Genomic DNA, 57,671 nt, shown 5'->3' with positions numbered 1-57,671 from the left:
CTTAATATAAAGACAACCGTTTTTTTATATTCCAAATTTACTTAAGTCTTATCTTCATCATTATTTTACTATATAAAAAAGCTCCCCATCTATAAGATGAAGAGCTTTATATAATTTTATAAGATAGTGTTTTATCCTTTTAAACTCGCTTTTAAATATTCACGATTCATACGTGCAATATTTTCTAGAGAAATTCCTTTAGGACACTCAATTTCACAAGCTCCAGTGTTGGTACAGTTTCCGAACCCTTCTAAATCCATTTGTTTAACCATAGCCATTACACGATCTGCTGCTTCTACTTGTCCTTGAGGTAATAATGCATATTGAGAAACTTTTGCTCCTACAAATAGCATAGCAGATGCATTTTTACATGTTGCCACACATGCACCACATCCGATACAAGTTGCTGCATCCATAGCTTTATCAGCTGCTTCTTTGGCAATAGGAAGTGCATTAGCATCTTGTGTATTTCCTGAGGTATTTACAGAGATATATCCTCCTGCATGTTGAATACGATCAAACGAAGAACGATCTACTACTAAATCTTTAATTACTGGGAATGCTTTTGCTCTAAATGGCTCAATTGTAATTGTATCACCATCATTAAACATACGCATATGTAACTGACATGTAGTTACGCCTCTATCTGGTCCATGTGCTTCTCCGTTAATATACATCGAACACATACCGCAGATACCTTCTCTACAGTCATGATCAAATGCTACAGGCTCTTCACCAGCAGCGATTAATTGTTCGTTAAGTACGTCCATCATTTCTAAGAATGACATATGCTCTGAAATCTCAGACACTTTGTACTCAACCATCTGTCCTTTATCGTTAGAACTTTTCTGTCTCCAAATTTTAAGTGTTAAATTCATAACTATTTAGTGTTTAGTAATTAGCGAAAAGAGAAAAGTTCTATTCTTTTTCTTCAAGTTTTTTGATTAGTGTATTTAACATTTTACTAATCTCATTTATTAAACCATCGATATTTTCGCTATCAATACTATATAATTCTTTTGCTATTAATACTTGTGTTTCTAGTTCATACAATGAGCCTCTAGCTATTTTCAAGAACTGAACAAAATTCTTATGATAGCCTCTTCCCCATCCTTCGGCAATATTAGAAGGTATCGAGACTACTGCTCTATTGATTTGACTAGTTAATCCAAATCTCTCGTACTCAGGAAAATTAGAACTAAATCTATAAACTTCTTGTACTAAACTCATAGCTTTTTGCCAAACTATTAATTCTTTGTAAGAAGTTATACTCATAAATTATTTCTTATTACTCCTGACTCGTCACTAACTACTACTTATAAGAACGTTGCTTTAATTCGATATCTTTAAACTCTAATTCTTCTTTGTGTAACACAGCATCTGCTGGTTCTCCTTTATATTCCCAAGCAGCTACATAAGCAAAATCTTTATCATTACGCTTTGCTTCTCCTTTTTGTAATCCATCAAGTTCTACAGACTCTTCACGGAAGTGTCCTCCACAAGATTCATTACGCTCTAGGGCATCTTTAGCAAATAGCTCTCCTAATTCTAAGAAATCGGCTACTCTACCTGCTTTTTCTAATTCTGGATTCATTTCTCCAGCTTTTCCAGGAACTTTTACGTTTTTCCAGAAATCTTCACGTAATGCTTTGATTTCTTTCATTGCAGCTTTTAATCCATCTTCATTACGAGACATACCGCATTTTTCCCACATGATCTTTCCTAGTTTCTTGTGGTAATAATCAACAGAATGTTCTCCTTTATTATTTACAAAGAAATCTATACGATCTTTAACTGCTTTTTCTGCTTCATCAAACTCTTTGGTATCTGTAGAGATCTTTCCTGTACGAATATCGTTTGATAAGTAATTTCCTATTGTATATGGTAATACGAAATATCCATCTGCCAATCCTTGCATTAATGCAGAAGCTCCTAAACGGTTAGCTCCGTGATCAGAGAAGTTTGCCTCTCCAATAGCATAACAACCCGGAATTGTTGTCATCAAGTTATAATCTACCCAAATTCCACCCATAGTATAGTGTGTTGCTGGATAAATCATCATTGGTGTTTTGTATGGATTATCATCAACGATTTTCTCATACATTTGGAATAAGTTTCCGTATTTTGCTTCAACGATTTTTTCTCCCAACTCTGTAATTTTAGCTGCAGATGGGTTATCGATTCCTTGAAGTTTTGCTTGCTCTTTTCCGTAACGCTCAATCGCAGATTTAAAATCTAGATAAACTGCTTCACCAGTAGCGTTAACTCCATATCCGGCATCACAACGCTCTTTTGCTGCACGAGAGGCAACATCACGTGGTACTAAGTTACCAAATGCTGGATATCTTCTTTCTAAGTAATAATCTCTTTCTTCTTCAGACAAGTCCGTTGGCTTTTTACGACCTTCACGAATTGCCATTACATCTTCCATATTCTTTGGTACCCAAATACGTCCATCATTACGTAAAGACTCAGACATTAATGTTAATTTTGACTGGTAGTCTCCAGAACGTGGAATACATGTTGGGTGAATTTGCGTATAACATGGGTTCGCAAAATACGCTCCTTTTTTATGGATTTTCCATGCTGCAGTAGCATTAGATCCCATTGCATTTGTAGATAAGAAATATACATTTCCGTATCCTCCAGATGCAATTACAACTGCGTGAGCCGAGTGACGCTCGATCTCTCCAGTTACTAAGTTACGTGCTATAATCCCACGTGCTTTACCATCAACGATTACTACATCTAGCATCTCATGACGGTTAAACATTTCTATTTTTCCACGAGCAATCTGGCGGTTCATTGCCGAGTATGCTCCTAATAATAATTGTTGTCCTGTTTGTCCTTTGGCATAGAATGTACGAGATACTAATACACCTCCAAACGAACGGTTATCTAATAATCCACCATAATCACGTGCAAAAGGAACTCCTTGTGCAACACATTGGTCGATAATATTTGCAGATACCTCTGCTAGACGATATACGTTTGCTTCACGCGAACGGTAATCTCCTCCTTTTACGGTATCATAAAATAAACGGTAAGCAGAGTCACCATCTCCTTGATAGTTCTTTGCTGCATTGATTCCTCCCTGCGCTGCAATCGAGTGCGCTCTACGAGGTGAATCTTGATAAGCAAATGCTTTTACGTTATATCCTAATTCTGCAAGAGTTGCTGCCGCAGATCCTCCTGCTAATCCTGTCCCCACAACAATAACATCAATAAGACGTTTATTGGCAGGGTTTACTAAATCAATTTTATCTTTATGAGTAGTCCATTTATCTTTTAATGGCACTCCTTGTGGTACTTTTGAATCTAATATTGCCATGCTCTCGTACTATTAATGTTAATGACTGAAAAAGTGAAATAATGCGATAACGATAAATCCTGCCGGAAGTATAATTGCATACGCTTTACCAAAAGTCTTCAATCCGTTTGTATACTTATTATTTGCTCCTACAGATTGGAATGCTGAGTTGAAACCGTGTAATAAGTGTAATGCTAAGAACACAAATCCAATACAATATAATGCAACTCTCCAAGCAGCTGCAAATTTGTGTTGTAATTCATCGAAATATCTAAACTCTCCATCATGCATTCCTGACCAATCTCCTTTAACGAATTTTGTATTCAATTCTGGAAACCAAAAATCAATAAAGTGAATTACGATAAAAATCAAGATAAACAGTCCACTGTAAATCATGTTTCTCGACATCCATGTAGAGTTTGCTCCTCCGTTGTTTTTTGCATACTTAACTGCTCTAGCACCTTTGTTTTTTAACTCTAAAGCAAATCCCATTACAAAGTGAAATACCACTCCAAAAATTAATACAGGTTGTAATACAAACTGTACTAATGGATTAGTTCCCATAAAATGAGATAACTCATTAAAAGTTTTTCCATTATCTGGAAAAATCGAGGTAATGTTAATTGCAAAGTGCTGCAATAAGAAAAACATTAGGAAGAAAGCAGAAAGTGCCATTGCTACTTTTCTTGCGATCGAAGATTTTAATAATCCACCCATTATTTATTATTATTTTTAATTGTGTTCAAGTAACAAAAGTAAGATTCGATAGCGTCTTTAACAAGCTTTCTATTTGGTTTGTAATTCGATTGTAATTATTTATAATGAGTATAAAGAAGCTTTTTTTAGCACTAATCCCCTCATTACGAAAACGTTTGAACTTTATTCACTTTACCCTTATCAATTTTGAGAGAATTCTCATTTTTTATGGACAATATCAAAAACTGAAGGATGAATCCTATTATACTAGGAAGAGCGTATATTTATAATCAAATTAAAGATTTTAGAATATTGAATGTAACAATAGCCTTCGGCAGGCTCAGGTTACAGGTATGATCATCAAATTTATGGTCACTTCGGCAGGCTCAGTGACCATAAATTAATTTCTTTTAAATTTTACATTTAGCATTTTAACGTTATTTATTGCTTGTTTTTCTTTCTTAACATCGTATTGACATTTGAGGTCAATTCTTTTTTGTTTCTTTATGGCAATAAACACAACTGATTATGACTCCACTTATTTCAAAATTACCTAATGTAGAAACCAACATTTTTACGATTATGAGCGGCTTGGCTGTTCAAGAAAATGCATTAAATCTATCTCAAGGTTTCCCTAATTTTGAAGTGAGTCCACGTTTGATGGATCTTGTTAATAAAGCCATGCGCAAAGGGTATAATCAATATGCTCCTATGGCTGGAATTCCTGAACTGCGTCATATCATTACCCAAAAAACAAACACTCTTTATCAAAGCAATTATCATCCTGATACAGACATCACCGTTACCTCTGGTGCAACACAAGCCATCTTTACTATTATTGCCGCTTTTGTACATCCTGGTGACGAGGTTATTGTCTTAAAACCTGCTTATGATTCTTATGAGCCTGCTATCGAATTGTATGGTGGAACAACCATTCCTGTGCAATTATCGGCTCCAGATTTTAAAGTGGATTGGGAAGAGGTTCGTAGCAAAATTTCGTCTAAAACACGTATGCTTATCATCAATACACCTCATAATCCTAGCGGAACTATTTTATCTGAAAGTGATATGCTTACACTACAAGATTTACTTAAGGATACTGATATTATTTTGCTGAGTGACGAAGTGTATGAACATATTATTTTTGACGGACAAACACATCAAAGTGCTGCTAAGTTTTCTGGCTTACGCGAAAGAGCTTTTATTACGGCTTCTTTTGGAAAAACGTTTCACACCACGGGTTGGAAAATGGGATATTGCCTTGCGCCAAAAGCTCTAATGGACGAGTTTAAAAAAGTACACCAATTCAATGTTTTTTGTAGCAATCATCCTATCCAACAAGCATTAGCTATTTACCTGAAGCATCCAGAGCATTATGAAGCGTTACCTGATTTTTACCAGCAAAAACGGGATTTCTTCTTATCCTTAATTAAAGATTCTCGTTTTACGTTTACACCAGCAGCTGGTACTTATTTTCAGTTATTAAACTATAGTGCAATTACCGATGAATATGATGTAGATTTTGCAAAGCGACTTACACGCGAACATAAAATTGCATCTATACCTGTATCGGTATTTAATCATAAACAACAAGATGATAAAGTACTTCGTTTTTGCTTTGCCAAAACCGAAGAAACCTTAGAACAAGCTGCCGAGATTTTAAATAAAATTTAATGTTAGTTATTTAGTTAATTAGTGATGAGTGATGAGTGATAAGTAATTATTATAGAAAATCAATATTTAAAAATGTCTAGTCACTCGTTACATTTTAATAAATAAAGTTAATATTACTATTTTTTAGACATAACATTCATTTTCTTATATATTCTTTTTCCGAATACATTAACTCCTTTAAAAATTAACTTATCATATTTTAATTGTGAAGAGATTTTCCCAAAACTAATAGTATATAATACACTTTCCATATTTTTAAATTCATACTTGCTTAAAAAATTCTTTCTTCCTCCTCTCAAAATCTTAGTTATATAATATTCAAATCCATCAGGAGTTTGAATAAATGTATCATATCTATTAAACCCATTTTTAATATCATTTCCTAAATTTGTTACTTTTATATCGATAATTATCTCGCTAGCATCTTGATATACATTTTCAAATTCATATAAAAACTCATCAACTTCAATTCTAGGGAATTTTTCTATTTCATTAGCAACAAATTTTCTTTTCATATATATAAGTTCTTCTTTGAGACTATCTATTATTATTTTCTTTTGAATATCCCAGCTTTTTTTATCTCTTATCAACTTATCATATTCTTCTTTAACAATATAATTATCTTCAACTATCTCTTTTGAAATCGAATTATCTCTTATCATTTCAATTTCTACCTTATATGTATTCGAAGTAATTGCCCACGTGACAAATATTCCAATAACTGTGGATGTTATTAAAAATAGCCCTGTAATTATTGTATTTTTTGTAGTAGTTTCCATAAATATACTTACTTATTCATGAAAACAATTTACTCAAATGCATAATTATTTTTTTACGCATTAACCTCAATCTTATTACGTATTAATTATCAAAAATCAAACTTTAACTGTATAATCTCTACTTCTTGCTTTTGCTTTTCTTTTTTCTTTCCTGTATTGAGATTGGATAAAGAAATCCCTAATAAACGTACCGAGTTTTTTAGCTTTTCTTGATATAATAATTCCTTGGCAGTTTCTAGAAGTATGGCTGCATCACTAATATAATACGGCAAGGTTTTGCTTCGGGTTTGTAATGAAAAATCACTGTATTTGATTTTTAAAGTAACTGTTTTTCCTGCTACTTTACTTCTTTTTAAGCGACGTTGGAGTTCTTCAGCTATATTTTCTAGACGTTCTAACATATAAATCTCTGACGAGATATTCTCTATAAACGTTCGTTCTGCTGCCAATGATTTTCGTTCGCGATTTGGTTTTACCGGACTCAAATGTATTCCGCGTACAATACGATAATAATGTCCTCCTGCTTTACCAAAATGTTCTCTTAAATATGCTTCTGATTTCGCTTTAAGGTCTTTACCTGTATAAATACCCAAACCATACATTTTGGTTTTGGTTACCTTACCTACTCCGTAGAACTTTTTCACATCCAATGCTTCAAGAAATTCCAATACTTCGTGAGGTGGTACTGTTTTTTGTCCGTTAGGCTTATTATAGTCACTAGCAATTTTGGCTACAAATTTATTAATCGAAATCCCTGCAGAAGCAGTCAACCCTATTTCGTCAAGAATACGTTGCCTAATCTCTTGGGCTATCATAGAAGCACTGGGATTTCCTTTTTTATTTTCGGTAACATCCAGATAAGCTTCGTCTAGCGATAAGGGTTCTACCAAGTCAGTATAGTCATAGAATATTTTTCTAATTCGCTTAGAGATTTCGCTATAGCGTTCAAATCTAGGTCTTACAAAAATCAAATCGGGACAATTACGTCTAGCAGCTACACCACTCATAGCCGATCTCACTCCATATTCTCTTGCTTCATAACTAGCTGCACTCACTACTCCTCGTTTTCCGCCACCACCAACAGCAAGAGGTTTTCCTCTAAGCTCTGGATTATCCATCTGCTCTACAGAAGCATAAAAGGCATCCATATCTACATGAATAATTTTTCTATTTGCTATACTTTCTTCCAATTGATTCCCTAGGTGCAGTTTGTTTTACAAATTTAAAACTTATATCATTAATACCCTTTTTCATTTAAGAAACTCATGCAAAATTATTGCACCATAAGATTCGTATCCTTCCAACTAAAGTTCTTCTATAAATATTCCGTTTATTTGTTTTTTAAATGTAGGAATCATGATCGAAATCGAGCGCAAATTTTTAGTTACTTCTACTGCTTTTATAGCAATGGCTCAAACGAACACTCGTATCGTACAAGGCTATCTCAATTCGCACCCAGAGCGAGCAGTACGTGTACGTATCAAAGGTGATAAAGGTTTTCTTACTATAAAAGGAAAAGGAAATGCATTTGGTACTTCTCGATTTGAATGGGAAAAAGAAATCCCTGTAACCGAAGCGGAACAATTATTAGCGCTTTGCGAAAAAGGAGCGATCGATAAAACCCGATATGAAGTGCAAGTTGATGCTCATCTTTTTGAGGTAGATATTTTTGAAGGAGAAAACCAAGGATTGATCCTAGCCGAAGTTGAATTACAAGACGAAAATGAAACGTTTACAAAACCGGATTGGTTGGGAGAAGAAGTTACTGGAGATTCACGATATTATAACTCACAACTGAGTAAAAATCCTTATGCTAATTGGTAGTTTTTCTAAGTGAAGAGTGATTAGGAATGAGTTTAAGTTGGTGAGTTATGAGAGAACTATGTCACTTCGAATGTGCTCAGTGACCGCATATCATTTGTAGCCTGAGCACAGTCGAAGGCTACTTAGCTATAAAAAAATCCATATTCAAAAAATACATCAAGAAATAGTATCTTTATTACGGGAAAACTAAACAACTAAACTCATGAAACGATTTATTGTATTTGCTAGTCTATGTACTCTTTTTGCTTGTCAACCTCAACAAGAGCAAGCTAAAAAAGAAGTGATCGAAGAAATAGAAATAATAAAAACACCTCCTGCTCCTTCTGTTGCTGCTATTAAAGCTGACTTAAAAAACAATGGCTTTAAAATCTTTGATTATGTAGATGATAAAACCGGTGATACAGTCATCATGCAGCAATACTTTATCGCTTTTTTAAAGAAAGGGCCTAGTCGTTCTCAAAATAAAACTGAAACTGATAGTTTACAACAGTTGCATTTAGCGCATTTGGGTAAAATGTATGAATTAGGCTATGCAGATATTTCTGGTCCATTTGGTGATGATGGAGATATTAGAGGTATTACCATTTATAATACTCCTACTTTAAAAATAGCTGATAGTCTAGCTAATCTTGATCCTATGGTAAAAGCTGGTCGTTTGGTTATCGAAATGCATCCATGGTGGGCTGCAAAGGGTTTTCCTTTGAGGTAAAACCATAAACTCTAGTAAAAAACTAGAGCATTAACATTTTATTCCAAAATATTAAGCATTCGTTAACATAATTCATTGTTAAGGTCTTGAAATGATCCACGTCTAAGGTATGTAATCATAAAAAAATCAAGACTATGAATTTCGTAAACACCCCAAAGAGCGCTTTGGTCTCTTTGGCTATGCTTATTTTCCCCACTATTGTCATAAATGCGCAATCACCCGTAAGTGGGTTTTACCCTAAAAAGAATGAAATTACTGTTGCTGTAGGTCATACGTACAAAAGTAATGACAAATTTTATCGCGGTACTGATTTAACCGATGGTAACCCCGCCAATTTTGGAGAAGTCAGTTCGTCTATCTACAGTATTTATGGAGAGTATGGGATTAATAATTGGCTCTCTACCACAGCCTCTCTTCCTTATATTACCACTCAGAATGAAGAGAATATTCCTGATCCTATTCAAGGTTCAAGTGAGGTTGATGGTATTCAAGATTTAAGTGTCTTTGTTAAGGCTCGTGCTTTTGAAAAAAAATTCAAACATTCTTCTCTAGCTTTAGGTGGTGCTACTGGTGTAAATGTTCCTGTAGGTAATTATGACGGTAGAGGTATTTTATCTTTAGGAAGTAATGCTACTACCATAGATGGCTTAGCTATTGCTCAATACACAGCACTAGATCACTTTTTTGCCGAAGCGCAATTTGGCTACAGCCAAAGAGAAAATTCAGATTATGAAGTACCTAATGCTATTTTGTATAGTTTTAAAGTAGGTTATTTTCATAAATTCTTCTATGTACATACGCAATTAGGAATTCAAAATTCTTTAACTGGTTTTGACATTGGATCACAAGAATTTGCAGATGCAGGTGGTCCTGCAGCATTGCCTCAAACCGAAGTTGATTATACCAAGTTAAATGTCGCTTTATATGTGCCTATTCTTGAACATTTAGGATTATCTGCTGGATATGACACTACTCTTGAAGGACGTAATGTAAATAAAGAAACTGCATTTAATTTCGGAATGATTTTTAAATATTATTAAGGGTTTTATTTAGGTTGTTTTATCATACCTGTGTTTTTTGCCAAGTAACCATCACAATACTATACTTATTGTGGTGGTTGCTTTTTTTATTCCTTAACTTCTAATACTCTTTTTATTTCATTACCATATTCGTCGAGTACGGTAATCATATGCTTTCCTATACTCGGTAAAATAGGCATTTCGTGAAATTGCTGTGTTGTTCCCAAAAACTGATTATCGAGATACCAAAACACTTTAGTTTTGGGTTGTGTATGTGCTACTTTTAAAATGACTTCGTTAACTTTCCCATTAAAGTCTCTGGCTAAAAAAACACTTCCTCGTTCTTTTGGAAAAATAAAATCCATGATCTTTTGTTCGTCAACTTGACAATCACTTCTATATGGTGGTAATGCTTTATAAGTAGCATCAGTATTTTTATAATAATACGCCATCAAAGGAGGCAATACAAACCAAGAGGCTTGTTGTATTTGTGCTACTGGTTCGCAGCTAGAATTCACTCTATATTGTCGTTGTGCATCTAGGTGTATTTGTTGGTGATACGGACAAGAATTCATCTTATTTCCTAATTGTGGAACAAGCACTTCTTTTTTAGGACAAATCGCACTGGCTAAGAATCCGCTTTTGGTACATACCTCAACCTTGACTACATCGTCATATGGTGTTTCAAACCATTTACTTCTAGGCAAAAGATTAAAAACATCAAATAACACTGGTGCTGCCGAATGTACTCCGGTTAATTCTGGTCGCCCTTCTCCATCTGCATTTCCTACCCAAACTCCCACAACATAATCACTAGTTGTTCCTATTGCCCATGCATCTCTATTACCAAAACTAGTTCCTGTTTTCCATGCAATTTGCCTTGATGAATCATAAAACTCCCACGCCTCATCTCCTTCTGGTCTGTTAACCTCCTTCATTGCTTCGTAAGTCAACCATATACTTCCTGCTCCTACTATAGGTTCTTCTTTTACTTTTTTACCAAAATCTATCGTTCCTGTTTTAATCAACTTAGGGTCAACAAATTCTTGTGTATAATATTCACTTGATGTTTTTTGATAATGATTCAATGTTCCTGTTAAGCCTGCATAGGTTTTACACAAATCCCAAAGACTAGCTTCTGCTCCTCCTAAAATTAACGATAAGCCATAATGGTCTGCACTAAACTTCAAATCTTTGATTTTATAAGCCTGAATTTCTTCTCTAAAACGCGCCAATCCATATTGTTGTAATAAACGTACTGCGGGTATATTGAGCGATCTTGCTAGAGCTCGATTAGCAGGGACAGCTCCGTTATATGTTTCGTCATAATTTTCTGGACTATATCCTGCAATTACTGTAGGGATATCGGGTACTAGTTGTTCTGGTAATAATTCTCCTTTGTCCAACATTGCCGCATATAACAACGGTTTTAAGGTGCTTCCTGTACTACGCGGTGCTTGTATAATGTCTACATCTTTTTGATGTTGTTTATCTGTTGGGGTATTCCCTACATAACTTAACACTTCTCTAGTAGATACATCTATGACTACGACAGCCATATTATATACTTCGTTTTGTTTTTGTATCTCATAATGCTGTCGTACGATCGTATTTATTTGTTTTTGTAAATCATATTTAATACTTGCTTGTACACGCATACCTTCATTTTGTTTTGCAATTTGCATCAATGCATGAGGTGCTATTTGCGGTAAGGCATAGGGTTTTTGTGGTAAGTTTTCTTCTAGGGCTAATTCATACGTCAATAAATCAATAGTTCCTTGTTCCCATAACGTTTTAAGCACGTGATCTCGCTTTCTTTTTAATTTTAATTGGTTCTTTCCTGGATATATTAATGCTGGAGCATTAGGTAAAACTGCAAGTGTCGCACTTTCTGCCCATGAAAGTTGGTTTGCAGGTAATCCAAAATATCGCCATGCAGCCATATCAAGACCAACAACATTCCCTCCAAAGGGGGCATGAGATGCATACAGTTTTAAAATTTCATTTTTTGACACCCCTAATTCTAGCCGTGTAGCCAGAATTAATTCGATCATCTTTTCTATATACGTTCGCTTTTTTCCTTTACGAGAAAGTCTGATCACTTGTTGTGTCAACGTACTCCCTCCTCTTACAACTTTTTGTGCCTTAATATTTTCTATTAACGCTTGGGTTATAGCTATTGGATTAAATCCAAAATGCCTATAAAACTGTTGATCTTCAAAAGCTAATAAACTTTGCTCAAACTTATAAGGGACACTATCAATTTCAGGAAAACGCCATTGTCCATCTTTAGCGATTTTTGCTCCTAATAAGATCCCTTCTCTACTCTGTATTACTGTAGCTGTTGGGTCATTAAATAGCGGAAAAGATATCGAGAAATAATACCAAACAAGAAGTATTCCTATGATAATACATCGCTTGGGATGTTTGTATATGTACTTTATAATTTTCTTCAATTAATCTTCCATTATACTAATACTGCTATTTTTCCTTTTTCTCTCCAAACTCGTATGCTCTTTCAACTAGACAAATTCTAACGCTATACCAACTATACCAATCTTTTCTTCCTTTTTGTTGCGCAAAGAGATGATCTGTTTGTTTTTTCCAAGTAGTTATCGCCTCTTTATCTTCCCAATACGAAACCGTAATTCCTATCGTTTCTCTCGCACTTTCTATACCTAAGAATCCAGGTTGTTCTTTAGCCAAATCCACCATTTTCTGTGCCATTTCACCATAACCATCTTCAACGTCTGTTCGCTGTGATGTAAATATTACTGCATAATATGGTTCTTGCATTTGTAGTATTTTAAAAGCATAGGAGTTTTTTTAAAAGAGCTCCTATGCTTACTTTATATTTTTTATTTTACAACTTGAATCCATTTACCTTTATTTCTTACGGCATAGGTATTGTCATACATGGCTTCACTTTGAATTCCTGGCAAATAATACGTTCCTAAATAAGATGCATTTAACAAGATGGTTACTGTTTTACTTTCTCTTGGTTTTAAATCAAAATAGAAATTAACACGGTCATCTCTAATATCTGTATAGGTTACATTATTTGCTTTAAAATCTCCAAAATCTGTAAAACGTGTATTGACAATTTCCCATCCAGAAGGAAATATCTCTGTCAAGGATATATCTTTTACGTGTTCTCCTGTTGTATTGGTTATCGTAACTTCTGCCACAAAATCTGTTCCTTGAGTAAGTTCTGTTACATTTATTATTTTTCCATCTTTGGACTTATAATCAACAATAGCACTTAATTTACTCTGAATCACTTTTTCTTCTCCTACAGGTAAAATTCCTTGCGTATTTAACTGTACAAAAATAGTATTCGCTTTATTGTTGCTAAGCTTAATCATATTCTGTTTTTCCAGTGTCAACGCTTCTGTAATCGCTATAGTTTTATTCGTTTTAATACTTGAAGCTTTTCCGTTAAGCACATAATTAGCTGTTATTCCTTTTCCTCCTACAGCTTTTGCAAATTTTGCCATAGCTAGTAAACTATAGGCTGTAGTTTGTGTACTCATCCATTTACTTGAAACCAAATCTTTTGCAATAGATACGGCTAGTTCTTGTGCTTTAGCTTTTTTATCTAACGAAATATAGGTTTCCATTGCCATAGCTTTGTTGCGTGTAATCGATCCATAATTATAATGATTACGATTAGGAACATAATCTATATTTGCATCTTTTAAAAGCTTTTCGGCAGCAGATGCCTGCCCTACTAAGCCATAAGTCATCGCTAAGCGTAGTTTGGCATTACTAGAAATTCCTGAAGTTTCTCTTAAACGATTCATAGACGCTAAATCCGGACTTCCGGCAAGTGCTAAGGTATATAATCGATAGGCTTGTGATAATCCTGAATTACTACCATTAAACGATCTCCATTGTTTTGCTTGTTGTCTTTGATAATTAATCCAGTTACTTTTAAATCCTATTGGCAACACATATCCTTTTTTATTGGCCTCTAATAAAAAGTGTCCAGCATAGGTTGTTCCCCAATCACTTACTCCCGAATTACCCGACCAGTATGACAATCCTCCATTAGGTTTTATAAAATGTTTTAGCTTCTTTATCGCTTCTTCTACATTATATTGTAATTGTTGCTTTTGAGCACTTGATAATTCAAAAATTTCGTCTAAGTACAATTGAGGAAATGCTGCCGAAGTAGTTTGTTCTACACATCCGTGTGGATAGCGAATCAAATATTTCATTCTACGATCAAAGTTCATAGGAGGTAAGCTCGAAAACTCAATATTCATAGCGTTACTTCCTGTTATACCAAAAGCTTCTAGAGATAACTCTTGACTTGCATTAGGTGCTAATGTGATCATTTGAGTTTCTGTTGTCACAGGGTTAGGATTTACAATCGAAATAGGCACTTCATAACTTGCCCTTTCTCCATTTCCTGTTGCTTGAACAGTTATAGTCGTCTCTGCAGCATTCTCTAAAACTTCAATATCAAAATACACCATTTTTTCGTCTGGCTGTGCAAATTGAACTTGTTGTGCATTTGATCCTATAACTTTGAATCCTTTATTAGGTTTAAGCTTTACGGTTACATTTTTCACTTTTTTCTCCATTGCAAAAACAGTAACAGGTACTCTCACTTTTTCTCCTGGTGTAATTTTTCTAGGTACAGAACTCAACACCATTAATGGTTTACGCACTGGTGTCGTTTTTTCTACTGCTCCATAAGCTCCGTTTACTGCATTTGAAGCCACAACCATAGTACGTACAGATCCTATATATTTAGGGATTTTGATCTCATGTGTACGCTTTTCTCCTCCATCTATAGTAAATGGCCCCGCGTATACCACCATAGGTTTAAAACGATTTGCTTTTTTTGATTTACTTCCAGCTGCTTCTCCATCTCCTCCTATACTAAATATCTGTTGTATGCTTCCACCAAAAGCGCCAATCACTTCGTCATAAATATCCCAGGTCTTCACCCCTAAAGCTTCTCTTGCATAAAAAGTATCCCATGGTGATGGTGTATTAAAACGAGTAAGATCTAACAATCCTTCATCTACTATTGCTAGAGAATACGTCATAGGTTTTCCTTTGGTTTCACTTACTGTTACTTTAATCGTCTCTTCTGGCCTCAATACCTCTGGCATTGTAATCTTAGGACTTAAACGTGTCTCGGGATTTTCAACTGATATCGGTACTACTCCATATAATCGTATAGGTAAATCATTTACTGTAGATGCGTGTGGTTGTAATAAAGTAATATGTATATACACATTAGGTGTGTATAATTCTTCTATAGGCAATTCAAATTTGGTTTCTCCTTTTTGTGTAACTACCCATTGTGAGTTTAAAACTTCGGTTCCATTTTCTACAGAAATTAAGGCTCTTCCTCCTTCGCTTGACGGAAAAGTAACTATAGCTTTTTCTCCTACATTATACGTTTTCTTATCCGTAGAAAACATCAACATAGTTGCTGCAGATGGATCATTCTTTCTTGATTTCCCTGCCCAACCCGGCCAATCAATATAAATTGTTTTTCCGGTTGCATGTCCTCCATTAGGATCTTCTATTCTCACTAAATAACGCCCCCATTCTGGATATTTAAGATTGTATTTAAATGATGTTTTTCCGCTACTATTCGTACTTACTGTTGTGCTAAACACTTTATCTCTATATGATCCATTACTATAAGACGATAGATTATCTTCTGAGGTTTCCCACCACCATCTCCAGTGCACTTTGTAAATCGATACTTCAAGGTCCTCTACAGCTTTAGGGTTTCCTGACTCATCTACTGTAACTACCTCAAAAGTATGATCGGTATCTGTAAGTAACATTCCTCTAGCCTTATCTCCTTTAGGTGCATTTAAACCTACATAGGTCTCATAAGGTGAGTAATCTTTACTGATAACATCTGTACTAAAATCTCCTCCATTTTCATATACTTTGGTAATAAATGAAGCTCGTAACATTCCTGCTGCTTGATTCGATAATTCTGGTGAAAGCCTAAAACTCGCTTTTCCTTCGTTAGATATTTTCCCATCAAAAACCACTTGTTCTTCTGTACCAAAATATCGCGCTGGATCATCAAAAGTATAGCTAGGAAACTTCTTAAATGTTGTACGTTTTGGTCTAAAACGTACATTCATATCTGTTTTTAGATTTCTTGCAATAGCACCGTGTAACCATGCAACTTCTAAATTTCCTGTAATATCATTTTCTCCTCCCAATACTTCATTATCAAATGTTGCTTTGATTTTAAGTCGGTTAGGTTTAATCGTTTCAATTTTTAAGTTCTTAGAGAAACTCGCTCCTCCTACTTGCACTTTTGCTTGCCAGTTTCCTGTTGACGCCTCAGGATCAGTAACTACAGTAAAACGATAGAAATTATTTGTTCCATCTGTAGTTGTTTCTTGATGCATTAATTTTCCGTATGGATCTCTTAACTCAAATTTTACTGGATGTTTTAATGGTAATTTATTTGCATTATCATTTAACATAAATGATAAAAACAACGTATCTCCTGGTCTCCATACACCTCTTTCTCCGTATAAATAACCTTTTAATCCTTTTTGTAATCTTGTACCAGAAACGTCAAACTTACTTATTGATAATGCATTTCCATCATCTAGTTTTACGTAGGTTTGTTCTTTCCCTATATTAACAATTGCAAAATAGGCTGGACGCTCTGCATCTATAATGGTAAAACCTTCGGCATCAGTTTTACTCATCCCTACTTCTTGCTGTTGGTAATTGTATATTTTTACTGTTGCACCTGCTTTGGGCGTCGTCGTTACAATATCACTTACCGCAAAACTATATGTATGATTTAATCCTTTTTTAACCACAACTCCCAAATTGGTTGCCAGTATGTTTGCACTTATTTTTTTATTAGTATAATATGATGATGTACATGGATTATCTCTATCATTCCAATCGTAGTAATAATCTTCGTAATAATATTGTGCCGAGTCCCAATAACTCGATTCTTCTTCTTCGTCAAAATTCGTTGCAAGTTCTTCTACACTTAATGTTTCTTTGGTCGCTTCGGTATCATCACATTTGTACAGTGAATAGGCTTTTTTATATTTCAATTCTATTCTATAAATAGCACCTGGATCTGGAGTTATTAACTCTTTTAGATCTACAGCAAAAGCATTCCATTTACTTAGATTTAATCCTTTATTTTCTTGAAGGTTTATTAATTTTCTAGCAACTGGTCTCGCTACTGCTCTAATATTTCCTCCGTCTTTTAGATTATTGGTTTGCAAAAATTGTAGTACATTATCTTGATAAATTTTCATGACTACTAATTCTACCGCTTTAAGATTAACTGCTTCAAAATTGAATTTTAAATTCTTTGAATCTGGAAGTATTACTCCACTTTGTAACAACCTAACTTCTGGTTTAATCTGTTCAAAGGAAACTTGTTCTGTATAAGTGTTTTTTAATTTATAATTATCTACACTCTTTATTCCTTGAAATATAGTTACTTCTAGCGTTCCTTTTAGTTCTCCTCTCGGATATACTTTTAGGTTATTTCCTTCTACTGTATATTTTAATCGGTTAGCTCCAGATATAGTTACTAATCCATCAAAGTTTTGTTTTTTCTTTAAAGGATCTGTAAAGTTGATATTGATATATTGTTGGTCCATATTGGATACCGATATATCTAATACCGAAAAGTTATTTTTTCCTGGAATTACTACTGTTTCTTTTCCTTCACTATCGATATCAAAAGATTTTCCTGACCACGAAACTTCTACTTCTGAGTCTTCTTCAAAACGTTGTATGCTATCTATAGTAAATTCAAATTGTCGTGATCTCTGAATGTTTTGATCAAATTTAATTGCGATATCGTTTCCTTTTTGTCTCGCTTTAATCAGTTTTTGAGCAGCTTCTATATCCAATTGATCGCTTGCTGATAAGGTCCCCGTTATGTATTGCCAATCTTTGCTGTATGATTGTAAGTTATTAGTAATAATAGAAAACTGTTGTTTGATGGTTTCTACTCCAAAAATAAATTCTTCAAACTCTGATGGAATTTCTGATACTAACTGACTTAAATCGAGTGTAAAAGTATAAGTCGTTTCTTCTTTAAATTTCTCGTCTGGTCTAAAAGCAATCGTACGATTGTTTAAGGCGATTACTTTTCCTTTTACTTTGGGATTTACTTTTAAAATATCACTTGGTAATTCTTGTTGATCATTCCAACCCGCAACTGGATTTTGCAAGACAACAAACACTTCGTCTAACACAGAAATACGCCCTACTGAGACATCGGACACATATTCGTGATATTTTTCTAATGCTGAAGCATTGTATGCTGCTGTATTATTTTCTTCTTTTTTCCCACAAGAGAAGAGCATTGCTACTAACAATACTAAACCGATAAGCTTACGACTGTACATGCTTTTTTGTTTTTGAATGATGTTGTTTATTTACTATATACCTATACGTCCCTATCTACTATAAATAGTTTTATACTATAGCAATAGGGTTTATTTTGTTAAATAAGTATGATGGGGTATCTGTCTTACAAAACTAGTTCAATTTTAAGTGTTATAAAAGCATTATTGTTTTTAGATAGAATTCTTTTATAGAACGTATTTAGACTTTTTGATATAATACCATTACTCAATTAAAACTATCGCATTAAAATTGTTATTTCTGTATTTTTCTATAAGGTACTTTCAAATAAGAAATGATATGGCCAAAAAACATATATAAATTCATAAAAAAAGAGAAACCGTTATGGTTTCTCTTTTTTGTAAATTATTTAGTATACTACTCTTAAAAGAAAGTAAAAACTCTTTTTGGAGTCCATTTTTTGTTTTCTTTTTCATAACTTATTATAACAGAGACTGCATGAATAGTCATACCATATAAAATAGCTTTTTTACCATCCTGACTAAACAACGGATATGATATCTTATTAACTTTTTTGTTAGAAAAAAACTCTTCTTTATCTACAATAACAATACCTCTCTTCTTCTCTTTTCTCTTATTTGGATTGTACTTTTTATATGATATCAAGGTCTTATTAAAAAAATTATCATAAAAAAACAACGAATCTTTTTCTTCTATTGTTGCTGGAAACCTCTTTCTATGGTCTAAATAGTATTGAATACTATCAGTATCAACTAAAGTTATATACAATGTATCTTCTTGTTCATCTTTAACAGAAATATTCTTTCTAGTAATTAACCAATTTTTTAAAATATCTCTTTGATCTTTTTTTATTGGCTTGTATTGAACATAAGATTTACATGATTGTAATATTCCTCCTGTTAATAACACTAATATTACTTTAAGTAAAAAAGAAGCTACATTATAAGGCTTGATCATTTTATATTTTTTCTTAACATAAAATACCATATATCACCTTTCCAAAATTATTAATAAAATGAAAAAACATCTATCATCATCCATTTACCATCTTCTCTTTTTTTAAATGTTATTATCTGAGATATAATTTTTGAAATTGAACTTCCATATAGAATAGCTTCTTTTCCATTTTGACTAAATAAAGGATATGACATGCTATCAATCTTTATTTTATTATGCTTTTCTTTTAATTCTTTTAAAAGAACTATTCCTTTTTTCTTAAATTCATTTTTATTTATCTTATTTTTTTTAATTTTCGGTTTACCATTGAAAAACTTTTCATAATAAAAAATAGAATCTCTCTCTTTTAAAGAAACTGGAGATCCTTTTCTTTTCTCTAAAATCTCTTTAATTTTTGTTTTTTCAATAAACAATATTTTTAAAGTATCCTTATTCTCAACATTTTTCAACACCTTATATCTTGTTGTTAACCAATTTTCAATTATTGCTTTTTGATCCTTTTTCGTTGGTCTATAATCATCATAAGATTTACATGACTGCAATATTCCTCCTATCAATAACACTGGGATTGCTATAAATAAAAAAGAAGTTACTTTATGATATTTGATCATATCTTACTCTCTCTTAATTCGCTACATCATTAAACTGTTTTTACTTTTTTAATAAAAAAGTAAAAACTCTTTCCGTAATCCATTTCTTGCACTCTCTTTTATAAATCATTATATGAGCTCCATTTCTAATTCCTGAACCATATAAAATAGCTTTTTTACCATCTTGACTAAACAACGGATATGATACCTTATTGGCATTCTTATTAAAAAAAAACTCTTTTTCCCTTATAATCACAACACCTTTTTTCTTTTCCTTTTTCTTGCTTGGATTGTACTTTTTATATGGTATCAAGGTTTTATTAAAAAAATTATCATAAAAAAACAACGAATCTTTTTCTTCTATTGTTGTTGGAAACCTTCTTCTATATTCTAAATAGTACTGAATACTATCGTGATGAATTAAAGCTATATACAATGTATCTTCTTGATCATGTGCTTTTGCAACTTTTTTCCTAGTTGTCAACCAATTTTTCATAATTTCCTTTTGATCTTTTCTAGTTGGTTGATATTTATCATAAGATTTACATGATTGCAATATTCCTCCTGCTAATAACACTAATATTGCTTTAAATAAAAAAGAATCCACATTATAATGCTTGATCATTTTATATTTTTTCTTAATATAAAATATCATAAATCATATTTTCTGCATTATTAATAAAATGGAAAAACATCTACCATTATCCATTTGCCATCTTCTCTTTTTTTAAATATTGCTATTTGGGATATGGTTTTAGTAACTGTACTACCATATAAAATAGCTTCTTTTCCGTCTTTACTAAATAAAGGATATGACATGCTATCTATTTTTTTATTTGATATTATTTCTTTTTCTTCTAAAACCACAATTCCTTGTCTCTTTCTCTTATTTCTTCGAACTCTATAGTGATCGTTAGTATTCATTGAATTATTAAAAAAGTGATTATAAAACCGTAAAGAATCATCTTTAGATAATCTTCCTGGTACTCTTTTTCTTTGCTCCAAAATATATCTAATTTTATCATTGGTTATAAAAGTCATATATAAAGTATCATTTCGTTCATGATTTTTAGATACCTTCTTTCTTATTGTCAACCAATTTTCAATTATTGCTTTTTGATCCTTTTTCGTTGGTCTATAATTATCATAAGATTTACATGATTGTAATATTCCTACTATCAATAACACTAGCAATATCTTAATTACAAGATGATGAAGATGGTTTTTCTTACTGTGTAATTCAATCATTTTTCTAAAAAAAAGAAAAGATATTTTTTATTTTCCATTTCTTATTATCGTCCTTTCTAAGTATAGCTATTGTTGACACGCCTGACACCATCGAACTATATAAAATAGCTTCTTTTCCATCTTGACTAAATAAAGGATATGACATGCTATCTATTTTTTTCCCATCTATTTTAATTTCTCTTTTTTTACGTTTACCAGTTCTACGAATAGCAATTGGATTCTTAAAAAAATGCTCATAAAAATATAGTGAGTCTTCTTTTTTAAGTTTTACGGGATATTTTTTTCTACTCTCTAATAGATACTTAATTTTATCGCTATTTATCATATATATAGACAAAACATTATTTCTCCCATGTGTTTCAGAAACCTTCTTTCTTATTGTCAACCAATTTTCAATTATTGCTTTTTGATCCTTTTTCGTTGGTCTATAATTATCATAAGATTTACATGATTGCAATATTCCTCCTATCAATAACACTGGGATTGCTATAAATAAAAAAGAAGCTACTTTATGATATTTGATCATATCTTACTCTCTCTTAAACCACTACATCATTAAACTGTTTTTGTTTTTTTAATAAAAAATGAAAATCTTTTCAGAAATCCATTTTTTGTTTTTCTTTCTATAACTCCTTATAGCAGACATCCCTCTAATTCCTGAACCATATAAAATAGCTGTTTTACCATCTTGACTAAATAACGGATATGTTATTTTATTGACTTTTTCGTTAGAAAAAAACTCTTCTTTATCTACAATAACAATACCTTTTTTCTTCTCTTTTTTCTTGCTTGGATTGTACTTTTTATATGGTATCAAGGTCTTATTAAAAAAATTATCATAAAAAAACAACGAATCTTTTTCTTCTATTGTTGTTGGAAACCTTCTTCTATGTTCTAAATAGTACTGAATACTATCGTGATGAATTAAAGCTATATACAATGTATCTTCTTGATCATGTGCTTTTGCTATTTTTTTCCTAGTTGTCAACCAATTTCCCATAATCTTCCTTTGATCTTTTTTTGTAGGCCTGTATTGAACATAAGATTTACATGATTGCAATATTCCTCCTATCAATAACACTAGTACTATCTTAATTACAAGATGATGAAGATGGTTGTCCTTGTGGGCTTGCTGTTTGTCCATTTATATTTTGTGCTTGGTTTTTTGCCTCTGCTAAAATTACTGCTTTAATTTTGTTTCTTTCACTCACTTCTGGGACTTCTGCATTAAAATGAGGCAGACTCGTTAATTCTCCCCAACTCAATTGGTCATATAATTCTTGTGAAAAATCATTACCTGTTTCTTCTCCATATGCAGCTAAAGCTTCAGCTATCTCATTTATTAAACGTACCATATAACGATGTTGTTCTGCATCAAATTGAGGAGTTCCCTCTTCTGCTAAAGGATCTTGTAATCTAATTAAATATACAAAATACTCTCTATAAAGAGCTTCTGTACCTATATCTCCAGATTCTAAATTTATTTCACCAGAATGTAATAAATACAATAATACCGCATGTATACTTTCATGTATTATGGTTCTGGCTATAGAGATATCTGTTGCGGTATTAATATAATTTCTATCGATGGCTACTTCTATTTCACAGGCTCCATCAATACATAACGGAAAGGAAGAGGTTCCTGCATTAGGTGATTCTCCATTACTGTCTACAGGAAGATTAACTATTCTGTATTTGATATTATATCCTGTATCATTTTCTCTATCAAATGCTCTTAAAATAGCATCAGAAATTACTGAGTTATTTTTATAAGCTCTAGTCACAATTAATTTTTGACATACATCCTCTATTTCTACATCTATATTCTCGTATGTAGATTCAAAATCTATAAGTTCGTTTATTTGCTCTTTTGAAGCCGTATTCCAATTATTTGTTTCTCCTATAATATATAATTCGATTGCTTCTTCATAATTATCTGGATTAGATAACCATTGTTCTTCTGGAGTTCCTGTACGTATCTGTAAATTTAACCTGATAGCAGTTATTGCATTTAATGGATTAATTACAATCACCTCATCTGTCTCTTCGCATAAGTTTCTATTTCCAGATTTTGAATCATTATTTACACAATTAATCACATAAGTAACCACTTCACATCCTCCCTTATCAAATCTAGGTGGTATAGGCCTATCTGTTGATGGGCATTCTACTTCTACATGAATAACACAATTAGCAAACCCTCCATCTCCTGCAGTATCTTCTCCAGCATCTATTCCGCCTCCATTTATCACATCTCCATTAGATCCTCCACCAGAAATATTATCATCTGGGTCATTATTAGTATCTTCTAAGTCTTCTATTAACTCTTCTAGACAAGGTGCTAAATCATTATTTCTTTGTAAAACAAAGTCCAATTCGTAACGTTGTATTTTTCCCGAAAAGTTCTTTATAGGTTTTATGCCTCTATAGTATTTGTCTGCAAATTCTGGAGTCATCTCATAACGCATCACTGCACTAGATTGTTCTCCTTCTTTATTTATACTTACTATTAAGTTATATAAAGTATTTCCTTCAGGCTCATATGGCTGTAAAGGAAATGTATAAGAGATTCCTCCCTGCGGAAATTTACTTTCTATTACATTAGATAATTCTACAATACCAAATGTTGTTTCTAAAAAAGATGGATTGCCTTCTTGATCTTTTGTGATTTCCTTGCCTATTGATTTTGAAACATATTGAATAGCTATTATACTCTTATCCTTTGATGCTATTTCTAATTGTACATTTTTACTTATACTTGTTTCTGTAACTGTTTCTTGTGTTACTTCTTCTCTCTCACAAGCAATAACACTTGTTAATAGTATAGCCATTACTATACCTTTAATACATTGTTTTTTGATCATATTTTAAATTTTGAAGCTTCAAAAATACCACCAAAAAACCATTACATATATACGGTAAAACCACATATTTCAGTCTTTGCAGTAATTATATCATCATCTCATACACAAACATTAAAAAATCCCTTACGGAAAACCGTAAAGGATTTGTTATTTTTCTCTTAAAATAAAATCACTTGTTTTTTACACCAAAATAGATCTTCCTTCGGCAGTTTTGCTTCCGTCATTATTAAAATAAAAATCTACCTGCCCCATATATACTCCACTTTTTCCACATTGATTAATCAATACTTCTTTTCCTGCTGCATTTTGCATTACTGTAGGTTTTGGTAATAAAGTATGGGTATGTCCTCCTATAATTAAATCGATATCTTGAGTCGCTTTGGCTAATTTTATATCAGATACTATTTCTGGGTTGTTTTTATATTCATATCCTATATGAGAAAGACATATAACCAAATCACATTGTTCTTGTTCTTTTAGTGTTTTTGTAGTTTGCTGTGCTATTTCTATAGGATCTAAGTATTTAGTTTCTTTATATAAATCTTTCTTTACTAATCCTTCTAGTGCAACTCCTAATCCAAAAACACCAATTTTAATTCCGTCTTTTACAATCACCTTATACGGTTTTACCAATCCGTCTAAAGCTGTATTTTTAAAATCATAATTGGCAGATACAAAATCAAAAGTAGCATGTGGTAATTGTGCCAAAAAACCTTCTATACCATTATCAAAATCATGGTTTCCTAAAGTAGCTATATCATATTCTAGTTTGGACATTAATTTAAATTCCAACTCTCCACCATAATAATTAAAATATGGAGTTCCCTGAAAAATATCTCCAGCATCTAGCAATAAAGTATTAGGGTTTTGCTGGCGCACTTGATGTATAACCGAAGCTCTTCTAGCAAACCCTCCTAATCCAGGATAGCGTTTGTTTGATACTGGTAACGGATCAATTTGACTGTGCACATCATTCGTATGTAAAATAGTAATGCGTTTTGTCTCTACACGATTACACGATTGTAAACTCAATCCTCCTAATCCTACAAAAGCAGCCGCAGCTGCAGATTGTTGTATAAATTCTCTTCTATTTTGCATAACTCACTCTATTATCTAATACTCCGTTTAATGTATCTACTTTCTTGAAATTATCGATCAAGGCATTTCTTAATTTATATCCCGTTTTATATAGCTTAACTGGATTAGTAAAGAAATACATCTTATCTCCTCCTTCTTGCAAGTAATCTGTAGTTAATACCAAGTAAGTCTTTCCTTCTTCAACTTTTTTACCATTTACGGCTACATTTACTGCTTTTGCTTGCTCTTTATCAATCACCAATTTCAAATTTGAAGTAGGATGAGCCGTTTGCCCTTTTATAAAATACGCAATCAATTCTTGCATTTTTTCATAACTCAACTCAGCTACTACCAATTCATTTTCAAAAGGCATTACCTCAAAAGCGTTACGAGCAGAAACATCTCCTTTAGCAATAGTAGATCGCACTCCTCCAAAATTCATCATCACCATATCTATCTCCTTATCAAACTTCTTTTTAAATAATTCCTGAGTTTGTGCTAGACTTATATCTGCCATTAAATTTCCCATCGAACTTTCTAAAACGCCATCGTCTTTTGAAAACTCATATGCCGAAAAACATAATGGTGTATCTAATTGTTTATTTAAGTTTTCACGAAAAGGTTTTACAAATTCGTCAATTGTAGCATCTCCTACGATCGTAGAATCAATTGGTTTTTGTACTCCTGTTACTTTCTCTACTTTGAAATTTTCGTTTTTACACGAAAAAAACTGAAACGCTATGACACATAGCATTAGCATTGTGATTCGTTTTTTCACTGAATATATGCTTTTGAGTTAACTTGTTTTTATTGCTTGCAAGGTATGCTTTTTAATTCTCTTTATAAATAGCCACATTCAATTTCCCATTGGCATCCATATGCGCACGATACATTCCAGCAGTATTAAATTCCATAGCAATATTTCCTTCATGATCAATTGCAACGATACCTCCATTACCTCCTAATGCAGGTACTTTTTCTTGAATTACTTCTTTTGCAGCTTCTTCTAGGCTTACTCCTTTGTACTCCATCATTGCAGAAATATCGTGTGCAACCATTGCTCTAATAAAATACTCTCCCCATCCTGTACTTGATACCGCACATGTAGCATTTTTAGCATAAGTTCCTGCTCCTATAATCGGAGAATCTCCTATTCTATTCCATTTTTTATTGGTCATTCCTCCTGTAGAAGTTCCTGCTGCTAAGTTTCCGTTTTTATCCAAAGCCACACAACCTACAGTTCCAAATTTTGCATCTTTGATATCTGCATCATAAAATGCTGCTGTTTTTTCACCTTCTTTCTGTAGTTCTTTTTCTTTTACTTTTTTCAACGTATTCATTCTTCTTTCTGTAAAGAAATACGACGGATCTACTAGTGTTATCTCTCTTTCTTTGGCAAATGTTTCGGCTCCTTTTCCTGATAATAATACATGAGGCGAATTTTCCATCACTTCAAAAGCCAAATTAATTGGGTTTTTTACTGTTGTAACTCCAGCTACTGCCCCTGCATTCAAGGTTTTTCCATCCATAATAGATGCATCTAATTCATTTGTTTCATGATGAGTAAATACAGCTCCTTTTCCTGCATTAAATAATGGAGAGTCTTCTAATATGTTGATTGTCTTTTGTACTGCTTCTATACTTGTTCCTCCATTATTTAATATTGTATGCCCCACTTTTATAGCTTCTTCTAATTTTGCTCTATAAGCAGCTTCTTTCTCTGGAGTCATATTCTTTTTCAAGATTGTTCCTGCTCCTCCATGAATTACAATTCCAAAATTATCTTTAGGTGTTTTTACCTCTGTTTTTTGAACAACTGTTTCTGTTTTTTCTGATATTTCTTGTGATTGTTGTTTGCAACTGAAAAAGATTCCTAAACTTAGGATTCCGATTATTATTTTTTTCATGGTTTTAAGATCTAATCATTCTTAGTCATCTCAATTATTCTAGCAGTTAGATGACATTCTATTAGCCTTAAAGGTAGGCAATTTTTATCTAGTTCAATTCTCCAATACACGTTTGCAAATCTTTTTTATGGATTTTATCCAAATTAAATTGGATTATTTCCTATTTTTGTAATTCATTTTAATATTGACTTTTGAAATCGGATTCATATATAAAAGGTAGAGGTGCTCAACATCACACTCATAATCGTTTTTCTGCACTGAAACACGAAATGCGTGATGATTTCTTAAATTTTTGTGCTTTGGAAGGAGAACAAGTTGAGCAACATCAAACTTCTTTTATTGATGTTTTTCCTAAAAGTATCGTCAATAAAGTAAACAGTCCTGATGTAGGGATGAGCTATTCTGTAAATCCTTATCAAGGATGTGAGCATGGGTGTATTTATTGCTATGCTAGAAATTCACACGAATATTGGGGGTATGATGCTGGTTTGGATTTTGAGAAAAAAATTTTAGTTAAGCGAAATGCTCCTGAGTTATTAGCTAAAAAATTAGCACATAAAAAATGGGAAGCTCACCCTATTGTGCTTTCTGGAAACACCGATTGCTATCAACCTATTGAAAAGAAATTAAAAATTACTAGACGACTCTTAGAGTTATTTTTGAAATATAAACATCCTGTAGGTATTATTACCAAAAACGCGCTGATTCAACGAGATATTGATATTTTAAAAGCATTGGCTCAAGATCGTCTAGTATCTGTATACATATCGATCACTTCTTTACACGAAGAGACACGAAGGATTCTTGAACCTAGAACTGCAAGTATCGCTAAGCGTTTTGAAACTGTCAAAAAATTAAATGCAAACGGAATTCCAACTAATGTTATGGTTGCGCCTATTATTCCGTCTATCAATAGTCATGAAATTATCCCATTAGTAAAAAAAGTAGCTGCATGTGGTGCCACACAAGTAGGTTATACTGTTGTGCGACTTAATGGTTCGCTGGGCGAAATTTTTTCTAAGTGGTTATCTCATACCTATCCTGATCGCAAAGACAAAATACTTCACCAAATAGCCGAGTGCCATAATGGTCAACTCAATGATAGTCACTATGGCACTCGTATGATTGGTTCTGGTTCTATTGCTGATCAAATTAAACAGCAATTTCAAATTGCCAGAAAAAAATATCTTCCTAAAGCTGAAAAAATTGAACTTAATTGTAGTTTACATCAATATCACAAAGATGATCAATTACGGCTATTTTAAACTTCACCATTCCACTCGGCATAAAACTGCTTTAAAAAAGTTTCCATAAACGCATGTCTTTCTTCTGCAATCTTTTTCCCTGTAGTGGTATTCATACGATCTTTAAGCAACAGTAATTTTTCATAAAAATGATTAATCGTTGGTGCTGTCGAAGCTTTATATTCTTCTTTGGTCATATCCAATTTAGGTGCTATAGCTGGATCATATAATGCTCTATTTTTAAATCCTCCATAATTAAAACATCTAGCAATACCTATTGCTCCTATTGCATCTAGACGGTCGGCATCTTGCACTACATCTAGTTCTGGGGATTTAAATAGTTGTTTATTATTTCCTCCTTTAAAAGAAATATGTTCTATAATTAAAACTACATGGTCAACTATTTCTTTTTTAACCTCTAGTTGCTCCATAAATGCCCTTGCTACTTTAGGTCCTACTGTTTCATCTCCATTGTGAAACTTAGAATCTGCTATATCATGGAGTAATGCTCCTAGAAATACAACAAGCGAATCAACTGATTCGCTCGCTGCTATTAACTGTGTATTTTTAAAAACTCTTTCGATATGAAACCAATCATGTCCGCCTTCGGCATCTTTAAGGGTCTCTTTAACAAATGAAATCGTTTTTTCGATGATTTCGTTTTCGGTCATCTATAATGGTTTTGTTTTATCTTACCAGTGATGGTTCATTTACCCATTTGAACTTATAAATTTCATCTGGAATTACCAATCGATCATTAATACGTTGCATTCTTGCCGGCAACTTCATCAGGTAATCACGTGCACGCTCTGCTTCATCTGTAAGTTCTGTAAGCTTATCGATCTCCCATTTATCAATTAATTTTTTCATGATATCGATATAATCTTGAGAAGTATAAACGCCTATACGTTGTGCCGCATAAGAGAATTCTTCAAATGCTGTACCGATAGACTCTCCTGATTCTCTTAAGAAATGTGCTGGCATTGTGATTTTACGTTTCATCATATCGCAAAATGCAAGCATCATTTGACTTGGATCAACCTCAAAGATATTCTTTACAAATTCACTATAAGCATTATGGTGACGCATCTCGTCTCCTGCAATAATCTTACACATTTTTGATAATGCTTTATTTGAATATTGCTTCGCCATTTTAGCTACTCTGTTATGCGATACATAGGTAGCTAATTCTTGAAAACTTGTATATACAAAATTCTTGTATGGATCTTGATCTGTACCTATATCAAACCCATCATTAATTAAGTGATGTGTAGTACGTTCTACTTCTATCATATTCACTCGCCCAGATAGGTATAAATATTTATTCAATACATCTCCATGGCGATTTTCTTCTCCAGTCCAATAGCGCACCCATTTTGCCCATCCATTGTCTTTTCCGTCTTCATGTTGGTTAACACCTTGTACATCCATTAACCACGATTCGTATGTAGGTAATGCTTCTTCTGTAATAGTATCTCCTACAAGAACTACCCAGAAGTCATATGGTAAATCTTTGGCTAACTCTCTTAGTTCTTTTACTTCATCAAAAAATGTATCTTCATTTTGAGAATCGGGTAAGAAATCTGTTGGTTGCCAAATTTTATCTACTGGAATCAAGAACTTTTCTACAAAAGTATCTACCTTTTTTTCCAGTAATTGCATTACTTCTAGCCTAATATTATCTAAAGCCATAATTAAAGGGTTTTAATTATCGATTCCCGACACAACTCGGTCTTCGACGATTTCTAGCAATTCTGCTGTGTTTACTGAGTTTATTTCTATAGGCTCCTGCACTTCTAACGAAAGTTTAACCCCAACTTCCATAGGAAAGCTTCCAAACCTAACTAATTTCCAACTATTGTTAATCGACACAGGTACTACCAATGCTTCGGGAGCGTTTTTAAATAAAATTTTTAACCCTGTATGTGCAAACTTTTTAGGGTTTCCATTTCTGCTTCGTGTTCCTTCTGGAAAAATAACTCCAGAGTATGTATTTTTAATTAATGATTTCCCAAATTTGCTTAACGCTGGTAATGATTGTTTTGGATTTTTACGATCGATCAATACCGACCCTCCATATTTTAAATTAAAAGATACACTTGGTATTCCTTTTCCTAATTCAATTTTAGAGATAAACTTGGGTTTATACTGTCTCAAAAACCATGAGATCAAAGGTATGTCATACATACTTTGATGATTAGCCGCTATGATGAATGGCCTATTTTGAGGTAATTTGTGTGTATTTTTAAATTGTATAGAAGTTCCTAAAACATGTAAACTTCTCAACAAGAAAAAGTTCATGTAATTTACAACTTTTCTATGACTATTTGCTCCTCCTAATTTAAGTCCTAACCATTGTAATGGATGAAAAACTACTAAAGTGAGTCCAAAACACAGATAAAAAATAACTGTAAGAGGGTAAGATATAATTTTCTTAATCATCTTCTTGACGTTTACGCTATTCTAAATTTAGAATTACTTTAAATTAAGGGGTGCAATGTCTAAATTTATTTTGTGTAAACCAATCTTTTTAAGAAAAATAAAAACCGTTTGTATATCAAACGGTTTTTAAGGTAATTTAGTATGTTTTTTTACTAGCAATGATCGTTGTATGCATCTCTTAAATTCTCTGCAATCATCTCTGCCGGACGCCCTTCAATATGGTGACGCTCAAGCATATGCACTAACTCTCCATCTTTGAACAATGCCATTGATGGTGATGATGGTGGGAAAGGGATCATAAACCCTCTTGCTTTGTCTACTGCTTCTCTATCTACACCTGCAAATACTGTTACCAGGTAGTCAGGTTTTTTATCATTGTCCAAAGACATTTTTGCACCTGGTCTTGCATTAGCTGCAGCACATCCACATACTGAATTTACAACTACCAAAGTAGTCCCATTTTTCGCTATTGCTTCATCCACTGCATCTGGTGTATGTAATTCTTCAAAACCAATATTTGTAAGGTCTTCTCTCATTGGTTTTACTAAGTCTGCTGGATACATATATTGTTCTTTTATTTTATTATAATTTGTACTATTTCAAAGATACAAATTATATACCAGTTAGATGAGTCTGCCAAGTCGTCATTAATTGTTTATTAAAGATACTTTTCTTGTAACATTGACTGCTTATTTTAAGACATATTATACTATGGCAAGGTTCTAGTAGTTCTTTAAATTGTATATTTAATTAAAAAAATGTTTATGGTTAAATGGGCAGGTGCTGTTTTAGGTTTTATTTTTTTTAGATATCCTGGTGCTTTATTAGGATTTATACTAGGTAGTTTATTTGATGGCGCCTCATCAAATAAATCATCGTCTATTAATTCTGCATTTAAAACTCGTAAAGAAGTAAGTCCTGGTGATTTTGAGTTAAATTTATTGTCATTAGCTTCTATTGTTATTAAGGCAGATGGGCATGTAAACCAAACCGAACTCATTTATGTGCGTCAATATTTTGTTTCTTCTTATGGTAAAGATCATGCTAATGCCATTTTTAAAACTTTTAATGAGGTTATAAAGAAAAGAGAGGTTTCTGCTCAACGTATTTGTTTCTACCTATCTCAACGTACTCGATATCCTTCTCGCCTACAAATCATTCACTTTTTATTTGGTATTGCAAATGCAGATGGTGTGGTAAGTGAAGCCGAAGCTAGAGAGATTGAACTTATGTCTGGTTTTTTAAGAATAGGTCGTCATGATTTTGAAAGTATTAAAGCTATGTTTTTTAAGTCTGCCGATAATGCTTATAAAATCTTAGAAATAGACAAATCTGCCTCTAATGCCGAAGTAAAAAAGGCGTTTAGAAATATGGCTAAAAAATATCATCCCGATAAAGTACAACATCTAGGTGATGCATATGTAAAAGGTGCTGAAGAGAAATTTAGAACAGTACAAAAAGCTTACGAGCAAATCCAAAAAGAAAGGGGTATGTAATCTCCTACTGTAATTCGGGTCATTTTCATTTTTGGCATGCTATTTTCTTTATCTTTAACATGATAAATATTTAATCGCACCTAATCATGAAGACTTTTTGTTATTTACTTTTATTCTTATGTTCGCTTTCGCTCTACGCACAAGAGCAAAATCCAGCAGCAAAACCTCCTGTAATAGTTACCAAACTCCCTATGCAAACATCATTTGAGATAGGTAAACATCAAATTAAATTACTAGAAGTTATTGAGGACTCAAGATGTCCTAAAAAAGTAAATTGCGTTTGGGCTGGTCAAGCCAAAGTTAAAATAGCTATTTATAAAAAAGAAGAACTTCTTAAAGAATTGATATTGACTTTTGGGGCACAGGGTATACATCCTAAAAATGAAAAGTCAATTCTTAAGGACGATACTCAAGAAATTTTGGCTTATAACATTAATCCTTACCCTATTTCTGGTCAACAAATTGATCCCGATTCATATACTCTTGAGCTGATCGTTAAATAAATGTTAGCTAGTCTATCTTTTCACTAGATTTTAGCATCTTTGCCCAATGATGTCAAATTCCCTCAAAGCACATACTGCTTTATTAAGTGTAAACATTATTTACGGCGCTAACTACCTTATAGCAAAAGGATTGATGCCAGATCGCATTCAGGCTTCTGCACTTGTTTTTTTACGAATTGCGGGGGCTGGAATCTTATTTTTTATACTTAAGCTTTTTATCAAAGAAACTGTTGCAAAAAGAGAACATGGTCTTTTAGCACTATGTGGGTTACTAGGTGTTTGTATGAATCAGCTATTCTCTATGAATGGTTTAAGTTTGACCTCTCCTGTAGATGCTTCTATAATTGTAACAGCCATTCCTATTTTTACAGTAATCATTAGTTATTTTATCTTGAAAGAACCTTTAACTCCACAACGTATTACTGGAGTCTCTCTAGGGGCTTTAGGAGCTGTTTTATTAATTTATTTAGGAAACTCTGGATTGGGTTCTGGTTCTTTATTAGGAAATGTTTTTGTTTTTATTAATGCGCTTTCTTATTCTTTTTATCTAGTATTAGTTAAGCCATTAATGCAACGTTATAAGCCTATTACTGTTATCTGTTGGGTATTCTTTTATGGTTTTATATTTATGTTCCCTTTTGGCATTCAAAAATTACTTTCAACGGATTTTGCTATATATGCATCTACAGATTGGATTGCCTTATTTTATGTAATAGTAGGACCAACTTTTTTGGCTTATTTACTCAATATGTTTGCCTTGCAATATGTTAAACCTTCTGTATCGGGAAGCTATATTTATGTACAACCTGTAATTGCTATGTTCCTGGTTGCTTTAATCACTTATCTTTCTAGTGAATCTAGTTATAAAGGAGATATTACTTTTAATAAGCTTTTATGCTGTATTTTAATTTTTATAGGGGTTTTCTTAATTAGTAGTAAACCTTTAAAATTATTTAAACTTAAATCTACATCATAAAGTACTTGTGTTTTAATGGCAACCACAATTATCACTTCCGCATGAGATTTGTGATTTCTTTTTGGTTCTTCTTATAGGAAAGAAAAATTTCTTTATCAAGAAACCAACTGCCCATATAAACACAATACCTACTAGAATCTCTTGTATCTCCATAATCAAAGTTTTATGCTTTCTTTTATTTGGTGTAGTTTATGCCATACTTCACTTTGTTTGGTTTTAGGGGATACTAACGAAACTAATACGAGATCACTATTCTTCTTAACGATATCAATTTCCATTTGTAAAGCAATTTTTTCTCCGTCTGTAAACGTATCTAAGAATTGTATCTGGGCATGAATCTGATCTTCATGCTTCGTTGTTTCTACATTAATCTTACTTAGATCCACTGTCATTTTTTTGGAATCCGCTACAACTTTGCATAAACCTTTATAGTATTGGGTTAAAAAGTCGTCTATTTCTTCAGTTGTAATCGTTTTTTTGTCTTCTAATACTATGACAAAAACATATGTAAAATAATATGCTTTACCTTTGTTAAACATTTCTGGCGCAAAGCGTAATTCTTCAAATCCTTTATAGTTAATATCTGGAGCAAAGTCCAGTGGAAAAGCTATTTTTTCATACCTCCAGTCGGTAGGCCCTTTAAGTATAATAGCTTTATCTTCTTGAGAAAAAGCAGTATGACTTAAAACAACGAATAAAACTATATTAAAAAATATTCTCATCTTATCTTCTCTATTTTAAAAACTGAAATGCAATTAATGCGGCTATATATGCCAACCCACTCATAAATACCAACTGAAATGTTGCCCATTTCCAACTATTTGTTTCTCGTTTAACTATGGCTATAGTACTCATACATTGCATGGCAAATGCATAAAATAAAAGTAAGGACATACCACTTGCAAATGTGAATACTGGTTGGCCAGAAGCATACACTTCTGAAGCCATGCGATCTTTTATTTTTTCTTCATCTTCACTACCTACACTATAGATAGTTGCCAATGTACCTACAAAAACTTCTCTAGCTGCAAAAGAACTGATTAATGCTATCCCTATTTTCCAATCATATCCCAAAGGTTTCACTGCTGGCTCTATCGTCTTACCCATATAACCGATATAAGAATGCTCTAATTGATATGATGCTATTTTTTCTTGCAGCTCTTCTTGTGAGACTTGGTTTTGATATGCAGTCGTTACAATTTCTTCTGCCTTATCAAATTTTTCTCCAGGTCCATAACTTGCCAATACCCATAATATGATAGAAATTGCCAAAATGATCTTACCTGCTCCTAACACAAATGCTTTTGTTTTTTCGATCACAGTCACTATCACATTTCTTGGCAGTGGCATTTTATAATCTGGCATCTCAACTACAAATGTGCTTCTATTCTCAATTTTAAGTATTTTGTTTAATAACCACGAAGCTGCTATTGCGGTGACAAATCCCAATAAGTATAACCCCATTAAGGTCATACTTTGCAATCCAAAAACCCCAAAAATTGTACCTTCTGGAATAATTAATGCTATTAGTATTAAATACACTGGTAGTCTTGCAGAACAAGTTGTAAACGGTACGATCAATATAGTTATTAATCGTTCTTTCCAATTTTCTATATTACGTGCAGCCATTACAGCTGGGATAGCACATGCAGTTCCTGATATTAATGGTACGACACTTTTACCGCTCAGCCCAAAGCGTCTCATGATTTTATCCATCAAAAAGACCACTCTACTCATATAACCGCTTTCTTCTAAAATCGAGATAAATAAGAATAAAAATGCTATTTGTGGTATAAAAATTACTACTCCTCCTATTCCAGGTATAATTCCTTCTGCTATTAAGCTCGTAAAAACACCATCTGGTAACGCTCCTTTTGTCCACTCGCTCAAATTTGCAAAGGTCTCGTCTATCCAATCCATTGGATATGATGACCAATCGTATATCGCTTGAAAAATTAACAACAAAATCAATAAAAAGATGATGTAACCGCCTACTTTATGTGTTAATATATGATCTAGTTTTGCTCTTAAACCTGTTGCTTTTTCTTTATTAATTGTAAAAGCTTTTTTAAGCGCATTATTAATAAATTGATAACGCTTAATAGTCTCTTTATGCTGTAACTTTTTATGACTATTACGATCTTTTTCTTTAAAAATAGTATTAGCAACTACATTTCTCATCCCAAATTCTTGAGTAAGCATCAACCATGATCTATATATAGTTTGTTCTGGGAAAGCTTCTTGTATTTCTTTAAAATAAACTGGATCAATAGTTGTGATATCAATACTTTTCTCTGTATCGACTTTTTTATAATCTAAGATTGCTTTTTTTAGTTCTTCTATCCCCGTTTTCTTGCGAGTACTTGTTAAAACTATTTTAGTTTGTAGTGCTTCTTCCAGAACAGGAACATCTATAGTTATCCCTCTTTTTGACATTTGATCTGTCATATTGATCACCAAAATAGTAGGGATTTGCAAATCTTTTACTTGAGTGAATAATAATAGATTTCTTTTGAGATTTTCTACTTCGCAAACAACAACAGCAAGATCTGGATATGAGGAATGATTAGGATTACTTAGTACTTCTACAGCTACATTTTCATCTACAGAAGAAGCATTAAGGCTATAAGTTCCTGGTAAATCTATGATTTTTGCCTTTTGCTCATTTGTTAATTTACAACTACCTTCTTTTTTTTCTACTGTTATTCCTGGATAGTTACCAACTTGTTGATTCAATCCAGTTAAAATATTAAAAAGAGATGTTTTTCCTGTATTAGGATTTCCTACTAAAGCAACTTTAAGGTTCTTTGTCATATGGGGGAGATAACTAAATTGTTTATATCAATTCAACTTCAATATAAGTTGCTGTTTCTTTTCGCATAGCAAGATGATTTCCTTCTATATTAAGATACATAGGCCCATTAAAAGGTGCTATTCTTAATAATTCTACTTCACTACCAGGCAAACATCCCATTTCAATTAGTTTTAAAGGAACTTGATCCAAGGCTATTTCTTTAATAATTCCTTTTTTTCCTATTTCTAATGCAGCTAATGTACTCTTCAACTTATTTAGATTAATTAAACAAAAAGCAAAAATAGCTAAAATATTATCTTAATGTTAAATTTTAACTTATTAGTAAATTTAAAGTGTTATTATTCTTGCTTTTTCTTAAGCTCTTCTTTAAGTATTTTAATATCTTCTAATAAATGATCAATTTCATCTGGATTAGTTCCATCATAAAAACCTCTAATTCGCCTACTAGGATCTACTAATACAAAATTCTCTGTATGTACCATATCATAAGGTCCGCCATCACCTTCTGACTCGGCTGCCAGGTATGATTTTCTAGCTAAATCATAAATTTGCTTTTTATCACCTGTAACTAGATTCCATTTTTTATCATTTACTCCTTTTTGTATCGCATATTTTTTTAATTGTGCAACAGTATCTATTTCTGGAGTTACAGAATGTGAAAGTAAAAGTACTTCATTATCGTTCTTTAATTTCTCTTGAATCTCAACCATATGCCCTGTCATAATAGGACAGATTGTCTGACATGTAGTAAAGAAAAAATCTGCTACATAAATTTTATCTGCATAATCTTTTTGAGTAATCGTTTTTCCGTTTTGATTAATCAATTCAAAATCTGCTATGGTATGAAATTTCCTAATGTGTTGTACTGTTGTGTCTACTAATTTTTGATTTACCATATAGGGTTCATAAACAGGTAATACTTTATTAGGTTTAAGAACAGAGTAGATAATACTTATAATGATGGCAGATAATACAAATAAAACAATGGCAAAGAATTTGTATTTAGAAAAAAACTGAAGCATAGATTTGCTATTTAAAATGGCTGCAAAATTACGGCTTATCCCGTTGATTTGCATTCTTTTTTTTAGCTAAAAAAATATTAAATATAAACAACTATCACTTTATTACTTTTTAATACAGCCTTAAAAGGTTACTTTTGCGTGATTTAAATTTGAAAAAAAATACATGAGTCCATTTTTTGTAAAAGCAGTACAGTTGCTATTAAGTTTATCTTTCTTAATTATTTTACACGAGTTAGGTCATTTTATTCCTGCCAAACTTTTTAAGACAAGGGTTGAAAAGTTCTATTTATTCTTTGATGTTAAGTATTCTTTATTCAAAAAGAAAATAGGAGAAACTGTTTATGGTATAGGTTGGTTACCATTAGGAGGTTATGTAAAAATAGCCGGAATGATTGACGAAAGCATGGATAAAGAGCAATTAGCAAAACCACCTCAACCATGGGAGTTTAGATCTAAGCCTGCATGGCAACGTCTAATCATTATGATTGGTGGTGTTACTGTAAATATCATTCTTGGTGTTTTAATATATATCTGTATCGTTTTTGCTTGGGGTCAAAATTATGCCAAAGGTGATGATATCAAATACGGTTTTGGAGTAAGCAAAACTTTAGAAGATTACGGTTTCCGTCAAGGGGATCAAATTGTAACCGTAGATGGAGAATCATTATTTGATGATACTGATATAGGGCATCACTTAATGATGCGTTCTATAGAAAAGGTTACCGTAAAACATAAAGATGGTACTCAAGAAACGATTACTTTACCAGAGGATATAGGTAAGCAAATTTTTGCTTCTGGACATTATCCTGCAATGAGTCCTAGATATCCTTTTAGATTGGATACTATAAATCCTGAAGGTGCTGCTTATAAAGCTGGAATATTAAAAACTGATAAGATTTTAAAAATAGGTGGTTATCCTATTCAATACCAATCTGATTTTACATATGCTTTACATAATAAAAGAAAGAACGACAGTGTTGCTGTAATTACTTATGAACGTAATGGTGTAGTAAAAGACATTGAACTTACTTTATCTAAAGACAATAAGCTTGGTGTATTAATGGTATCTACAGACAAAGAAGCTATTAAATCGAGACATATAGATTATAGTTTTGGAGAAAGTATTTCTAAAGGGATTTCTCTTGGATATTGGACTTTGAGAGATTATGTTTCTCAATTTAAATATGTGTTCACTAAAAAAGGAGCTTCTCAAGTAGGAGGATTTGCTGCAATTGGTGGATTATTTCCTGACACTTGGGATTGGAAAGCTTTCTGGGGAACCACAGCATTTATCTCAATTATTCTTGCTTTTATGAACATTTTACCAATTCCTGCACTTGATGGAGGTCATGTAATGTTTTTATTATACGAAATTATTTCTGGAAGAAAACCTAACGACAAATTTATGGAGTATGCACAAATAGTTGGTTTTGTTTTACTTATATCTTTATTATTGTATGCAAACGGAAATGACGTGTATCGCTGGTTCTTCAAATAGAAAAAAAATTAAAAAAAATCTGGTTTTTTGCTAGCATAATCTAAAAATAGTCTTATATTTGCAACCGCAAAAAAGCTGATACCGCTTTAAAGTGCAACAGCCTTCCTCCTTAGCTCAGTTGGTTAGAGCATCTGACTGTTAATCAGAGGGTCCTTGGTTCGAGCCCAAGAGGAGGAGCAAAAAAACAAAGGCAACTCGGAAGCCGATAATTTCCGAAATCAACATATAGAATTGTTCAATAGAACATTCCTCCTTAGCTCAGTTGGTTAGAGCATCTGACTGTTAATCAGAGGGTCCTTGGTTCGAGCCCAAGAGGAGGAGCAAAAAAGCAAAGGCAACTCGGAAGCCGATAATTTCCGAAATCAACATATAGAATTGTTCAATAGAACATTCCTCCTTAGCTCAGTTGGTTAGAGCATCTGACTGTTAATCAGAGGGTCCTTGGTTCGAGCCCAAGAGGAGGAGCAAAAAAACAAAGGCAACTCGGAAGCCGATAATTTCCGAAATCAACATATAGAATTGTTCAATAGAACATTCCTCCTTAGCTCAGTTGGTTAGAGCATCTGACTGTTAATCAGAGGGTCCTTGGTTCGAGCCCAAGAGGAGGAGCAAAAAAGCGATAATCAAATGATTATCGCTTTTTTTATTTTCATACATTTGATATAATATGCTATAACACCATTGATTTAATTGAATACCTCTACCAACCAATATTATAAACTTGAAGTGCTTGATAATCTAGAACTATTTCATGCAAATGCACATACTATAGATTTTCCTTTTCATACACATGAGACTTTCAATATTTCATTGATCATAAACGCTACTTTTAATACTAAATTACACGATAAGCTTCTACAAGCTCCTATGGGTACTATATCCATTACTAATCCTAATGAGGTTCACGCTACTCCTTGTAATGCTATTTCTGGGAACTCTTTTTTCACCTATTATGTTTGTCCAGATATGCTTGCTTCTTTAAACAATCATCAAAAAGTGTTTTTTGAAGATAAAATTATTTATGACCAAAAGCTTTTTAACGAACTCTTTTATTTATGTCATAACTTTAGAGCTAACCTTATTGCTTTCGAAAAAAGATTAACTACTGCTTTGCAATTTCTAGTTTCTAGATATGCCAAAGCAAAACCTATTTCTAAAAGTACTCAACGTTTATTTCAAGATTTTATCAATACTTCTTCTTTTGAAACTTTTTCTTTAGAAAAAACAGCTACTCAATTTGGTATAAGCAAGTATAAGTTCATTCGTTTATTTAAACAAGAAACAGGCTTAACACCTAATAATTTTGTCCTTTTAAAAAAAATCGAAACTAGCAAGTCTATGCTAAAACAAGGTTATCCTATTCTTGATGTCGCTATAGCATCAGGATTCTATGACACACCTCACTTTTATAAATACTTTAAACGTTTTACAGGTGTAAATCCTCTTGATTTTCAACAAGCACTTCTTGTAGTATAACGCTTGTGCAATATTTTACAATAGATTTTATACGTTATCTAGCACTTTTGTATAATAAAACTATACTTATTCGTAATTAGATGATAAAAAAAATACTTCCTATTGTTATTTTATTGACTACAATTTTTTGGAGCTTTTATTCTCAAAAACCTACTATTGATACTACTGTCGATACAGACACTACTAGCTATTCTTTGGCAAATGCGCTTCGTCATTTGAAAGTAATTTCAGAAAAACCTCATCATGTCGGTACTGAAGCTCATGATGAAGTCCGTGACTATTTATTTAACGAATTGAAAGCTCTTGGACTATCACCACAAATTCAAAAAGCAGAAAGTGCTAGATTACATTACAATGTTGATGCTACAACTATAACTAATGTTATTGCAAAAATTGAAGGTAAAAAAAAGGGGAAATCTTTATTACTTGCAGCTCATTATGATTCTGTTCTAGCATCTGCTCCTGGTGCAAGCGATGCAGGTTCGGGAATTGTTACTATTCTAGAAGGTATTCGTGCATTTTTAGCTCAAAAAAAAATACCTGATAATGACATCATCATTCTTTTCTCTGATGCCGAAGAATTAGGATTATTAGGGGCTAATGCTTTTGTAGCGGATCACGAATGGGCAAAAGATATAGGTTTGGTGCTTAATTTTGAAGGTCGTGGTAGTGGTGGCCCTGCTTATATGTTTATAGAAACTAATGGAAAAAATGAAAAGTTACTTTCTGAATATATCAAAGCATCTCCTAATTATCCTATTACAAACTCACTACTGTATAGTATTTACAAAACCTTACCTAATGATACCGATCTTACTGTTTTTAAAGAAGACCTCAACATTAACGGATTTAATTTTGCTTTTATAGATGATCACTTTGACTATCATACCATGCAGGATAATTATGATCGAATAGATAGGCAAACTTTACTACATCAAGGAGATAATTTAATGACCATATTATCTCATTTTGCCTTTATAGATCTCGATAACTTAGATAGTGATATGGATCATGTATTTGTCAATTTTCCGTGGATAAAAATCATTCAATATCCATTTTCATGGATAGCTCCTATGCTTATTTTTGCAGTTTTATCTTTTATCGTTCTACTACTCTTAGGTATCAAAAAACAATACTTGTCTGTTAAAGGTATCTTTACAGGGTTTATTCCTTTTTTAATAGCATTAATCTTATGTCCTACTCTATCTTTTGGTCTCTGGGAATTATCAATTACTATCCATCCAGATTATCAAGAAATCACTCATGGTTTTACTTATAATGGTTATTTCTATATTTTAATGTTTGCATTTTTTAATGTATTTCTCTTAACTAAAGTCTACCATCCCTTCGTTCAAAAACAAAAGACTTTGGATCTGTTTATTGCTCCAATAGTTTTTTGGTTAATTCTTAATTTAATTATTCTTTATACTTGGGAAGGTTTTGCTTTTATGATTATACCAGTATATGCAATTTTAGTTACCATAGCGCTTATATTCATCTTTAATTTAAAAATTGAAATAAGTACAATCATTTGCGCTCTTTTGGCCATTCCAACAGTATATATTTGTATTCCTTTTTTACAAATGCTTCCTGTAGGTCTAGGTTTAAAATTCTTACCTATAAATGCACTTCTTATTGTATTGCTCTTTGGACTTCTATTTCCTGTTTTTATTTTTAAACAAAAACTTAGAGTCTCATCTACTATTTCTTTATGTCTATCGGTAGCTCTTCTACTACTAGCCTCTTTTAATAGTAGCTTTAATAAAGATCAAAAAAAACCTAATAGTTTAAACTATGTATATGATACTGATCAGCAAAAAGCTTATTGGGTTACTGCAGATAAGGTATTAGATACTTATACTCAACAAAAACTAGGAAAGACACCATTACCTATCCCTAAAGAGTTAAAAAGATCGCATTATTTATCTTATGCTTCTTATGTTCCTGCTACAGCTTACCCAAAACTTACTTCCGCTCAATATCGTGTTATAAATGATCTTAGTATCGATGGTATGCGCTATCTAACTCTAGAGGTAAACTTACATCGTCCTATAAACACATTTAAACTTTATACAAACACTCCAATTTCGTTAAAATCGCTTTCGGTTAATGGCGCTATTATTAATAATGAAAATGACAAATTCCTTATACAGAAAAAGAGAGGTACACTTTTAAATTATACTCTCTCTGATACAAATAAAGACCTCATCATTGCTTTAAGTATAAAAGAAAATGACAATCTGGATTTGACTTTTAAAGAAATATCTTATGATTTACAAAAGCATTCATTTTTTAACCTTATCCCCAGAACAGATGCTATGCAACCTAAAGCTTTTATGGTAAATGATGCTGTTATAACAATGAAACGAATTCAATTGTAATACATTAAGAATTCTACTCGTTTTTTTATAAAAAAGCCTATGTAAATTACATAGGCTTTGTCTATATTATATTATTTTCAAACTTTATAGTTTTATAACTTTCTTTACATAGGTTTGACTAGCTGTATTCATTTTCAAGAAATACAGTCCTTTTTGTTGTTGATTTAACGGAAGAACCATTCTTGTTTGATTTATATGATCTTTACTCCATATTTTTTTTCCGTATAAATCATAAAGTTCAATACTCTGTATTGATTCTTTTTTAGTCATAATCGTTACATTTGAATATGTAGGGTTAGGAAAAATATTAAAATTCTTATTCCTCATTGTGTTTTTTGAAAGCTCTTCAAATAAAGCCATTGTTTCATCTGAATTTATCTCACAACCATTTTCAAAAATCGCTTTCACTATATATTCTCCTGACGCTGTTATTGCTAATACATTACTATTTGCTCCATTAATAGCTATTGGCTCTCCGTTGATCAATTGATACCATTGATAATTTGCACCTATTATCTTTGCTGTTGATAGTATATTTTCATTTTGTTCAATAGCTAATGACATGATATTATTAAATACTATAGTCATTGATGATTGATTTATATCATTAGTATCAAAAGTTAGCACTCCAGTATTATGTATAGCGTTAGGATTACTTTTAATTTCTAAATTAAAAAACGCTCCAGGTAATATCGTTTTTGTTAATTGATGATTTATCAGTTCAAATCCTTCATTTAAATTCATATCTATATTGTTTAATAACAAAGGTTTTGTACCTATATTTTGAATAGCTATGGTTTTGTACTCGCTATCACAACTAGCAAAGTTTAAATTTAAATGCCCATTCATGTTATTTTCTATGTACATGATAGGTTTTCTTGAATCATTAGAATCAATTGGCATTCCTGTGACTCTTACAATATCTATATAAGAACGTTGTGCGTTTTTTTTTGCATCAGCATGAATTCCAAAAATAAAATTTTCGTTATCCGATGCTTCTTCTGGTAATTTATAATCAAAAACCTCATAATTTTCATGATAACTATTATCTGTATGAAAAACATTCCAATTAGTTTGATCAACAGTCCATTGATATCTTATTGCACCTTGTTCATAAAGATTCCAACCTTCATCTGTTTTTCTAGCAAAAGAAACTTTTATGTTTTTATATCCTTTTGTCGACACGGCATTCTCTACTTTTCCTTTTTTTCGAACTCTTAAACTGTGATCTCCAGAATAGGCAAATGAATGATGTCCTTTTATGTCAACTAAACTTCCTGTATCTTGTATATGTTCCCACCCTTCTGTCAATAAATCATCGGATTCAAATCCATCTCCTAAAAGTTCAACTTCTTGCGAGTCTGATTGATTTACTTTAATGATATTTACATTTACTACACCTGTTTCTCCGTTAATTGTATACGTAAATTGGTCTAATCCTTCATGTTGATCATTTGACTGTGTATATTCTAATTTTGTATTTTCTTTTATTACTACATCTCCATAATTAGCCATTGTCGTCATGTCTATAGAATGCTCTAAATCATATGTAATAGTTGTTCCTTCTAATACTTCAATTTCAAAATCATAAACCATAGGCTTAACTACTATAGTTACTTTAGCTGTATTTTCTCCTCCAAATTGATTTTCAACAGTATATATTCCCTCATCATTTCCCGAAAAATCTGCATGTGGTGTATACTTTAATTTATTTCCTGATACAATTTCTAAGGTTCCATTTAATGCTTCAGTAACCCCTACTATTGCTGTAATAGATGCTGAATCGTTTGCTAACACATCTATTAAAATCGGTGTATTATATGCTGTTATCACATTATCTTCTTCTACAAAAGGTGCTTCAACCTCTTTTGTCACCGTTACTTTAAATGTATTATTTAACGTCTTTTGAAAAACATCTGAATATGATTGTAATGTAATTACTGAGGCTCCTTCTTTTAAACCTTGTATTGTTAGTATATTATTATTAATCGTTGTACTCACATTCATAGGTATGGTGTTATTGCTAACTGAATTCACAAAATGCTGTATATTAGGATTAATAAAAACTTCTGAAAGGTTAAAACTTAAGCTTTCTCCTTTAGGAATTTCAATATCTTGAATAGAATCAATTAGCACAGGAAGGTAAGGTAGTTCTTCATTAGAAGCTCCTTTTAATTTAATTCCTTTATATCGAGAACTATTAGGTTCTTCTACTTCATTAAGTTCATAAAATTCTCCTGAAACCACTCCTTTTTGAGCTTCTGGATTTAAAGATTCAAATAATTGTCTGTTTGTCTGGTTTTGCCAAGCTATAGGATCGCTTTGATTTGTCCACGGAATATAATCTGGATGTTGTTGTTCTTTTAATAATGCTCTTTTAATTGATGTTCCATTTACAATATACATTTGAGACAATTTACCATCTTTGGTTTGGGGTTCTGGATCAACAAAACCTTCATCAACTTTACCTGGTACTGCTAGAAATCCTAAATAATTATATTGATTACCATCAAAACCTAGCGAACTTGTATCAATGGTAGCCAAAGCTTCTGGTGTTAACGTACCAAAGCTTATATCTTTATAAATTACATTTTGAGATCTTGAATGTCTAATATTAATATAACAATTCACCGCAGTATTGATATATCCTCCATAAACACCTGCGGTTTCTTCTCTATGTTCAAAATCCATTCCTCTTACAAACCCTTCTATATATGGATTGAAAAAAAGGTTATGCCTTCCATTGCTATGCGTACTTGTCGCATCTCCGTACGGCTTATTAATATCATTCAATAAAGTTGTATTTACAAAATTGATATGTTTAGAATATTTACGTCGTATTCCTCTACTAACATTCCAACCTAAAACATTCTTAATCATATGTCTTGCATCTATTCCTGTATGAATTGGAGCTTCTACAAAAGATATATTTAAAGCTGTATGACCTCCATATGAAGTTGTATTATTTATATGAAATGCAGTGAGTAATCCATTTGATTTATGGTCTACCCCATCTATACCTTGATCCCATATATGCATTCCGCTTCCGGTAAAACCTGATGCTACATTATTATCTATTTCTAGATCTGATGAATGAAACCAAAAACCATCTCCTGCTGATCCAAAATTATTGATGTTACGTTGAAAATTTGCTGTGAATTTTGAAGAGGCAGTTAAGTTTTCTCTTCCATTACCGATCGTTCTTATTGCTATATTATTGATAAAACTTCCTTTTTCATTTCCTGCTTCTGAAACAAAACCTGCTCCTCTTACATTATATAACACATTGTTTTTTATATGAACATATGAAGAATGGTTGACATATCCCCATCCTGGAGAATCTTCTACTGCACACCCCTCTACAATTCCTGGATTTTGACTTCCTGCTCTATGAAAATGAACTGGATATCGCGCTACAGGGTTAAATGCTGGAGCCTCTATATTACCATTCTCATCATATTTAACCCCAATCATTTTATTTTGCTTATCGGTACGCCCTAAATGTTTAAATGCTACATAATGTATAGCTGCATCATTTGTATGCATAAACATGATATGCCCTCTCCCATTAAAGTCAATTCCTTTTTTAATAGTACGTTGACTCAATTTATCTGAGGTTTCAAATGTCACATTTCTGGTTAAATTGATGATGTGTATTTTTAATTGTAAATCTGCTTTGGTATGGATTAAGGTTTTATGTTCTTTTTCTAAGGGTTTATCAAAAGTAATAGTATTACTCGCATAATTTAAACTAGCGATAAGCCTTGATTCATCTCCCTTACCATCATATGTTACACCTGCAATTGCTATCTTGTCTCCTACATTCCAATCTTGAGGTAACTTATCTACGACCACGAAAGATGCTCCTGCTGTTATTTCATTACAGGTTGTAAATCCTGTTTTTCGTGTCCCATATATCGAAGTTACACCATGACTAATTAACCCTAACCCTAAGCGATGTGGATCATAATCTGGACTTTCTTGATTATTTATTTCAAAATCTGTAAGCTTAGAAAAAATAATTCTAGCTGATGCATTTTCTGCTATAGGATGTGTTTTATTTCCTATAATCAAGTGTCCACCCATATCAACTACCATAGTATTGACTCTAAACACTGTATGTTTATCTTCATCAAACTTTAAAACACCATCAACTCTTACTGTTTTAAACGCATTTTTTTCATCTTGCCTTATCGTTACTGTATGTTCTTTTGCAATCAATACTCTTGCTCCTGTAGCTGGAACTAATCCATTTCCCCATGTATTAGGATCATCCCAAAACCCATTATTGACAGTTTTGTGCGTTACATCAATATAGGTTACTAAATTGAGCATTGCCTCCATTTCTCTAATGTTTCCTATGCGATCATCATAGTGTATCGTCTCTGTAGGAATCGACAATTCTTCGTCTATAGTGATCACATCCATATGCTGTTTATTAACAAAGCGAAATTGCTTAACAGCATTAATATCATAAGTTGTATTATATGTCTGATTGTTGTCACTTAATACAGTAAGTTTAAGAAGTTGTTGCTCTTGTATCAATTCAAGAATAATCTCTTCTTGTGTTTCATTTCCATTATAACTTAATAACCCATTATTTTTAAGAATGGGGATATTAGAAAAGGTCAGATCTGTCAAAAAGACCATTAAAATAAATAGTTTGATTTTCATTTTGATTAGGTATTTGAAAGTTAAAATTTTAGCCTTACTAAAAAGCATAACTTTATATATGTAACCAATTAGTTTACATACTATAGTATCCTACTCATTAAGGAAATGCTTTTGATATCTTACTATTATTTCAATTAGAGAAGAAACTGTTTGTTTAATTTCTCTATCATCAATTATGGTAGTTAAAAACCACTCATAAAACCCTATACATTAATAAACTACACAGTTATATAAATTTACTACTTTATAATTCTTTGTCCAACTTTTATTTTAAGCCTTTTGTTCAATTCTATTCATAAAAAAAGCCTATGTAAATCACATAGGCTCTTGCTATTATTCTAATGCTTTAAGTAGCTGACTGGCTTTTTTGTGATTATATAATTTTTTCTTAACAATATTTTGTAATGCGTCTTTTGTCTTTTCTAATTTTTCTTGCTTTAAATAGACTAAGGCGTTATACCAATACCCTTTAGATGCATCTATAAGATTACTTGCGCTTAATTGATCAAATGTTTTCTCAGCTTCATCGTATTGTTTTAGTTCTAGTTGAGAAATTCCTATATAAGTATATATTATTCCTTTTTGTTGTGTTTGTGTTTGCATTGCTTTTTGTAATAAAATTAATGCACTTTCATATGCCCCAGCTTCAAATTGTTGTTGTCCTTTTGTTAAATCACTTTCACTTCCTCTAGATACTAAGGACGGTAATTCTTTTAGGTCTAAATATTCTACGTATAATTCTTGAGGAGAGCTACTGTTTAATTGTTGCGTCATCAATGCTCCTATGATTATGAATGTAACAATTATTGCTGCATATAGATATCGTATATTATTTCCTTTTTTACGAGATGTCTGATATTCTTCATTTACATCTTTTAAAACCCTTTTTAAAGCAATTACATCTTCTCCTTGAAATTTTTTAGCATACGCTTTAATCTCGTTCAAATCTGAGTCTTTGGCACTATTCCATTTTTCTTCATTTAATGTTTCTAAAAGTTCTTTTTCAAAAAGTACCTTCTCTTTAAACGCTTCATCAATTGCCATTCGGTTTAAAACAGTATTCTTTTCTTCTTCTGTTAGCGTACCATTTAAAAATCTTTCTATTAAAATATCATCCTCTACACTCATAGTTCTTTTAACGATTCGTATCGTTTATCTTTTTTGATTAGTTGTGTTAATTTGGCTTTACATTTAAACACTCTTTGTCTTGCTACTGTTTCTGAATTATATCCTAATTCTTCTACCATTCTAGCATAGGGAATTCGATTAAAGAACATTTTTAAAACTTTCTTACAATTTTCTGAAATCACCTCTAATGCCTCTGCAAATAATTCCCAACGTTTTTGCTCTACCAAAGCCGTTGCAAGATCAAACTCTTCTTCATTAAGTGCTATAACCTCATTATCTGTTACCCATTTTTTATTGGCATTCAATTCTCTACGCCATAAATTCCTACATACTGTAAAGAGATATCCTTCAAAACTACTTTTAATCACAAATCTTTCTTTTTGATATCTTACTGTAATTTGCAATAAAGCTTTCTGAAAAATATCTTCAGCATCATAAGAAGTTCCTTTATTCATCAAAAGAAACCGCTCAACTTTAGGAAAACACTCTTCATACAATTTTTTAATCTTTCTTGAATCTCGATTTATTAGAGCTTCTAAGTAATAGGAGTTGTCTTTCATTTACTTGTATTATTCTATTTACAAAAGTAACTTTTTATCTTCACAGGGTAACAAAATTGGCGATTATGAACGCTTTTACACTTAATTTATATTAAAAAACAGCTTTATGAATACCTTTAAATTTTTAAAACCCCTTATTTTTACAGCATGTTTAATTTTGTCGATAAGTTGTGATAATGAGGCTTCTATTGATCAAGAACTTGTATCATTAGAAACTGAATTACAACAAAAAAACAGGCATTCTTCTTATGAAGTTTTACTGGTACAATATCGTAATGGATTAAGCGAACAGGAAAAACAAAGAATACGAGATCGTTATATTAATTTAAACTTCTTAGTCTTTTGGGAAATATGTGATGAGGATCGTTATCCAGATTTTGAAACCTGGTCTGTAATGCCTCAAAAAGATACAGATATTCCGATTGATCCAGAAGAAGAAGACGATGATGTAGAAAGATTCGTCCAAGGTGCTACTTGTAGATCATTATGACATTAATAAAATTAATTTTACCTATTTGGCTATATATATTGTGTTGTACTAACCTTATGTATAGCCAAATTTATTTTAACACTTCTTCTTTTCTACCTCAACAATCAAAATTACTTAATACTGTCGCCGTTGATAGTCTTATAACTTCTTCTATAAAACAAAATGAATATCTAGCAGCAATAGATATAGCTCATAATCATGCTGTACATCTTTATAAAAAGAAAGCTTATACTAAAGCTATTCATTATGCTTTAATCGAAATTGACATCTACAATAAAATTAAACTCGTCGATAAAAAATATATCGATGCTTTATACAATATTGCTAAATCATATTCTAAACTTCGCTCTCACGATAATGCACAAAAGTATTATCAAAAAATAATTGATTTAAATTCTGAAGCTAACCTCCCTAAAACGGCTTTATCATATGCTGCAATTGGAGCACATTATGTTTCTTTAAGTGATTATTATAAAGCTATTCATTATTATCAAAAAAGCACTTTTATTTTAGAACATTTAAACAAACCCAAATGGTTATTTAACAGGTATTTAAATCTAGCCAATGTCTATGAGCGTATTAATACTCATGAAGCCCTCCAATCTAAGATTAACATTCTTAATAGAGCCTTATTACTTTCTGAAAAAATATCATTGAGCCGATATGATTATTACAGTTTATACAATGCATTTGCCTCGTATTACAATAATCCAGAAACCTTTGATTTTAAAAAATCCAAAGCATATCAATTCAAATATCTAAATATTGCTTTAGCCCATAAAGATTCTAGCGCTATTTCTATAGCATATAGCAACTTAGGAAATCTTTATAATGAAATTAAAAATGATAGCGCGTTATCTTTTTTAGAAAAGAGTTTAGCTTATAGTCCATCAAAATCGCTTAAAGCTAAAACGCATAATTTTATAGCAGAATATTATCTTTTAAAGAAACAATTTTTAAAAACATTACAGCATACAGAACGTTCTTTATCATTAAACACTTCTTTAGATTCATTGGTTACTAAGCCTCTTTCTGAGCAACAACTTTTTAAGTTTGATGATAAATTTTCGACATTATTTTCACTAAATATTAAAACCACAGCACTCATAAAGTTATATCAACAGCAACATAATATTTCGTTTATAAAAAAAGCGTTACATCATCTTAAAGTTGCAGATTATCTAATTGATATGCTATTGAGTGAAAGTAGTGATGAGCAATCAAAATTGTTTTGGCAAAGTAAAGCCCCTTCTATTTATAGCAAAGCGACACTATGTGCCCAACTTATGAATAATCCTGGTCTTGCATTTTACTTTATTGAAAAAAACAAAGCAGTATTATTAACGCAAAGTATTCTTGAAAATGCAGAAAAAGCCAAATTACCATCCCCATTGCTATTTAAAGAACAACAGTTAAAACATAAAATCCTTCGTTTAGAGAATCAAATTAACAAAGAAAAAAATACTACTGTAAAAGAGCATTTTACTAATGAATTATTTGACCTTAAATTGACCTATCGTCAATTTAATGATTCTTTACAATTATCTTTTCCTGAGTATTTTAAATATAAATCAAAAAGTACGTTGTTTTCTCTAGATGATATTCAATCACAGTTAGCTAATAACAATGTTGTTCTTTCTTACATCTGGAATATCGATAAAAACCCTACTTCGTTTAATGCTTTGTATGGTATTTTAGTAACTTCTAAAGAGACTGTTCTATTTGAAATTCCCGAAATTAAGGAGATTGAACAACTTATAGCACAATATCATCGATTGATTTCTGCTCCTTTTGAAACGCAATCTGATATTGATATGTTTACCCATATTTCTTATCAACTTTATACACTATTATTTCCAGATCAAATACGATCAAAGATTCTTAACAATCATCTTACTATAATTCCTGATGGTTATTTGCAAAGCATTCCTTTTGAGTCTTTACTTACACAGCCTATTTCTGAGCATTATCTCATTAAAGAATCTATGGTAAGTTATGCTTATTCGATGTCTTTTCTAAGACATAATGCAACATTAAATAGGGTCCCAACAAATGATTTTATAGGGTTTGCTCCAGAAATTTTCAAGTATGATAATCTAACTTCTTTATCTTCGTCTAGAGACGAAGTTTCTACTATACAAAAAATCTTTACTGGTCAAACGTTTCTTCAAGATCAAAGTACATCGGTGAACTTCAGAAACAATAGTAACAATGCTAGGATCATACATCTAGCGACTCATGCTAATGTTTCTCAAAATCCATGGATTGCTTTTTATGATACAAAACTAAATTTACAGGATCTTTATACTATCCCCAATCAAGCAGAGTTAGTAGTATTAAGTGCCTGTAACTCTTCTCTTGGCACTACGATTAACGGCGAAGGTATTTTTAATTTGGTTAGAGGTTTTTTCTATTCAGGAACTAATGCTGTTATTGCATCTTTATGGGATGTTAATGATAAAACAACAGCAGCTTTAATGACCGATTTTTATGCTAATCTAAAACTTGGAAAATCTAGAGTATCTTCTTTGCATGAGGCTAAAATCAATTATTTAAAAACTCATTCTTTATCTGAAGCTTCACCATATTATTGGGCTTCTTTTGTTTTGATAGGGCAACACGATAAAATTCACACCTCTTCCTCGCCTCTTACAAACGCCTACATATCAATACTTTTTGTTTTAATATTACTACTACTATTTATTTTTAGAAAAAAAATATTCTTTTTAGGGTAACAGGAAAACTGCGATTGACACACTATGTAAAATCGTTAGTCTAATATGTTAAAAAACTCAATCTCATACCATTTTTTATACTCTAGATTACTTCAAATAAGTAATCTCATTTACACATTTCGATTTTCATTATATAGTAACTATTTAAGTAAAAATATTCTTTCGCGAAGAACAGACTTAACAATGGGAGTCTTTAAACATCCATTAATAATTCTATAAAAATTCATAAAAATTATGTTAAAAAACATTTCAAATTTCGGTCAAGTAATCACTAAACAACAACAAAAAAACATTCAAGGAGGTTTTACTATTAATGAATGTACACTTAGTGCAGATCCTTCAACAGACTGGTGTTGTCATTTACCTGGTGGATGTTCAAACTTTCCAGGATAAACTGAATAATATATAAAAAAACACCAATAAGCGTTTAAAACGCTTATTGGTGTGCCATTAATTTTATACCTCTTATAATTCAAGTTATTTTTGATAATAACTATTTAATATTGATCACTTTTTTAAAATATTTCTTATTCGTTTATTTAGATAAGTAGTTTTTCTATCACAAAGAACGATTTTATACTTAGAAGTTAAATTTTTTCTCAAAGGTTTTCCTTAAATTTCATTATACGTTTGTATGATTCTGAAATTCTCTCTTCTGAAATTTCTTTATTTTCTATCATTTTTTTGATCACTTTAATAATATTCTCTGGAAGAATCATTTTTTTGTCTTTGGTCGGGATATGATTCGAAAACATTAAAATATCAACTCCTGCAAGTATTGACATCTTGATTGCTTTTTCAAAACCAAAATGATCACTTATAGCTTTCATTTGCATATCATCTGAAAAGATAACCCCATCAAATCCTATTTGATTTCTTAAGTATCCCGTTAGAATCTTTTTAGACAATGTTGCTGGTATTTTTGATTCATCTAGTTTATCATTAATGATATGTGCTGTCATAATTGCATCTACATTTCCTTCATAAAGTAATTTGATATAAGGAAATACTTCTTTTTCTTTCCAATAACGGCTTACATCTGTAACATTATAATGTGAATCCTTTGTTGAATTTCCATGACCTGGAAAATGCTTTAAAACTGTTTTAATATTAAAATAACGATGACTTTTTATAACTTCTCTTGCATGAGTAATGACTTCTTGAGGATCTGTAGAAAAACAACGTTCATTTTTTCCTAAGGGAGGATTTGTATCGTTATGTAAATCTACCACTGGAGCATAGTTTACATTAATACCTAAATCTAATAAGTTGTGAGCTATTAAATCACTATAAAACTTTGTTGAATCAATATCATTTACTTTCCCTAAATATTTTGCTGATACTGTTTTAGGAAACCCATACTTTTTCTTTAATCTATTTACCTTTCCTCCTTCTTCGTCTATACTAACTAATAGTGGTGTTTTTGAAGCCGATTTTAGCTTTTTAATTAGGTTTCTTAACTTTTTAGGAGAATCTTTTTTAGCTATATTTTTTTCATAAAGTAATACTCCTCCTAGCTTCTCTTCTTTTACTGCTTTAAAAAATGGATTTTCATTGGTAATTTGTTTAGCACTACCTATACCAATCATTATCATCTGCCCTATCTTAATATCCAAACTATCTTTGGTTATAGATTGAGAATAAGATTTAATCATACTAAACACTAGTAATACTAGCAATAACGCTATTCTATTCATTTTTGATTCTGAATATTTGTTAATTTTGTTTCTATTGTTTTGCTTCACTAATATCAAATTCAAGTACTTTTATAAAAAAGTGTAGTTAGGTAATTATCTTTCATTTTTACATACTACCATTTATTCATTATCTAGATGGCTTGCAATTATATTACCTATTTTGAATTCAATACTTTTTGAAATTGATTTTTCACCCTTCATAAGACTCTACTCACTTTACTAAAAAAATCAACTAATACTATTTCTCTAAGCGTCGTAAAACTACAAAAAAATAGAGGTAATAATTTAAATTATCACCTCTACATGTCAAAACTTAATTCTATTTATAAAAAAAGTTTTTCTTCTATTTCATTTATTTCAATATCCCTCTCTTTAAAGGATATCGTACAATAATAGTTACTTTCGATATCTATTTTTTTTAACCAAAAATCCTCATGGACTATCTTAGTATGGGCATTATTTACTTCAAAAGATTTTAATGGAATGGATAGTCCATTACCATGTGCCTTTATTACAGCTTCTTTCTCTGTCCAATACTTATAAAACGCTCTTACAATATCTTTTGATTGATTTATTGTATTCCATTCATTACTGGTCATTTGAGATTTAAAATCATGTATATCTATATTATTACATTCTTCTATATCAATACCTATTGCTCCATTTTTGCTTATTGCACAAACAACTATTTCTCCAGAATGAGATATATTAAATTCTAAATCATCATTCTCAAAATAAGGTTTATTATAGGCTGTAACTTTTAATTTACTTTCGTCATATTGTTTTCCTATTTGATTTAATCCTTTTTTAAGCAAAACTCTCCCTAATAATGACAATTGCGCATCTTGCCATCTTCGATATTTCATTATTTTTTCTTGAAATGCTATCGAAAATTGTGGTAAAAAGGTTTTTAAGAGCAACTCATGTTGATCTTGAGCTATTTTGCAGTAAAAAATATAAATCACTATACAACTTTTAATAGTACTTATATACTATTATTTTTCAAATTGAAGAAAAGTTATTACATGAAATTTAGAAGTCACGTTGTATGAGATAAAAGAAATGTTTATACAGCCATAAGAGTTTCCTCAAAATAATATGATGGAAGGGTTGCTGTAATATTTTGTTGAAGAGAATTTATTCTAACTATAATTTTATTTGCATTATTCACATTAAGTACTTCGCATTCGAGTCCAGTTAATGCACCGCATAAGATAGTTTTTGTTTCTCCTACTTTTGGTAATTCTGAATTGGTTTCGATATCTGTTATATCTTGACTACCTACCAAAAATTTAATTCGATTTATTTCACTTTCTGTTACCTTGGCATATTCTCTACCAAAACGAATATATGCACAGGCTCCAGAAACAGATAATGCTTTATGAAATTCTAATGAAGAATTTACATTAACAAATACATAAGATGGAAATAATGGTTTATGGACAATCTTTTTACGGTCACTCCATTTCCTTACCGTCTTCACTAAAGGTAGAAAACCTTCTAATGATTTCTCTTTTAAAGACTCTAATACTTTTTTTTCGCAACGTGACTTTACATATAGCACGTGCCAACCGATACTACAATTCATTATGATAACAGTTAAAAATTAGGCAAAGCTTCGCTTCCCTCACTCACATGAGGACATTTCTTTAAATATGTTTTTTGAATTAGCTACTCTTTTTAGGTGGGGGTGTTGTGATTGCTTTTTTGAGTAAAAGGTAGCCGAAATCTACGGTTACAAGTATACAGTTTTTTTTCTTTCAAGTATCGGGCAAGCTGTTAAAAAAACGTAAATAATATACTGATTAATAACACCCTACTGTTTAGCCGTAATTACATTACTGTATAAATATTTTTGAGATACAAATTATCTATAATTTTATTTTACTTGTATAAAAACAAATTATAATCCTAATACAATTTTAACTTTAAATCAATCCTAAATCTTTAATTATAGCTACTAAATGAATAACGTTTTTAGCTTTAAATGTTATTTTGAGTTTATTTAATCGCTTTTCTATTGAACTCTTACTATACGGTTTTATATTATTTGCTTTAAAAAATGCTCCTATTTGTTCTTGAGTCATTCCATCTGATAAATGTTTTACCAAAGAAATATCATAATCTTCTAATTCGGTAATACTTTTACCAGTCAAAGCATGTTGTACCTCTGGAGATAGGTATTTTTCATCTTTTGCAACTTCTTGAATACAGTAAATTAAATCTTTTAATCCATTACGCCCTTTACAAACATATCCATCTATATTATGTTCATTAAATAACTGACGAATTTTTGAGGTTCTATCTTCAATAGAATAAGCTATAATCTTAATATCAAAATACTTTTCTCTGATCTTTGTTATCAGCTCTGTACCTGATCTTAGCTTTTCTTCTCTGTAATCTTTTTTAAAGGATAAATCTGTAATCAATAGATCATAGGGATCTTCTTCTAAAATTGCTTTTTGAATTTTTATATAAGCATCATCGCAATATTGGACTTCTTCTATTTTAGAGTCCTTTAATTGTGTTTCAAAAAAATTCTTATTTCCTTCATTGATACTATCAATGTCTTCTGCAATTAATATTTTTTTAAACATAGCTACTTAAGATTATACAGGAAAAGTAATTTCTATTTTCATTCCTTTCCTAGGTTCTGAATCAAAAGTAATTTTTCCTTTTATGCTTTCAATACGGTTTTCCACATTTTGCCATCCATTTCCGTTTTTTAACACAAAAAAATCACATCCTTCTCCATTATCAACATATCTAATTTTCACATAACCTGCTATTACATCAAAAGTTATCACCACTAATTCTGCATTGCTATGTTTCTTCATATTCACCATTAATTCTTGTAGAATCCTATACGCTATAATTTTTTTATGTGCTTCAATTTTATTCCACTCAGGTTTTTCTATCCCTTTTACGATTACATTAGTATGAGTTGTAGCATAATTACTTAACATTTCTTTTATTTCTGCTATATAATTTACACCTGTGTCTATGGCATTATTCTCTTTAGATATATCTCTTGTTCGTTTATAAATGCTTTCCATTCGATCTAATAGTTCTTCTTTGGGATCGTTTGTCTTATCCAAGATTTGCTTTTGTAAAGAAATCATCACATTATAAACATCATTAGCCAATTCATCATGAAGTCTTTTTGAGATTCTTTTTTCGGTAGTATATGCAATTGTTCTCCTAGCTATTTGGTGATTTTTGTAGAGGTAAAGTATAATAAGTAAAGCCAAGATTATGATCAGCACAATAGTTAAAATCGAAACTTTCTTTCTTAAATTATTCTTTACTTGATCTGCTTCTAATTGTTCATTCTTTTTTCTTTCGTTTCTATATAAGTCTTCGGCTTCTTTACTGTAATGTTTGATTAATGCAAAATGATTTTTTATAGCTCTTTCTTCTTCTCCTAAACTATCTCCTAAAAAGATAATCCTACTTAAGACCTTTATATCTTTAGGGTATACTTTCCTTTTTAAGTTTAGTAAATCTAAT

General features: G+C 31.7%; 50 protein-coding genes and 4 tRNA genes (1 of these 54 cut by a window edge). 18 read left to right on the top strand and 36 right to left on the bottom strand.

Annotated elements, in window-relative coordinates:
• Window positions 1–131: 131 nt before the first annotated feature.
• Genes ACYEKI_RS07145 through ACYEKI_RS07130 form a run of 4 tightly spaced genes read right to left on the bottom strand, consistent with a single transcriptional unit; the run spans window position 132 to window position 4,027 of the window.
• Window positions 132–878: a succinate dehydrogenase/fumarate reductase iron-sulfur subunit gene (locus ACYEKI_RS07145; RefSeq protein ID WP_459210484.1), complete on the bottom strand. Its 747-nt coding sequence runs from the start codon at window positions 876–878 to the stop codon at window positions 132–134.
• A 40-nt stretch (window positions 879–918) separates the two neighbouring features.
• Window positions 919–1,275, bottom strand: coding sequence for a four helix bundle protein (locus ACYEKI_RS07140; protein ID WP_459210483.1), 357 nt, complete (start codon window positions 1,273–1,275; stop codon window positions 919–921).
• Window positions 1,276–1,312: 37 nt separating this feature from the next.
• Complete coding sequence (locus ACYEKI_RS07135; protein WP_459210482.1) at window positions 1,313–3,331, bottom strand: fumarate reductase/succinate dehydrogenase flavoprotein subunit; 2,019 nt, start codon at window positions 3,329–3,331, stop codon at window positions 1,313–1,315.
• An 18-nt stretch (window positions 3,332–3,349) separates the two neighbouring features.
• Window positions 3,350–4,027 (bottom strand): succinate dehydrogenase cytochrome b subunit, encoded by a 678-nt coding sequence (locus tag ACYEKI_RS07130; RefSeq protein WP_459210481.1) that lies wholly within the window; start codon window positions 4,025–4,027, stop codon window positions 3,350–3,352.
• 507 nt (window positions 4,028–4,534) lie between these two features.
• Here ACYEKI_RS07130 and ACYEKI_RS07125 point away from each other — a divergent pair.
• A complete protein-coding gene (locus ACYEKI_RS07125; protein WP_459210480.1) occupies window positions 4,535–5,680 on the top strand; it encodes a methionine aminotransferase in 1,146 nt (381 codons plus the stop codon).
• A gap of 116 nt (window positions 5,681–5,796) precedes the next feature.
• Here the strand turns inward: ACYEKI_RS07125 and ACYEKI_RS07120 are convergent, their stop codons facing one another.
• Both ACYEKI_RS07120 and dinB read right to left on the bottom strand, forming a co-directional pair.
• Window positions 5,797–6,459, bottom strand: coding sequence for a hypothetical protein (locus tag ACYEKI_RS07120; protein ID WP_459210479.1), 663 nt, complete (start codon window positions 6,457–6,459; stop codon window positions 5,797–5,799).
• An 89-nt stretch (window positions 6,460–6,548) separates the two neighbouring features.
• Window positions 6,549–7,649 (bottom strand): DNA polymerase IV, encoded by a 1,101-nt coding sequence (dinB, locus tag ACYEKI_RS07115; protein ID WP_459210478.1) that lies wholly within the window; start codon window positions 7,647–7,649, stop codon window positions 6,549–6,551.
• A 166-nt stretch (window positions 7,650–7,815) separates the two neighbouring features.
• Here dinB and ACYEKI_RS07110 point away from each other — a divergent pair, with 166 nt between their 5' ends.
• The 3 genes from ACYEKI_RS07110 (at window position 7,816) to ACYEKI_RS07100 (ending at window position 10,032) form a co-directional block, all read left to right on the top strand.
• On the top strand, window positions 7,816–8,283 hold the full coding sequence (locus ACYEKI_RS07110; RefSeq protein WP_459210477.1) for a CYTH domain-containing protein: 468 nt from the start codon (window positions 7,816–7,818) through the stop codon (window positions 8,281–8,283).
• Window positions 8,284–8,485: 202 nt separating this feature from the next.
• Complete coding sequence (locus tag ACYEKI_RS07105; RefSeq protein WP_459210476.1) at window positions 8,486–8,992, top strand: YciI family protein; 507 nt, start codon at window positions 8,486–8,488, stop codon at window positions 8,990–8,992.
• A 134-nt stretch (window positions 8,993–9,126) separates the two neighbouring features.
• On the top strand, window positions 9,127–10,032 hold the full coding sequence (locus ACYEKI_RS07100; protein ID WP_459210475.1) for a transporter: 906 nt from the start codon (window positions 9,127–9,129) through the stop codon (window positions 10,030–10,032).
• Window positions 10,033–10,118: 86 nt separating this feature from the next.
• Here the strand turns inward: ACYEKI_RS07100 and pbpC are convergent, their stop codons facing one another.
• The 13 genes from pbpC to ACYEKI_RS07035 all read right to left on the bottom strand — a co-directional run bounded on the left by pbpC (window position 10,119) and on the right by ACYEKI_RS07035 (window position 27,024).
• Window positions 10,119–12,467, bottom strand: coding sequence for a penicillin-binding protein 1C (pbpC, locus tag ACYEKI_RS07095; RefSeq protein WP_459210474.1), 2,349 nt, complete (start codon window positions 12,465–12,467; stop codon window positions 10,119–10,121).
• 25 nt (window positions 12,468–12,492) lie between these two features.
• A complete protein-coding gene (locus tag ACYEKI_RS07090; protein WP_459210473.1) occupies window positions 12,493–12,807 on the bottom strand; it encodes an antibiotic biosynthesis monooxygenase family protein in 315 nt (104 codons plus the stop codon).
• Between the two features lie 62 nt (window positions 12,808–12,869).
• Window positions 12,870–18,401 carry an alpha-2-macroglobulin family protein gene (locus ACYEKI_RS07085; RefSeq protein WP_459210472.1) on the bottom strand — a complete coding sequence of 1,844 codons (5,532 nt, stop codon included), beginning with the start codon at window positions 18,399–18,401 and terminating at the stop codon, window positions 12,870–12,872.
• A gap of 382 nt (window positions 18,402–18,783) precedes the next feature.
• Window positions 18,784–19,338: a hypothetical protein gene (locus ACYEKI_RS07080; RefSeq protein ID WP_459210471.1), complete on the bottom strand. Its 555-nt coding sequence runs from the start codon at window positions 19,336–19,338 to the stop codon at window positions 18,784–18,786.
• Window positions 19,339–19,388: 50 nt separating this feature from the next.
• Window positions 19,389–19,895 (bottom strand): hypothetical protein, encoded by a 507-nt coding sequence (locus ACYEKI_RS07075; RefSeq protein WP_459210470.1) that lies wholly within the window; start codon window positions 19,893–19,895, stop codon window positions 19,389–19,391.
• A 94-nt stretch (window positions 19,896–19,989) separates the two neighbouring features.
• Window positions 19,990–20,553 carry a hypothetical protein gene (locus tag ACYEKI_RS07070; RefSeq protein ID WP_459210469.1) on the bottom strand — a complete coding sequence of 188 codons (564 nt, stop codon included), beginning with the start codon at window positions 20,551–20,553 and terminating at the stop codon, window positions 19,990–19,992.
• Between the two features lie 50 nt (window positions 20,554–20,603).
• Window positions 20,604–21,176 (bottom strand): hypothetical protein, encoded by a 573-nt coding sequence (locus tag ACYEKI_RS07065; protein ID WP_459210468.1) that lies wholly within the window; start codon window positions 21,174–21,176, stop codon window positions 20,604–20,606.
• 4 nt (window positions 21,177–21,180) lie between these two features.
• Window positions 21,181–21,702, bottom strand: coding sequence for a hypothetical protein (locus ACYEKI_RS07060; protein ID WP_459210467.1), 522 nt, complete (start codon window positions 21,700–21,702; stop codon window positions 21,181–21,183).
• Window positions 21,703–21,750: 48 nt separating this feature from the next.
• The gene (locus ACYEKI_RS07055) at window positions 21,751–22,320 is read right to left on the bottom strand and encodes a hypothetical protein (RefSeq protein WP_459210466.1); all 570 of its coding nucleotides are present in this window, start codon (window positions 22,318–22,320) and stop codon (window positions 21,751–21,753) included.
• Window positions 22,268–24,040, bottom strand: a complete 1,773-nt coding sequence (locus ACYEKI_RS07050) for a hypothetical protein (protein WP_459210465.1) — start codon at window positions 24,038–24,040, stop codon at window positions 22,268–22,270. The genes ACYEKI_RS07055 and ACYEKI_RS07050 overlap by 53 nt, the downstream gene beginning before the upstream one ends.
• Window positions 24,041–24,220: 180 nt before the next feature.
• Entirely contained in the window at window positions 24,221–25,138 is a 918-nt protein-coding gene (locus tag ACYEKI_RS07045; protein ID WP_459210464.1) for a bifunctional metallophosphatase/5'-nucleotidase, read from the bottom strand.
• Window positions 25,128–25,895, bottom strand: a complete 768-nt coding sequence (locus tag ACYEKI_RS07040; RefSeq protein WP_459210463.1) for a 5'-nucleotidase C-terminal domain-containing protein — start codon at window positions 25,893–25,895, stop codon at window positions 25,128–25,130. Before ACYEKI_RS07040 ends, ACYEKI_RS07045 begins: the two co-directional genes overlap by 11 nt.
• Window positions 25,896–25,947: 52 nt before the next feature.
• Entirely contained in the window at window positions 25,948–27,024 is a 1,077-nt protein-coding gene (locus ACYEKI_RS07035; protein WP_459210462.1) for an isoaspartyl peptidase/L-asparaginase family protein, read from the bottom strand.
• Window positions 27,025–27,215: 191 nt separating this feature from the next.
• On the opposite strand from ACYEKI_RS07035, the gene ACYEKI_RS07030 reads away from it, so the two are divergent.
• Window positions 27,216–28,289: a PA0069 family radical SAM protein gene (locus tag ACYEKI_RS07030; protein WP_459210461.1), complete on the top strand. Its 1,074-nt coding sequence runs from the start codon at window positions 27,216–27,218 to the stop codon at window positions 28,287–28,289.
• On the opposite strand, the gene ACYEKI_RS07025 is transcribed toward ACYEKI_RS07030, so the two are convergent.
• The 4 genes from ACYEKI_RS07025 to ACYEKI_RS07010 form a co-directional block, all read right to left on the bottom strand.
• The gene (locus tag ACYEKI_RS07025; protein WP_459210460.1) at window positions 28,286–28,939 is read right to left on the bottom strand and encodes an HD domain-containing protein; all 654 of its coding nucleotides are present in this window, start codon (window positions 28,937–28,939) and stop codon (window positions 28,286–28,288) included. The two genes, ACYEKI_RS07030 and ACYEKI_RS07025, sit on opposite strands and share 4 nt — an antisense overlap.
• A gap of 16 nt (window positions 28,940–28,955) precedes the next feature.
• Entirely contained in the window at window positions 28,956–29,960 is a 1,005-nt protein-coding gene (locus ACYEKI_RS07020; protein WP_459210459.1) for an acyl-ACP desaturase, read from the bottom strand.
• Window positions 29,961–29,972: 12 nt separating this feature from the next.
• Window positions 29,973–30,710, bottom strand: a complete 738-nt coding sequence (locus ACYEKI_RS07015) for a lysophospholipid acyltransferase family protein (protein ID WP_459210458.1) — start codon at window positions 30,708–30,710, stop codon at window positions 29,973–29,975.
• Between the two features lie 152 nt (window positions 30,711–30,862).
• Window positions 30,863–31,273, bottom strand: a complete 411-nt coding sequence (locus ACYEKI_RS07010; RefSeq protein WP_459210457.1) for a BrxA/BrxB family bacilliredoxin — start codon at window positions 31,271–31,273, stop codon at window positions 30,863–30,865.
• A gap of 201 nt (window positions 31,274–31,474) precedes the next feature.
• On the opposite strand from ACYEKI_RS07010, the gene ACYEKI_RS07005 reads away from it, so the two are divergent.
• From ACYEKI_RS07005 to ACYEKI_RS06995, 3 genes are all read left to right on the top strand, one after another.
• On the top strand, window positions 31,475–32,206 hold the full coding sequence (locus tag ACYEKI_RS07005) for a TerB family tellurite resistance protein (protein ID WP_459210456.1): 732 nt from the start codon (window positions 31,475–31,477) through the stop codon (window positions 32,204–32,206).
• An 86-nt stretch (window positions 32,207–32,292) separates the two neighbouring features.
• On the top strand, window positions 32,293–32,709 hold the full coding sequence (locus ACYEKI_RS07000; protein ID WP_459210455.1) for a hypothetical protein: 417 nt from the start codon (window positions 32,293–32,295) through the stop codon (window positions 32,707–32,709).
• 46 nt (window positions 32,710–32,755) lie between these two features.
• Window positions 32,756–33,685 carry a DMT family transporter gene (locus tag ACYEKI_RS06995; protein ID WP_459210454.1) on the top strand — a complete coding sequence of 310 codons (930 nt, stop codon included), beginning with the start codon at window positions 32,756–32,758 and terminating at the stop codon, window positions 33,683–33,685.
• Window positions 33,686–33,697: 12 nt separating this feature from the next.
• Here ACYEKI_RS06995 and ACYEKI_RS06990 read toward each other — a convergent pair whose 3' ends face one another.
• From ACYEKI_RS06990 to ACYEKI_RS06970, 5 genes are all read right to left on the bottom strand, one after another.
• Complete coding sequence (locus ACYEKI_RS06990; RefSeq protein WP_459210453.1) at window positions 33,698–33,838, bottom strand: FeoB-associated Cys-rich membrane protein; 141 nt, start codon at window positions 33,836–33,838, stop codon at window positions 33,698–33,700.
• A 2-nt stretch (window positions 33,839–33,840) separates the two neighbouring features.
• A complete protein-coding gene (locus ACYEKI_RS06985; protein WP_459210452.1) occupies window positions 33,841–34,407 on the bottom strand; it encodes a hypothetical protein in 567 nt (188 codons plus the stop codon).
• 10 nt (window positions 34,408–34,417) lie between these two features.
• On the bottom strand, window positions 34,418–36,499 hold the full coding sequence (gene feoB, locus ACYEKI_RS06980) for a ferrous iron transport protein B (RefSeq protein ID WP_459210451.1): 2,082 nt from the start codon (window positions 36,497–36,499) through the stop codon (window positions 34,418–34,420).
• Window positions 36,500–36,521: 22 nt separating this feature from the next.
• Window positions 36,522–36,749 carry a FeoA family protein gene (locus ACYEKI_RS06975; RefSeq protein WP_459210450.1) on the bottom strand — a complete coding sequence of 76 codons (228 nt, stop codon included), beginning with the start codon at window positions 36,747–36,749 and terminating at the stop codon, window positions 36,522–36,524.
• 89 nt (window positions 36,750–36,838) lie between these two features.
• Window positions 36,839–37,522, bottom strand: coding sequence for an SCO family protein (locus ACYEKI_RS06970; protein ID WP_459210557.1), 684 nt, complete (start codon window positions 37,520–37,522; stop codon window positions 36,839–36,841).
• A gap of 163 nt (window positions 37,523–37,685) precedes the next feature.
• Here ACYEKI_RS06970 and rseP point away from each other — a divergent pair, with 163 nt between their 5' ends.
• The 7 genes from rseP (at window position 37,686) to ACYEKI_RS06935 (ending at window position 42,877) form a co-directional block, all read left to right on the top strand.
• Complete coding sequence (gene rseP, locus ACYEKI_RS06965; protein WP_459210449.1) at window positions 37,686–39,020, top strand: RIP metalloprotease RseP; 1,335 nt, start codon at window positions 37,686–37,688, stop codon at window positions 39,018–39,020.
• Between the two features lie 103 nt (window positions 39,021–39,123).
• Window positions 39,124–39,197 (top strand) — tRNA-Asn (locus tag ACYEKI_RS06960).
• Window positions 39,198–39,267: 70 nt separating this feature from the next.
• Window positions 39,268–39,341: transfer RNA gene (locus ACYEKI_RS06955), tRNA-Asn, on the top strand.
• A gap of 70 nt (window positions 39,342–39,411) precedes the next feature.
• Window positions 39,412–39,485 (top strand) — tRNA-Asn (locus ACYEKI_RS06950).
• A gap of 70 nt (window positions 39,486–39,555) precedes the next feature.
• A tRNA-Asn gene (locus ACYEKI_RS06945) sits at window positions 39,556–39,629 on the top strand.
• A gap of 81 nt (window positions 39,630–39,710) precedes the next feature.
• Window positions 39,711–40,496 carry a helix-turn-helix domain-containing protein gene (locus ACYEKI_RS06940; protein ID WP_459210448.1) on the top strand — a complete coding sequence of 262 codons (786 nt, stop codon included), beginning with the start codon at window positions 39,711–39,713 and terminating at the stop codon, window positions 40,494–40,496.
• Between the two features lie 80 nt (window positions 40,497–40,576).
• Window positions 40,577–42,877 carry a M28 family peptidase gene (locus ACYEKI_RS06935; protein WP_459210447.1) on the top strand — a complete coding sequence of 767 codons (2,301 nt, stop codon included), beginning with the start codon at window positions 40,577–40,579 and terminating at the stop codon, window positions 42,875–42,877.
• An 84-nt stretch (window positions 42,878–42,961) separates the two neighbouring features.
• Here the strand turns inward: ACYEKI_RS06935 and ACYEKI_RS06930 are convergent, their stop codons facing one another.
• The 3 genes from ACYEKI_RS06930 to ACYEKI_RS06920 form a co-directional block, all read right to left on the bottom strand.
• Window positions 42,962–47,551 (bottom strand): Ig-like domain-containing protein, encoded by a 4,590-nt coding sequence (locus ACYEKI_RS06930; protein WP_459210446.1) that lies wholly within the window; start codon window positions 47,549–47,551, stop codon window positions 42,962–42,964.
• A gap of 333 nt (window positions 47,552–47,884) precedes the next feature.
• Window positions 47,885–48,679, bottom strand: coding sequence for a tetratricopeptide repeat protein (locus tag ACYEKI_RS06925; RefSeq protein ID WP_459210445.1), 795 nt, complete (start codon window positions 48,677–48,679; stop codon window positions 47,885–47,887).
• Entirely contained in the window at window positions 48,676–49,239 is a 564-nt protein-coding gene (locus ACYEKI_RS06920) for an RNA polymerase sigma factor (RefSeq protein ID WP_459210444.1), read from the bottom strand. Before ACYEKI_RS06920 ends, ACYEKI_RS06925 begins: the two co-directional genes overlap by 4 nt.
• 106 nt (window positions 49,240–49,345) lie before the next feature.
• Here ACYEKI_RS06920 and ACYEKI_RS06915 point away from each other — a divergent pair, with 106 nt between their 5' ends.
• From ACYEKI_RS06915 to ACYEKI_RS06905, 3 genes are all read left to right on the top strand, one after another.
• Window positions 49,346–49,729: a hypothetical protein gene (locus ACYEKI_RS06915; protein WP_459210443.1), complete on the top strand. Its 384-nt coding sequence runs from the start codon at window positions 49,346–49,348 to the stop codon at window positions 49,727–49,729.
• Between the two features lie 56 nt (window positions 49,730–49,785).
• Complete coding sequence (locus ACYEKI_RS06910; protein ID WP_459210442.1) at window positions 49,786–52,464, top strand: CHAT domain-containing protein; 2,679 nt, start codon at window positions 49,786–49,788, stop codon at window positions 52,462–52,464.
• A 234-nt stretch (window positions 52,465–52,698) separates the two neighbouring features.
• A complete protein-coding gene (locus ACYEKI_RS06905) occupies window positions 52,699–52,857 on the top strand; it encodes a hypothetical protein (protein WP_459210441.1) in 159 nt (52 codons plus the stop codon).
• Window positions 52,858–53,063: 206 nt separating this feature from the next.
• Here the strand turns inward: ACYEKI_RS06905 and ACYEKI_RS06900 are convergent, their stop codons facing one another.
• The 5 genes from ACYEKI_RS06900 to ACYEKI_RS06880 all read right to left on the bottom strand — a co-directional run.
• The gene (locus ACYEKI_RS06900) at window positions 53,064–54,161 is read right to left on the bottom strand and encodes a glycoside hydrolase family 3 N-terminal domain-containing protein (RefSeq protein ID WP_459210440.1); all 1,098 of its coding nucleotides are present in this window, start codon (window positions 54,159–54,161) and stop codon (window positions 53,064–53,066) included.
• A gap of 323 nt (window positions 54,162–54,484) precedes the next feature.
• Complete coding sequence (locus ACYEKI_RS06895; RefSeq protein WP_459210439.1) at window positions 54,485–55,027, bottom strand: 4'-phosphopantetheinyl transferase family protein; 543 nt, start codon at window positions 55,025–55,027, stop codon at window positions 54,485–54,487.
• Between the two features lie 200 nt (window positions 55,028–55,227).
• Complete coding sequence (locus tag ACYEKI_RS06890; protein WP_459210438.1) at window positions 55,228–55,749, bottom strand: UpxY family transcription antiterminator; 522 nt, start codon at window positions 55,747–55,749, stop codon at window positions 55,228–55,230.
• A 340-nt stretch (window positions 55,750–56,089) separates the two neighbouring features.
• The gene (locus ACYEKI_RS06885; RefSeq protein ID WP_459210437.1) at window positions 56,090–56,758 is read right to left on the bottom strand and encodes a response regulator; all 669 of its coding nucleotides are present in this window, start codon (window positions 56,756–56,758) and stop codon (window positions 56,090–56,092) included.
• A gap of 12 nt (window positions 56,759–56,770) precedes the next feature.
• Window positions 56,771–57,671, bottom strand: the end of a protein-coding gene (locus ACYEKI_RS06880; RefSeq protein WP_459210436.1) for a tetratricopeptide repeat-containing sensor histidine kinase. Its footprint extends 1,034 nt past the window's final position; the window shows 901 of its 1,935 coding nt (coding positions 1,035–1,935); its start codon lies off the right edge, out of view — the gene reads right to left on this strand; the stop codon is at window positions 56,771–56,773.

The sequence above is a fragment of the Aquimarina rhabdastrellae genome, assembly GCA_947387485.1.
Lineage (GTDB): Bacteria > Bacteroidota > Bacteroidia > Flavobacteriales > Flavobacteriaceae > Aquimarina.
This window is presented reverse-complemented; position numbering and strand designations above follow the sequence as displayed.

Bases quoted from the DNA above. Each gene is read 5' to 3' on its own strand.
- ACYEKI_RS07145 (WP_459210484.1), bottom strand. From the start codon at position 878: ATGAATTTAACACTTAAAATTTGGAGACAGAAAAGTTCTAACGATAAA.
- ACYEKI_RS07140 (WP_459210483.1), bottom strand. From the start codon at position 1,275: ATGAGTATAACTTCTTACAAAGAATTAATAGTTTGGCAAAAAGCTATG.
- ACYEKI_RS07135 (WP_459210482.1), bottom strand. From the start codon at position 3,331: ATGGCAATATTAGATTCAAAAGTACCACAAGGAGTGCCATTAAAAGAT.
- ACYEKI_RS07130 (WP_459210481.1), bottom strand. From the start codon at position 4,027: ATGGGTGGATTATTAAAATCTTCGATCGCAAGAAAAGTAGCAATGGCA.
- ACYEKI_RS07125 (WP_459210480.1), top strand. From the start codon at position 4,535: ATGACTCCACTTATTTCAAAATTACCTAATGTAGAAACCAACATTTTT.
- ACYEKI_RS07120 (WP_459210479.1), bottom strand. From the start codon at position 6,459: ATGGAAACTACTACAAAAAATACAATAATTACAGGGCTATTTTTAATA.
- ACYEKI_RS07110 (WP_459210477.1), top strand. From the start codon at position 7,816: ATGATCGAAATCGAGCGCAAATTTTTAGTTACTTCTACTGCTTTTATA.
- ACYEKI_RS07105 (WP_459210476.1), top strand. From the start codon at position 8,486: ATGAAACGATTTATTGTATTTGCTAGTCTATGTACTCTTTTTGCTTGT.
- ACYEKI_RS07100 (WP_459210475.1), top strand. From the start codon at position 9,127: ATGAATTTCGTAAACACCCCAAAGAGCGCTTTGGTCTCTTTGGCTATG.
- ACYEKI_RS07090 (WP_459210473.1), bottom strand. From the start codon at position 12,807: ATGCAAGAACCATATTATGCAGTAATATTTACATCACAGCGAACAGAC.
- ACYEKI_RS07085 (WP_459210472.1), bottom strand. From the start codon at position 18,401: ATGTACAGTCGTAAGCTTATCGGTTTAGTATTGTTAGTAGCAATGCTC.
- ACYEKI_RS07080 (WP_459210471.1), bottom strand. From the start codon at position 19,338: ATGATCAAGCCTTATAATGTAGCTTCTTTTTTACTTAAAGTAATATTA.
- ACYEKI_RS07070 (WP_459210469.1), bottom strand. From the start codon at position 20,553: ATGATCAAGCATTATAATGTGGATTCTTTTTTATTTAAAGCAATATTA.
- ACYEKI_RS07065 (WP_459210468.1), bottom strand. From the start codon at position 21,176: ATGATTGAATTACACAGTAAGAAAAACCATCTTCATCATCTTGTAATT.
- ACYEKI_RS07060 (WP_459210467.1), bottom strand. From the start codon at position 21,702: ATGATCAAATATCATAAAGTAGCTTCTTTTTTATTTATAGCAATCCCA.
- ACYEKI_RS07055 (WP_459210466.1), bottom strand. From the start codon at position 22,320: ATGGACAAACAGCAAGCCCACAAGGACAACCATCTTCATCATCTTGTA.
- ACYEKI_RS07050 (WP_459210465.1), bottom strand. From the start codon at position 24,040: ATGATCAAAAAACAATGTATTAAAGGTATAGTAATGGCTATACTATTA.
- ACYEKI_RS07045 (WP_459210464.1), bottom strand. From the start codon at position 25,138: ATGCAAAATAGAAGAGAATTTATACAACAATCTGCAGCTGCGGCTGCT.
- ACYEKI_RS07035 (WP_459210462.1), bottom strand. From the start codon at position 27,024: ATGAAAAAAATAATAATCGGAATCCTAAGTTTAGGAATCTTTTTCAGT.
- ACYEKI_RS07025 (WP_459210460.1), bottom strand. From the start codon at position 28,939: ATGACCGAAAACGAAATCATCGAAAAAACGATTTCATTTGTTAAAGAG.
- ACYEKI_RS07020 (WP_459210459.1), bottom strand. From the start codon at position 29,960: ATGGCTTTAGATAATATTAGGCTAGAAGTAATGCAATTACTGGAAAAA.
- ACYEKI_RS07015 (WP_459210458.1), bottom strand. From the start codon at position 30,710: ATGATTAAGAAAATTATATCTTACCCTCTTACAGTTATTTTTTATCTG.
- ACYEKI_RS07010 (WP_459210457.1), bottom strand. From the start codon at position 31,273: ATGTATCCAGCAGACTTAGTAAAACCAATGAGAGAAGACCTTACAAAT.
- ACYEKI_RS07005 (WP_459210456.1), top strand. From the start codon at position 31,475: ATGGTTAAATGGGCAGGTGCTGTTTTAGGTTTTATTTTTTTTAGATAT.
- ACYEKI_RS07000 (WP_459210455.1), top strand. From the start codon at position 32,293: ATGAAGACTTTTTGTTATTTACTTTTATTCTTATGTTCGCTTTCGCTC.
- ACYEKI_RS06995 (WP_459210454.1), top strand. From the start codon at position 32,756: ATGATGTCAAATTCCCTCAAAGCACATACTGCTTTATTAAGTGTAAAC.
- ACYEKI_RS06990 (WP_459210453.1), bottom strand. From the start codon at position 33,838: ATGGAGATACAAGAGATTCTAGTAGGTATTGTGTTTATATGGGCAGTT.
- ACYEKI_RS06985 (WP_459210452.1), bottom strand. From the start codon at position 34,407: ATGAGAATATTTTTTAATATAGTTTTATTCGTTGTTTTAAGTCATACT.
- feoB (WP_459210451.1), bottom strand. From the start codon at position 36,499: ATGACAAAGAACCTTAAAGTTGCTTTAGTAGGAAATCCTAATACAGGA.
- ACYEKI_RS06970 (WP_459210557.1), bottom strand. From the start codon at position 37,522: ATGCTTCAGTTTTTTTCTAAATACAAATTCTTTGCCATTGTTTTATTT.
- rseP (WP_459210449.1), top strand. From the start codon at position 37,686: ATGAGTCCATTTTTTGTAAAAGCAGTACAGTTGCTATTAAGTTTATCT.
- ACYEKI_RS06935 (WP_459210447.1), top strand. From the start codon at position 40,577: ATGATAAAAAAAATACTTCCTATTGTTATTTTATTGACTACAATTTTT.
- ACYEKI_RS06930 (WP_459210446.1), bottom strand. From the start codon at position 47,551: ATGAAAATCAAACTATTTATTTTAATGGTCTTTTTGACAGATCTGACC.
- ACYEKI_RS06925 (WP_459210445.1), bottom strand. From the start codon at position 48,679: ATGAGTGTAGAGGATGATATTTTAATAGAAAGATTTTTAAATGGTACG.
- ACYEKI_RS06920 (WP_459210444.1), bottom strand. From the start codon at position 49,239: ATGAAAGACAACTCCTATTACTTAGAAGCTCTAATAAATCGAGATTCA.
- ACYEKI_RS06915 (WP_459210443.1), top strand. From the start codon at position 49,346: ATGAATACCTTTAAATTTTTAAAACCCCTTATTTTTACAGCATGTTTA.
- ACYEKI_RS06910 (WP_459210442.1), top strand. From the start codon at position 49,786: ATGTATAGCCAAATTTATTTTAACACTTCTTCTTTTCTACCTCAACAA.
- ACYEKI_RS06905 (WP_459210441.1), top strand. From the start codon at position 52,699: ATGTTAAAAAACATTTCAAATTTCGGTCAAGTAATCACTAAACAACAA.
- ACYEKI_RS06900 (WP_459210440.1), bottom strand. From the start codon at position 54,161: ATGAATAGAATAGCGTTATTGCTAGTATTACTAGTGTTTAGTATGATT.
- ACYEKI_RS06895 (WP_459210439.1), bottom strand. From the start codon at position 55,027: ATGAAATATCGAAGATGGCAAGATGCGCAATTGTCATTATTAGGGAGA.
- ACYEKI_RS06890 (WP_459210438.1), bottom strand. From the start codon at position 55,749: ATGAATTGTAGTATCGGTTGGCACGTGCTATATGTAAAGTCACGTTGC.
- ACYEKI_RS06885 (WP_459210437.1), bottom strand. From the start codon at position 56,758: ATGTTTAAAAAAATATTAATTGCAGAAGACATTGATAGTATCAATGAA.